Below are 57,671 nucleotides of genomic sequence, written 5' to 3'. Positions count from 1 at the left end.
TCATCATTTAAATATTAGCAAAATTTTTAATTTTATTAGTGTTAAAGTTATTGGCGATATTAGTTATCATAATAAATTGGCAATAACTATTAGCATGCGAAGTTTTGGTAAATTAGTTATCATTAGTATAGTTAGTATTTTTGCTGCCACATTGATGCTATTTTCAATTGCAGCTAGTGGTTTAGTTAATGATATGTTATCATTACAATTTGAAGGGATTAATTTTAATTATTTAAATAGTTATCATTATGAAGACATTGAAAATAATTTTATTAATAATAACAAGCAGTTGCTTTATAACATTGCTCCAGTTTCACAAATAGAATCAGGAGTATCACTTAAACAAGATTTACAAGATGCTATTGATTCATATTTAATAAGTCCTAATAATCCAGCCCCCGTTATTCGCGATTTACGTAATAAATATATTTTGGGTAGCGATTTATTAAAGATGCGTAAAAATTTTGAAAAATCGACAACATGAAATTTATTACCACAAACATTTAAAAAACAGTGAGCAAAACAAATAAATATTATTAATTATTTAACAAATGAAAGTGGTAATAATAATGATTTATTAATTAGTTTTGGTATTATTCCTTATCAAGAACAAAATGAGTTACCTTTTATTAAATTGAATATTGAAGATTCTTATGATTTGGATTTTAGTCATAACAATGCTATTGGTAATACTTATGATAGTGTAACTCAAACTTTTAATGATTCATGCTTTAGTAATGAAGTTACAATAAGACAAACTATCTATGGTATTAATGCAAATAGTAATAATTTTATTAAACCTAATTTAATTAATAGTAAATTTAAAAAATTTATTAATATGAACAGTGATACAATGAACACTTCTGATTTTTGATTAGATAAAGAATTTACTAAAAATGTTAACAATGTAAAAAAACAATTACATATTACTAGTACTAATGCTCCAAATGTTACCTTTTTACCAATTGCAGCATCTAATGCCCCAGCATCCAATACTAGTACTGGTAATGGTAACAATATTGGTAAAGCAATTTTATATCCATATTTTGATTTTAATGGTAATAAAAAATATTTAATTGGTATTATTTATGATGGCTTTAGGAATTTAGGAATGTCAACATTATTAGTATCACAATCACTTTTAAATAGTGCTATTAATGAAAATACAGGATTATTAATTAATAATGCCAAAATGAGTAAATTTAATGATAATGAGTTACGACATTACTTAACTTTTATTAATACTGAAAATAATTATAATTTTGATTTAACTAAAATTTTGAATACTGACTACATTAGTTCTAGTGGTTTTATTAGTTCTTTGAGTGGTATTGTTCCAATTGGTAATGAAAAAGCAGCATTGGAAAATAATGAAATAAGTATTCAATTACTTATTGGTTTTTTTGCAATTTGTAGTATTATATTATCATTTATGATTATGACTTTGGTTACTAATATTTTAGTTCGTGATAATTGAATATTGATTAATATTTTAAAAGTATTGGGATATAATACTATGGAAGTATCGTACAATTTTATTATAATTATTGTCCCTTTAATTTTAATTTTTTCAGTTTTTAGTGTTTTTATTAGTCCAATATTAATTAATATATGGGCGGTTGTCAAAAATCCGGAATAAATTAAATCGTTGTAGTCTTATTATAAATTTAGACAAGAAATAATTTGGATTTTTATGAAATTGTAAATTTATCTTACTACTAATTTAAAAATATTACAATTAAAATACTCAATTTTATAAATTATGCTGAGTTATACTTGTAAGTGCAAGTAAATAAAATTGCAAAAAATTCTCATATAAAAATTTCATAATGCTAAATTTAGTTTAGAAAAAAGTAAGGAGTTTTTATATGAGTTATAAACATCTTGGCATAGATGAAAGAATTTATATTGAGAATCAATTGAAATTTAAATTTAAAATTAGTGAAATAGCTAAAAATCTTAATCGAAGTATTAGTACTATTATTCGAGAAATTAATAGAAATAAAGATAATAATCATTATTTTTCATTAATTGCACAAAATAAAGCTGAAAATCGAAAACAATCACATATTAGTTTTCATAAGTTTAAAAATAAGAATTTAGTAAAATATGTACAACAAAAATTACTATTAGGTTGATCACCTGAACAAATTTATGGCAGAATTAAAAATTTTCATAAAGAATGAGTTATTAGTTTTAAAACAATTTATACTTGAATTTATTTTGGAATGCTTGATAAAGTTACTAGTAAAAATTTAAGAAGAAAAGGTAAAAAACGAAAATCTAAAGAAAATCGTGGCAAGTTTAATGGTAAATCAATTAAAGAACGAGATATAAATGTTAATGATCGTATAACACTTGGTCATTGAGAAGGAGATACTATAGTATCATCACGAGGTAAAAGCAAATCATGTTTAATAACTTTAGTTGAAAGAGTATCACGATTTACTTTAGCAATATTAGTTAAAAACAGAACTACTAAAGTTATTAATAAAAATGTCAGTTATTATTTATCAATTCTTCCTAAAAACATTGTTAAAACTATTACTTTTGATCGTGGCAAAGAATTTTCAAATTGACAACAACTTGAAAAAAATTTAGATGTAAAAATTTATTTTGCCAATCCATATTCACCTTGACAAAGAGGTACTAATGAAAATACTAATGGTTTAATTAGAGAAAAATTTCCTAAAAAATTTATTTTTTCAAAAACTAATAAAAATGAAGTTCATAAATTTATATTGTCTTTAAATCAAAAACCGAGAAAAATACTAAATTATCTTTCACCAATCGAATATTTGGATAGAAAAATAATTTAGTTGCACTTACCTTTACAATTTAGCTTATAAAAACATTTTAATAATTTAATTAACATAAATATATAACAAAAATTCTTATTAACTTTTAATTTAATAAGTTTTTTTAATTTTTTATTTTAAAATAAGTAAAATTATGTTTTTAAATTTATTTGATTACATTTAAAAATAACCATTTTTATATAAATAAAAATACTATATGTTCTATTAACAATCATTTCTTTTAAAACATGTCAAATATTTGTTTCAGTAAAACAACCAATATTTCATTTTGCACCTTGATTAACAATACCTTTTTTATTATTTTTAAAATATTGTTTTTTTAACTTTTTATGATTATCTAATTCTTTATATAAATAATCAATTAATTGTTCATATTGACCATTATTAATGAAATCTTTACAATTATTATATTCACTTCAATATTTTCCTTTATTTCCCGCCATTATACCAAGATATAATGTTCTAATTAAATGGAATTTATCTAAAATAAACTCAGCACCAAGATAATTTGCTACATCTTTAATTCATCCAGCACTATCTCCACAAATAATTATTTTTGCTTGTTCAATATTTTCATAAAATTTTTGACAATGTTCTTTAATAAATTCAGCAGTTTTTTTAACTCCAATTGCTGTTCTTGTTGGTCTAATAATTGCTTTTACTCTTTTATTTTGTACTTTATGATTAATATTATCTGTATATGTTGTTATTAATCTCATAGAGTGTTTTATACCTTTACGTTTAAAATCTCAAAACTTTCGATGTCCATCATCAATCGCTACAAAAATAGGTTGATTTTTTTCTAACTTTACTTTTATTGGATTTGCTTCAATTACTTCTAAATTTTTAAAAACTCTATGAACAGTGCTAACACTAATACCTGCTTTTTTACAAATAGCACAAATATCATGGTATCTTTTTCCGTCAGCAAAATATTCAATAATAGTTTGTTTAACATCTTCACCAATTCTTTTATATTTAGGTAATTCTAGTCATTCATCAACTAAACAAACACGAACTCATTTTTGTAATTTTTCATCAAAATATTCATAAATTCTTCTTTTATAAGTTACTAATCCATACATTATTTTTCTTCTTCGATATTGATAATCAACGATTTTATATTTCTTTTTATCTCTTGTTTTAAATATTCTTCAATCTCGTTTTTCTCATTTCTTTGTTATATGTTCTAAAACTAATTTATCAATTTTAGCATATTGTTCTCTAAAATTTCATTTATAATTAAAACTCATATTTAATTCTCCTAATCTGTTTCTGCACCAATTATTAATTTTAAATTGCATAAATTTAAAGTGTTAAAATTTGGTAAATAACATTAATAATTTATTTTATCCACAATAATCCACATAAGAACGTAATTATTATCAAAATAATGGTACTGTGAAAAAAAGTACTTTCATATTTGTAATATAATAAGCAAGTAACATTAAATTAATAGTATAGGTATCATAAAATAAACGACTTTAATTTAGGCGTTATTTTTCGCTTAAAAGCATACTTGTAAAAATAACATAAATTAAGTACAATTAAATAATAAAATTTTAAGAAAAAAGGAGAAAATTATGAAAATTAAAGGAAAATCATTAAAAGTTGTAAATAAATTGAAATATTTAAAAAATATTTTATATTGTGAATGTTATTTGTCAAAGTAAAAATTGTAATAAAAAATGAAGCAATATTGTATTAGTAGAATTAAAATATACAACTATTAATCTTTTTCTTTGTGAAAATCATACAGATAATTTAGAGTATGAATTATTACCAAAATGATTAAAAACTTGTAAAAAATTAAGAAAAAAATTAAGAATTCAAAAAGGAGATTAAAATGCAAGATAGTAAAGAGATAATAAAAAGTGTACAAAATGAAGTTAAAAAACAACAAGAAAAAATAAACTATAATATAAAAAAATGAATAAAAACAAATTTTTATAAAATAATATCAATTTTAGCATTATTTCTTGCAACACTTTCAACAACTGGAATAATAATGATATCAATTAATAATAAAAATAAATGTTATTTAGATCATGATTACCATGAAGTTTGAGGTAATACTACTATTTGAGAACATGGATATATACATGGTAATACATTTTTTACTACTTTATATTTTTCAAAAAATAAAGCAAATTCTAATGATATAAAATGAGATGGTATATATCCTGATGGCTATTTTAGAAATTAAATTTCAATATTCATATATGATAATGTTTCATCATTAAAATTAAATAATTGAATATTATTAATATTTATAGTTTCATTTTTCGTTGTTTCTAATAAAAAGTCATAATTACCAATACCAAAAATTCCCGAAATTTCTAATTTATGTAAATTAAAAATTTCTTTTTCTATATTGAATTTGATTTCATTACTAATGTAATCTTTTTGTGTAAACTTAAATCAATCTCAACTTGAAAAGTATTGTTTTTCACTATTTAATAATTTTAATATTTCTAAAATATTATTAAATATACATTTAACCATATATTTACCATATTCACCATTACTTAAACTCATATCTTGTGGTAATAATGAAGGTATATTATTGCTTTCTAATTCATTAGTTAATGATAATCAATTAAATTGATTATTATTTAGTTTGAATCATTCGTTTTGACTAATATTTTTATTTTTAACTTGAATATTATTAGGATCAGTAAAATCAAAATATTCTGATTTTAAAACAACATAAACATTTTCAAATTCTCAAACATCATTTTTTGTTTTTCTTGTTGGTTTAGATTTTAATTCGAAATAATATGGCAATAATAATTTATAATCATCATCTAAACCTTTATTTATTGATAAATATGAAAGAATATAATTTGATAACATCATAATTACTTGTTTAAAAATTTTAATTTTAGGATGATTAATAAAATCGGGATTATTTAATTTTCACTGTTCAAATAAATTATTAATTACATCATGTGGTTTTTGATTTTCAAATTTAAGTCTTAATTTAGTAATATTTGTTGTATTATTTTTATCATTATTTGGGTCATAACCATCAAAATTTGCTTGGTAATTATAAGTATAACCTAGCATATCCATTAATACTTTTCCTAATGTTGTAAGTGGTTTAACTTTATCATAAGTTAATAGTACACTATCAATATTATTAATTTTTCAATGAGTTTGTACCATTTTACCTTGTGACATTTTTACTTTTTGGTTTTTACTTCCTCCAACACCAACTTTATTAACTCCACTTTGTCAATCATTATATGCTAATATGTAATCACTTTCATTTTCTTTAGAAAACATAAAAATATTGTTCTTTTTGAATATTATCTATTTGTCGGTCTTCATTAGTAGTTATAGTTTCAACATTTTTAAATTCAATTTTTTTAACATGTTTAAATTCTTGTGATAGTGGATTAGGTATAATTTCACCAATATCTAAATATTCCAAAATAGAATTTTGATTAATAAAATTTTTAGCAATATCTCATTCTAAAATTTGGTCACTAAATCATTGTTGTAAAACATTAACTTTTGGTTGTGTTTGGATTGGTAAAGCATATAATGGAAATAATTGATTATCATCATCAATTAATAAATTTGGCGATACTTTTAATCCATCAATTTCACCATTTACTTTTATATTACCAAATAACATAGTTTTAGGAAATTTTAAAGTTATACTTTTAACTTTTGTATCTTTATCTAATGGTTTTTGTAATGCTAAATTGTAAAGGTAAGTGCAACTAAATTATTTTTCTATCCAAATATTCGATTGGTGAAAGATAATTTAGTATTTTTCTCGGTTTTTGATTTAAAGACAATATAAATTTATGAACTTCATTTTTATTAGTTTTTGAAAAAATAAATTTTTTAGGAAATTTTTCTCTAATTAAACCATTAGTATTTTCATTAGTACCTCTTTGTCAAGGTGAATATGGATTGGCAAAATAAATTTTTACATCTAAATTTTTTTCAAGTTGTTGTCAATTTGAAAATTCTTTGCCACGATCAAAAGTAATAGTTTTAACAATGTTTTTAGGAAGAATTGATAAATAATAACTGACATTTTTATTAATAACTTTAGTAGTTCTGTTTTTAACTAATATTGCTAAAGTAAATCGTGATACTCTTTCAACTAAAGTTATTAAACATGATTTGCTTTTACCTCGTGATGATACTATAGTATCTCCTTCTCAATGACCAAGTGTTATACGATCATTAACATTTATATCTCGTTCTTTAATTGATTTACCATTAAACTTGCCACGATTTTCTTTAGATTTTCGTTTTTTACCTTTTCTTCTTAAATTTTTACTAGTAACTTTATCAAGCATTCCAAAATAAATTCAAGTATAAATTGTTTTAAAACTAATAACTCATTCTTTATGAAAATTTTTAATTCTGCCATAAATTTGTTCAGGTGATCAACCTAATAGTAATTTTTGTTGTACATATTTTACTAAATTCTTATTTTTAAACTTATGAAAACTAATATGTGATTGTTTTCGATTTTCAGCTTTATTTTGTGCAATTAATGAAAAATAATGATTATTATCTTTATTTCTATTAATTTCTCGAATAATAGTACTAATACTTCGATTAAGATTTTTAGCTATTTCACTAATTTTAAATTTAAATTTCAATTGATTCTCAATATAAATTCTTTCATCTATGCCAAGATGTTTATAACTCATATAAAAACTCCTTACTTTTTTCTAAACTAAATTTAGCATTATGAAATTTTTATATGAGAATTTTTTGCAATTTTATTTACTTGCACTTACAAGTATAACTCAGCTAATTTAATAATGATTGGATAACCATCTCTTGTTTTAAAGTCTTTAATTTTAATAATAGTTATACTTTTAGTACTTCTAGTTTTTGGATTTTGATAAGGTTGAGAATAGTTATTAATGATATATAAATTATCAATATTATTTTCAGTTAATGGTTCATTAATACTAACTGCATATAATTTAAATTGATTTAATAAATTTATTTCTTGAAAAATTAAATTTTTAATATCAGTCATACTATATTCAATTGTATTGTCATTAATATTAGTACTTGCTCTTTGATTTAATTGCATAGTAAAGTCCGATGTTTCAACAGCAGTAGTTTTTAATAATTTATCAATATCAATAAAACCAATTTTAATAGTATTTGCTGAAAATTTTAAACTATTATTTTCATTATTTTTAAATAAACGTTCAATTTCATAAATATATATTGTTCTTTTTTTAAATTCATCATATGCTCTATTAATATCAGGGTCACTAGTAGCACCCATCATATTAGTAAAATCATAAGGAATATTATCAATTAAATAATCATTTTCTACTTCTGCTTGATTAAGTTTAGTTTGTTTCTGTGGAAACTTCGTTTGTGGTTTGTTGTTGTTTTCCATTGTTCTCTCCTATTAATTGGTTATTTTTGGGATTAAATAATTTTAATTTAACAGTTAAATTATTAATTTCTTGTTCATCATTAATATTAAATGTTTTACTATTTAATAAATCTTTATCTAAACGTACTAATATTTGAATAAATTTAAAAATATCAATATTAAATTGTCATAATTTTTGTTCGATATAATTAATGGTTGAAATATTTACTGCTGTACTTTCAGGTACTGATTGTTGTGCTGATTTCTTTTGGCTTGGTATATGAATACCACAACGTTTAAATATTTCATTAACATTTCAATCGTATATATCAGTTAAATTTTTACCTTTAAAATTACTACTTGTCATATTTATCTTTTCTATTTTGTTCATTATTATCTCCACCACTTTTAAATAAATAATTTTTAGTAACTAATTCTCTTACTGCTTGTTCTAACGTTGATTGAACATTACCATAAGTTTGATTAAAAATAAATTTAGGTGAGTTTAAAATGGTATCTAAAACAATTTGTTCATAAATAACATCTAATGCTTTAATTTTATCCATTACTTTATCACAATCTGCTAACTCATTTGCTTTATTTCTCATAATTGCTATTGGAATATAATTAATATTTAGTGTTTGTTCTTGCTCTAAATTTGAATTATTAATGTATGATTTAAAAGGTAATGGAAATTGTTTTTTATTATCACTAATACTATAAATTGCACGGTTAATTGTTACTTGTTCATTATTTAATGTATAAATTTCAAATAATCTTACCATTTGTGCATTTTGTTCATAACTATCATAAAAAATAGTACATTGAATTAATTTACCAGTAATATCATAAACTCTTTGTTGTATATCAACGATTTGAAAATATAAATCATCATTAGCAATAAAAATTAAATAACCACTAATTCCTAATTTACTTAATTTAAAAATAGAATTTCAATTTTTTCTATAAAATTCTTGTTTAATTAAATATTGTTTAATAGTTTCATTATTTATTTCTAATGGAGCATTATATAAATTAGCATTATTTTCTGCTACAAAATCAGTAAAATAAGTTTCATGATTAAAATCATTAAAACCAAAATAATTTAAAATTGAAGCATGAGTACTTTTATTTTTATTAGTTAAAAATTTTACTTTTTCATTTTGATTATCACTAATATTACTTTTATCTTTTCTAAAAAATTTACCTAACATAATATTCACCACCTTTCTTAAAATATTTGATTAATTTTTAATATGATTTTTACAATGATAAATATAATTAAACCTGCTGTTGCTGATGATAAAATTACTCCTATTAAACCTAAAATAATTTTTATAATTTTAAAAAACATAATATTATTCCTGTAATTCTTCTAATTTTAAAATTTTTCCATATAAATGTGGATATGGTGCAGTAGTTAAAAATATACTATATATATTTAATTGTAATCAAATATAAATATAATCTTGTGTAATCATACAATTTAAATATTGTGTTGTATTAACATATATAAATTCTGTACATATTCAAGAAGATTTTGTATTATCATTTGTAGGAGTAAAATTATAATAAATACGATATCTTTTATTTTTAATAAAATTATACTTAATAGTTTTATTATCTTCTTTTGTTCCAACTTCTTTTCATTGTGGAATATTTGGACTTGGTGTTGGATTATTTTTTAATTCAATATCTCAATTATTTTCTTCTATTTCATTTGTTTCTAAACTTTTTGAATTAATTTTAATTGGTTTATCTATATTAATTACACTTGGTGAAGTAATATCTAATGTATCACTAGTAATTTGATAAGTATTTTCTTTTAATTCCTCAAAATTAAATATAGCACCACCATCAATTTCACATTTAATAAATAAACTTCATTTATTAACCTTAGTATAATCAGCATTAAGAATTAAAGAAGCTTCTTTATTATCAATTTTACCAATAATAAGAGTTCACGTACCAGTTCCAACTGCTTGTGCTGATTTAAACAATAACATTAATGGATAACCATTTTGTAATGGTGCAAGTCTTTCTCATGTTATAAATACACGATATGTTTTACCAAGATTAATATCAAAATTACTTCATGTTCTATTATCAACTCTATTTCCTATTACAACTCAATTTTCTTTATCTTTCTTTTTATCAATATTAGTTTTATTTTCATTAATAGCCCCAGCAATAGTTTTATCAGTAGTTTTTAAATTAGGAATTTCTTGACTTAGAGCATTTATTTGAAATGCAATCGGAAATTGTGCTTTTGTATCTTCTAATTTTTTATCTACTTCTTCTTTTTTATAATAATCAGATAAATCTACTTTACCACCAGTAGCACTAATTTTATTATTTTCATCAATAGTTATATTAGTACCAGCAATTAATTTATTTTGTTTTTTATCTAATAAATTATTAGTTTCTAGTTTTGTATAATAATCACGTTCAGTACCTTCTTCTGTTATAAATTCAGTTGGTATTCCAGTTCCTTGATATTGATATACTTCAATTTGATTAATTACATTTGTATTAAATTCTATTGTTGGAGGAGTAGGAGAAACTTCGAATAAATTTTTTTTTGTACTATAATCATAAAATAAAGTTACGCTTCTAGTAGCATCTGCTACTGTTGTCATTTCTTCTCATGATATTATTTGAATGATTGATTTTGTATTATAACTTTCATTGTTATTTAATAAAAATTTTATTTCTTTTTTAAGAGTATTAACTATTTTTTTATCATTTTTATCTTGTAAATCAATTACTCAAAGAATTATAGTTCATTTATCTAAATAAAAATCATCATTATTAATTTTCTTTCATAATGGACTAGTTTCAATATTAAATCAATTATTTTTAATATCATCAATACTTTCATTAGTTTTAGTTAATTAATCATTCAATTTAGTTATATTATTTTCATTTGTAGTAATTCGTTTTTGTTGTTTAGCAGAAAAATCACAAGTTGGTGCATGTGTATAATCACCAATTTGTGGATTATTTTGTAATGCTTCTGGTGGTAATGTTCCAATTTCATCTGGTCAATCTAAAATCATTGTTTCAGTTTCTTTATCATAATCTGTTGCAACATAACCTTTATTAACAAATTTACTAACAGGACCTCTATATATTTCATTTTCATTATCATCAACTAAATCATCATATAATTTAATTTGTTTTGATAATGTAAATTCTTTTTGTTGTTCAATTAATTCATCAACTTGATTTCTAGTATAAAATGCTTTTAAGTCAATTTTTTCAATATCTATTTCATCATCATTATAACTTGAAAATATTTGTTTTAATTCTGTTAATCTTGCTCATATTTTCATTCTACTAGGTGCTAAATCTCAAACATTAATCGTAGGAGTACTACTTGCACTAAATTGACTACCATTATTAAATTGAATAGTAGCATCAACATTAAATTCAATTGGTGTACGATTAAATACTCAATCTTCAACCATTACATAAACCATATCTCTTAATGTTTCTTTAATTAATTCATCTTTAAAACTATCAAAAGGAAATTTAGATAAAATAAAATCAAGATAAGCATTAATATCATTTTGAGCACGAATAGCAAAAGTTTTAAATCAATCATTAACATTAGGTCATGTTTGTATGTATTGCTGTGGCGTTTCTGTAATTTTTCCAGTTAATGGATATCAGTTATTATAATTTTCAAGACTGACATCAGTTCAAAGTTTATTAATCATAATTTATCATTCCTTAAAAAATGCTTGTTTATAATGATGAGTATGTTTTTTTGTTTTTTTATGTGTTATATGCTCAATTTCTTTTTGCAACTTTTTCTTACCCTTTTCTACAACTTGACTATATGCAAATTTTTCTAAATGATGTAATAGTCCAGTGCCAAATAAAGTATTAACTGAAAATTTTAAACCAACACTTTTAAATGATTTATTAATATTTTCAATAGGGTTATTAATAACATTTACTACTTTATGATAAGTTCTTATTATTCTAAATATTTCTCTATATACTTTAAAACTATCTCTAATTACTTGTTGTACCACTGGTGGAGCAAATGCTATTGCTTTTAATCATTTATTACGATTAATACCATAACCAATGTATCAACCACTATATCAACGATATCAATGAAATGGATGTATTTGAGTAACAAAAGTTTTTGCTTTAAGAATACTATCAACAACTGTAATTGGTTTATATTTAGGATTGCGATGATAAATAGTAATTGCACATTTATCTAATGACAAAGGTTGAATTTTACAACCCATAAATACTGGTGAATTTAATGGAATTAATTGTGCATGTTTAATTGCTCTTTTTTCTGCACTAGTAAATAAATCAGTTGCTTTTTCTTTTAATTTATTAATTTTTTCAAATGCTTGTTTTTCTAACTTTTCAAATTTTTCTTGTAATTTATATATACTTTCTCTTATTTTTTCAAAATATGGTGTATCTTTTCAAAATTTATTTAAACCTTTTTTTAAATAAAATCTAATATCAAAATATTTAAAACTTTGATTTGCTTTTAAAACAAGTTGATGAATAACATTATTTTTAAAATTAAATTTAATAGAATTAGCACGAATTTTTTGTAAATCTAAAATTAAAGTTTTTCCATATCTATTTTCTGAATGTATTGTATGAACTAAATTTAATCAATCATGTTGGTTCATAGATAGTACTTTTTTTAAATCAGTATTAAATTTTTTTAAAAAGTTATTTGCTTTTTCAATATCTTTAATTTTAAATTTAGGAGTTAATTGTGGACTTAATTTTATTAATGTATTTTGTAATAATAAATAATCTTTTAATTCTTGTGCTTCTAATTTTTGAAAATTATTTTTATATTGTCTTTCAGCAACATAACCTAAATCTCGTAATACTGTTTCACGATTAGGAGTAAAACTATAATTCATTAAATAACGTTTATTACCAATAATTTTATCTGTTAAAATTTCTTTTCCACTTACTTGACTAATAACTTCTTGTAAATTTTTGGCTTCTTTAATACCAACTTGTTTTAATGTTTTAGTTTCTTGTGCTAGTTTAATAAATTTAGTAGTACGATAACCACGACTAATTTTATTAAGTCCAGCAAATGCAGATAATAAATTTAAGAAAGTATTTAATTTTGTTACATTTCCTTTTAAATAATCATAAACTTGATTAATAGTAAAATCAGTTGTAGCATAAATACCAAAATTAATAGTACTTGCAACTAAATCACTTGCACCTAATCCAAGGGCTACACTTTCACTTAATCCACCAGTAAAAGGAGCAAGTGCTACTGCAATTACTTGTACACCAATCATTTCTAAAATTTCTCATCAAAAACTTTTATTTTCTTGTTGGTTACTTGTTCTAGTATGTTTTGGTTTATTTATGTTTAAAAGTATTGCTGTACTAGTTGTACCAATTGGCATGGCATTTAATTTCCTTTATTTAAGAGTTATTTTAATTGGATTTGTTGTTCCTTTATAATTTAAATCATTAACATTTGCAGTAATAGTTATATATAAATCACCTGCTTTTTGTTTTTGATTACTTACATTAGTTTTACCTTGTGCATCACTAAAATATTTAATAGTTGGATTTGTTAAATTAGGATTTAATGATTTAAGTTCATTAGTACTTTTTATTTGTGTATTTAATTCACTATTATTGTTATTAACATTTGCAGTAATATCAGTTGTTAAATTTGTAATTTTAGTTTTTAAATCAGTTTTCTCTGCTTTAATAATTCCGCATAACATTCATCTTGATGTTGTTTCATTATTGGAAATATAAGGTATTGATTCTCCAACAACTTCACCAGCAACTTTATATGCTCTTCCTGCTTTATCATCTTTAATAAAGTCTACATAAATAATTGTTCTTTCTAACATGTATCTTTTCATTGCTCTTGGTGTTGCTAAAACAAAAGTCATTAGTTGTTGTTCATTTTTATCATTAGTAAAAATCATATAGTCATCAAGAACGATTTCACATAATACACCTTTTACATATAAATTATTTCCATTTAAACGTAATTGTTGCGCTAACTGATTATCGGTGATTAAACCTTTATTATCTGCTAAATAAACTAAACTATCATAAAGACCATTAGTAATAAAAAATTTACTATTTGCAATGTTTCTAAATTGAAACAAAGTATTTCAAGCAGATAACATTGATTTTAAATATCCTATTGGCGTTGTATCTTCAATATCTATTTTAGTAGCAGATTTTGCAATTGCTTGTGTATCATCAATTGCTAATTTATCTGCTAAATCATTTGCAACTTCATATTGCATGCTATCTAATAAATTTTGTCCATTATTTGCATTTAAATCTACATCTGCAATAATTTCTCCTGCAAGATATTTTTTAGTTATTTTTTTACTAATTTTATCTGTATCAACATATGGTAATTCATATCTTTTACTTTTATCATCTCAAGCAATAATTTTTATTTCCGGTTTTTTTGGTTTTTTAACAATAAACTCAATATTTACTGAATCAACAATTTCAGTAGGGAAAAAGTTTGCCCATGGACTATTTGAAATTTTAAAAAACTCTATAAATTCTGGTGCTTCTACTAATCTCTCTGTATTGTCTAAATTTTGATTAAATGGTACTGACATTTTATTTCTTCCTTTCGTTTATAAATAATTTTTCTTTTTATAATTAATTAAAAAATTTTCTTTATCATTTGTTTTATTATTAATAATTATTTGTTTATTACCACCTGTATTAATTGTTTGTTTAAATACTGGTTGCTCTTTAATCATTTTTTTAATAGTTTCTTCAATTTTTGAATTTTCTAAATTATTAGTTTTAAATTTTAAATAATCATAAAATTCATTTTTAACTTGATATTTTTTAAATATATTAATTATTTCTTTTTCTTTAATTTCTTGATTAAGTTTATTTAATTGCTAAATTGTAAAGGTAAGTGCAACTAAATTATTTTTCTATCCAAATATTCGATTGGTGAAAGATAATTTAGTATTTTTCTCGGTTTTTGATTTAAAGACAATATAAATTTATGAACTTCATTTTTATTAGTTTTTGAAAAAATAAATTTTTTAGGAAATTTTTCTCTAATTAAACCATTAGTATTTTCATTAGTACCTCTTTGTCAAGGTGAATATGGATTGGCAAAATAAATTTTTACATCTAAATTTTTTTCAAGTTGTTGTCAATTTGAAAATTCTTTGCCACGATCAAAAGTAATAGTTTTAACAATGTTTTTAGGAAGAATTGATAAATAATAACTGACATTTTTATTAATAACTTTAGTAGTTCTGTTTTTAACTAATATTGCTAAAGTAAATCGTGATACTCTTTCAACTAAAGTTATTAAACATGATTTGCTTTTACCTCGTGATGATACTATAGTATCTCCTTCTCAATGACCAAGTGTTATACGATCATTAACATTTATATCTCGTTCTTTAATTGATTTACCATTAAACTTGCCACGATTTTCTTTAGATTTTCGTTTTTTACCTTTTCTTCTTAAATTTTTACTAGTAACTTTATCAAGCATTCCAAAATAAATTCAAGTATAAATTGTTTTAAAACTAATAACTCATTCTTTATGAAAATTTTTAATTCTGCCATAAATTTGTTCAGGTGATCAACCTAATAGTAATTTTTGTTGTACATATTTTACTAAATTCTTATTTTTAAACTTATGAAAACTAATATGTGATTGTTTTCGATTTTCAGCTTTATTTTGTGCAATTAATGAAAAATAATGATTATTATCTTTATTTCTATTAATTTCTCGAATAATAGTACTAATACTTCGATTAAGATTTTTAGCTATTTCACTAATTTTAAATTTAAATTTCAATTGATTCTCAATATAAATTCTTTCATCTATGCCAAGATGTTTATAACTCATATAAAAACTCCTTACTTTTTTCTAAACTAAATTTAGCATTATGAAATTTTTATATGAGAATTTTTTGCAATTTTATTTACTTGCACTTACAAGTATAACTCAGCATAAAACAATAATTTCTCTACAAATTAATGTTCCAACACTTGTTCCAATAATTATTAATTCATGTAAAAATTCTTTCATTTGAATATTTTCCTTTCAACTATTTATTTTTAATTTTTAATTATTCATCAAATTGACCACCATTAATTCTTTCAATCATCGATTTTGAATTACTTATAATGCTTACTAATAAGGCCATTTCTTTATTTAACTGTTCCATTCTCTCTTTATATGTCTGAATTTCATTATTATAATATTCAATTAATTTTTCTTTATTCATAAATTATTCACCTTCTTTATAAACTCATGTGATTATAATCTCAATTTAATGAAGCATTATCATGATTTAATGGCACTTCGCTCATATTATCACTACCATAATATTGACTTGCAGTTTCACTATTAATAGTAAATCTATTATCATTAATTAATCTTGTAGCTTCATTTGTAAATGGTGTTTCTTGCATTTCTTGATTATGATGTATAGTTTCAATAGGTAATAAATTATGGATTATTTCACTTGCACCAGCAACTATGGTAGGTACTGCATAAGCATTCATAAAATCATTATTTATACCCATAGCAACACCACTTGAAATTAAACAACTACCAGTAGCCATATTACAAATTTTTCTTATTGTTTCAAATTTATTAGGTATTAACTCAGTTAATCCACTAATAAGATTTGATATACCATAAGCATTTAAACTAATATATGTATCTCAATCCATTAATGACTGATTTTCTTGCTTGTTTAATAGTAATCATGGTGGACCTTCTGTTGTAGTTGTAGTAGTTATTGGAATTGGTGTTGTTGGAATAATAGGATTAATATTGTTTTCAGTTCATTTACTATAATTTGCTAATCCAATTGTTCCTAAACCTAAAATAATTTTTTTAGAACTATTAATTAATTTAGTTTTAGTATTTGGTCTTTGATTTAAATTTCATATATCTAAACCTAATTTTTTACCAAATAATAAACTATTAATTGAACCTAATACTGGATTTGCAATTACTTGACCATAATAAGCACTTGTACCAATCATTGCACAAATTGGACTTATTCCAGTTCTAATTAATTTAGTTAAAGTATAATTTGATTGATTTTCTATACTTGGCATTTTATTCTCCTTTAATTTGTTTTAAATCATTTAATAGTTCTATAAATTTTTTCATCTCTTTTGAATGATAATCAATGCTTCAATAATCATCATTTCAATTAAAAATTATATGTGTATCTGAATGTAAAAATTCAACATTATCAATAAAAAATAATTTTTCATCTACATTTCATTTAATTAAAAATTCGCGTTTAGTCATATTTAATCTCCTTTAATTTTCTAATTTTTTAATTGTTACTTTAATTCAACCTTGATAAACATCATTATCACCAACTATTAATGCAACATTACTTTCTGGGTCAGAAACAATTATGTGTTTGGATTTAACATTTGGGTATTGTCTTAAAATAATTGCTCTAATATCATTACTTGTATGAATTGCTTTTGGAAATAGTGATAATATTTCAATTTCATCTTTATTTTCAAACAAAGTAGGTAATATTATCATTAGTCAAATTCACCTCAGTTTTCTAACTCATAAAGTTTGGATGAATATTCTATTAATGAATTATTTAATAAATCTATTCTTTCTTTCATAGAAATAATTAATTTTTCTTTATTCATAATTTAACTTTTCTTTTCTAACTCTTTTATTTTGTTTTTGTTTACAAAAGTTATTACATTTATGTGCATAAAATCTACCATAACCACATTTATTATTCTTTATTACTTTTAATAAAATTAGGAATTTTTAATTCATTTTTATTATTACTCATTATCAAATTCTCCATTTCTTATTAATTCAAGTAATTTCATAATTCTTTCTGGTTTATCATTTTCATAAGAATAATCACAACAATCACAATGATGTACATTAATATTTCATTCCTCTTCAATATAATCAATTAATTTTTGTTTAATCATTAATTTTTCTCCTTATTTTTAATTTGATTAGCAATTTCACTTAATATTTTTAATACTTTATATTCATTTTTTAATTCTTTAATAATAAATATTAAAATTATTATTAGTGTTATAGATGTTATTAATATTGGTATTATCAATAAAATTTTTCATAATATCATTTTTTACTCTTTTCATTTTTTAAATCATTTAACATTGATTGAACAAAATGCACGATTTTTAGGAATGTTTAAAGTGTTAAAGATTTGACCAGTTACTAAAATTTCATCATTTTTGTTTAATAAAATACAGCGTCTATAAAGTTTTGGGTTATTAAAAATTAAAGTAACATAATTTAATCCATTTCATTGACCACGAACACTATAATATAATTCCTTATTACCTTTTTCGTAATATTTTGCTTCAATAGTGTTACTCAGTTTTACTTTTAATTTGACATAATTTTCTTTATCTTTCATTTTTAGAATTCCTTAAATAATTATCAAAAATCAATATTTTCTTATGATTTTTTAAATAATATTGAATATGCTTATAAGCATCTTGTTCATGTTTTGTTAATTTTATATTTCCTTTATAATCTGTTATTTTATTTTTATTTTTTGGGTGATTTTCGAAATAATCTCAGTTAAAAACATCTTGAACTAATACCATTAATGCACCAATAATTTTAGGTGTTGATAATGGATTAGTTAATAATTGTTTTGAACTTAAAAAGAAATTTTCTACAATAACTAATATTTTTTTATCAATAAATTTTTCTTTAATTAATTGCAATTTTTCTTTATACATATTTTTAGTTCATAAAACAGTTAATGTATTAAATGTTTCATTAAAAACAATATTATTAGTTTCACTTGAATATATAACCATTCCATTATTACCAATTCCAGCAGGGTCAATTCCAATAATTAAGTCATATTGCATTAATTAAGTTAACCTCTAATAACCGTTTTAATAATTTCTAAATCACAATTACATCAACAATATTTACATTCTTCAATAAATTCTTTATGACCACAAACTAAATTATCTTTTTTTAAATCATCAATCAGTTTAATTAGCCCTATTTTAAATTCAATATCATCACTGTCTGGTATGCAAATCGTTTCTCTTTTAGTTAAATATTCTTTATCCATATTTATACCTCCTAATTAACTTAATATTTAAAATACAGTCATAACAAATTGCTTTACTATTTTTATCTCTTAAAAAATATTTTCTTGTTTTTATATCATTAGTATTAAAGAATAAATAATCTAATTTATTTTGTTTACATGTTCAACAAAAATACTTTTTCATTATGATTTGAAATTTCCTTATAAGAAGTAACTATATAATTAATTGCTAAATCATTATGCTTATATGGATTATTTATTTTAAAACCTTTTCTGTTTTCTTCTCACGTAATGTTATATTTAAAACAAGGATTAGTAATTTTAGTTTTGTTATCAGTTATTTCACCCATAAATCAACTATTATGCTGTTCATAAAATGTTAATGGTTCAAGTTTTATATCATTAAGATAATATTCTTTTGGAGTAATTGGTTTATTAACAGTTATTTTTTGGTCTTTAATATATGGTTCTAATAATTTTATTAATTCATTACCACTTAATTCTCTTTTAATATTTTCTAAATTAAAAACTCAATATGTGTAACTGTTATCAACAATAAAAGAATTATTTTTAATCATTCATTTTGGAAGTGATAATTTATATTCAACATAATCAATAAGAATAGATTGTGGTTTATCTTTAACAATTTGTTCTTTTTTAAATTCTATTTGCATAATAATCCTTTCCTAATATGTTCTGTTGCTTCTAGCATAAAGAACATATATTTTGATGTTTAGATTATTAATACTACTACTATTCGTTTTATTCATTCCATGAAAACTGGGCTCAAAAATAAATTGTGAAATTTTAAAAAACATTGAGGCATTCGATTCAATATTTATTTAATTTATGTTTAATAAATTAATATTTTAATTGAACCGGCCCCGCTCAATTTTTTTTACAAGTTTGAAATTTATTTTCTCGCCCAAAAAAATTTTTCAAAAAAAATAAAAAATAAAACCAACACTTGCTCACTGGGGAGTGGCAAGGTTGGTTAAATAAAGAATAGAATTAATACAATTGGTCCCTACAACAGGTCTATATATACTAGTTTCCAATTCGCTCCCACCCCAAGAATTACCATTAATGGTTAGTATATTTTATTAGGTATCACTCCACTTTTTATTTATCCATGCAAGTCCACATGTTTTAGCTACTATTTTTAACAACTGTGTTGTAGTTCACTTTTTTAGTTCCCCAACACGTGTTGATAATAGTGCTAAAGACGGTTATTAAAAATTTTAAAATTTTACAATTACAAAAAAAGACAAGATTATTTCTTGTCTTTTTCCTTGTTGATAATTTTAATTTAACTTACAAAATGTATATTTTATTTTTTTTAAATACGTCGAATATAAAATATAAATTTAATGTTTTAAGAAAAGAGAGTAATTTTGTCTAATTTTCATTATTTTTCAAATAATTCATTTTTGGAAATAAGTTACTAATATGATAATAAATTATTTCGTAACTTTGACAATCTCCCTGTTTTTTTTAATTGATTTTCACTTAGAAAGGCATATAATGAATTTATAATGTTTTTAAACCCATTGTTTTAATTTTAAAGCAAATGGGTTTTTATGTTAAAAAGGAGATGAACTTATGGAACAGCAAGAAAGTAAAACACAAACATCTAGCAATGAGTTAAAATCAAAAATAGAAATTGGACAAGAAAAATTACAAAATGAATTAGAAACAGTTTCTGTTTCTAAGGAAACTAAAAAAGGAATTGCAGAACAAATAGAAGCAATTAATCAATTAGAAAAAATGATTAATGAAGTTAAAAAACAACTTAACAAAAATGCTTATTAAATAAGGAGTAAAATATGCCATTAGATAAGGATAAACAAGATTTACAAATTAAAATATTTACAGATGAGCAAATTCAATTACTTACCGAAGATGATATTAAATCATTATCAATTGAACAAATTCAAGTATTTAATGAAAAAATTGAAGTATTAGATAAAGAAGTTGAAAAAAGAACCATAATATTATCAGATTATATTGATGTAATTACTGATGCTACTTCTAAAATAACTAGTTTATTAGAAGAAAATGTTTTTTTGGAAAAGCAAAAAATCGGCAATTTTAAAAATTTTATTATTACAATGTTTAGTTTTGGTTGTATTAATAAAAATAAAAGAATAGAAAAAAAACTAAATAAAAATAAAAAGGAAATACAAGAAAAAACTAATGAACGAACAGATTTAAAACTAATATTTGAAAATATTAGTTTAGAAAGAAAAAAAATAAATGATGAGTTAAATAATTTAATTAAATTAACTGAATTATGAAAAAATATTAATGATAAAAAAAATAGTATAAAGAACACTTCATCAGCTAAAGAATTTTCTTGTTCTAAATTTGTTGAAGAAATTAATGCTTTAGAATTAATTAATCAAAAACCAGTAAATGATCGTGTACAAAACTTACCATAAATATAACCATTATTTATGAATATAGTAGTGCTTATTAAAAAGGAAAAAAACTAAAAATGGAACAATATTATGAATTATTAGGTTTATCTATTGGTGCAACAATTCCTGAAATTAATGCATCTTTTAGACGTTTATCTTTAAAATTACATCCAGATAAAAATACTAATAATCCAGAAGCAACTATTAATTTTCAAAAATTAAGTGAAGCGCGTAATGTTTTAGTTAAACAAAAAGAATATGAAGAAAAAACTAATAAAATATGGAAAGAAAATTTAAAAAAACAACAAGCAGAACAAGAAACATTTCAAAATAAACAAAAAGAAGAAATTTTAGCTAAGCAAAAATTTAAGATATTTAAAAAAGAAATTGATCAAAAAATGAAAAAAAATTATATTGAGTTATTACCTAAAATACTTGATTTTAAAATAGAATTAAAGAAATTAGAAAAAGAACTTTTAACTTTACAGTCAAAAAGTTCTAAATTAAGAAAATCTATTATTAATTTAAATACAAAGAAAATAAATCCAAGAATTAATTTTTATATTAAATGTATTACTTTAGGTTTTTATGATTGAAATAAAATAACAGAAAAAGAACTATGTGAAAATAAAAATGAATTTATAAAAACCAATAGGGAAAAAGAAAATTTAAAAGAAAAATATGATATAGTAAAAACTAATATGCAAATATTAATTAATGAGCAAAACTTATTACAAGAAGATCTTAAAGAATTATTTGCAAAAGAAAATGATTTGAAAAAATATATAAATTCATTTAATTTAGAAGAAAAAGATTCAATAAGAGATTGAAATAAATACTTTTCATCATCAGTTTAATGATATAAATAATATTATATGAATAGTTAATTATTTAAATATAAATTTATATTTATGGTTCAACTAATAATTCATTATTTGATGTTTGTTCATCATTGCTTTCTTCAATAATATTATTATCAATAATAATATAATATTGTAAATATTTATTTCAAATACTGATAATTGGTTTATACAGAAAACTACTAAACATGAAGTTACCAATGCCATGAATAGCATCAAAACTTAATCCAGATAATCAGTAAAGATAAAAACTGGATTTACCAAATAATATTAAATGAATTAGAGAATCAAATGTACCAAAAGTAAAACCTCATAAACTTGTAATAATTACAAAAATTCATCAATGCTTTTTAATTAAATGACGAAATATTCAAATTATTATGACCAATATTGGTCATATACTAAAATATAAAAATATTCAACTATTACCACCGTAAAGTAGAATTTCTAATGAAGCAAAAATTAAAGGAATAGTAATTGACATATATAGTGGAAAAACTAATGCTGAAAATGCTAATAGAAAAGTTACAACTTCAATATTTGGTAATATTGCTAATACTTCTTTTAAAGCAAAAACTAGTGCTGCATATGAAGGAATAATCAAGATACGAATTAATTTTTGGACATGGTTACTCATATTTGTTCTCGGCTTTCTTTATTTTTTAAATTTAAAACCACCTCATAAAGGTGGTTTAGTTATACTAATCGGAGATAAAACATCAATTAAAATTATATAACTGTTATCTGCACCCAGAGATTAGTTTAATAGTGTTAAATAGATAGGTCTACTGGCTTAACTTCATTTTACTTGTTACCCTTCTCAAAATCTTTGATTTCAATGGATTATGTAACTTTTATCAGTATCACAGTTGCTGGGGCAGCTTAAGATTACTTAATTCCCTTTTATGAACAGTTGTTCATCTATTTAATTTTATTCAGTTGTATTTAAGGATAAATGATTTAATATATTAAAAATATATTATACTTTTTGTTTATTTTTTGTTTAATAATGACACTAATTGTGCTTTTGGTAAATTATTCATTTCATTTTGATATTGTTTAAACATATTTTTACATGTTGTAAGTTCAGTTAATGCTTCTTTTAAGTTACCTCAACCTTCAATTATGACTTTCTTTTTTTGTAATTCTTTATACTGTAAAAAGAAATTAACAATTTCATCACGTAAATGTTGTGGTACATCTTTTAGATCTTGATACTCATTAAAGCGTGGATCAGAATTAACAACACCAAATAATTTAGTATCAACTTCACCACCGTCAATCATTTTAATCATTCCTAAAACTCTAACTTCTACTAAGCAACCAGGGAAAGTTGGATAAGTAATTAAACTAATAATATCTAAAGGATCACCATCATAATCTAAAGTTTCAGGAATATATCCATATTCACCGGGATAAAAATTAGCACCATAAAGAACACGATCTAATATCATAGTTTTAGATTTTCAATCATATTCATATTTATTACTTGATCCTTTGGGAATTTCAACTACCATTTGCACAATGTTATTTTCACTTTTATTCATTAATACTTCATCTCCTTTTAAAAATTAATTTTATTATATAATAAATAAACATTTTTTTATATATAATTAAAATAATAAATGTATTTTAAGGAGTAAAAGATGAGTTTAAAATATGAGAAAAAGTGACAACAATTTAAAAGTAATATTAATAATTCTTTAAAATTAACTACTCATAGGATAGCATTAATTAGTAGTTTATTGGCAGTTACAACATTAATGACCTTATTAGAAACACCACCTATTTTTTTACCTTTTTTAAAAATTGATTTTGGTAATACTATTAATTTAATTGCATTGTTAATTATTAAACTTCCTTATAGTTTGTTAATTGCCATTATTGTTCCTTGACTAAGTTTAATCTTACCTCATTTTCCTTCTGGTAATGCTGAACCAATTGGTGAATTTGCTTATATGTTAAGTACCATTACTTTATTGTTATTATATAGTAGTTTTAAATTATTATTTAAGCAATTACCATTTTGAAAAACGCAATCTAATAATTCTTGAAAACGATTAATGATTATTGAAATACCGACAGTTGTTATTACTTGTATTTTAGTATCATTAATTAGTGCTTTTTATAATTGAGCTTTTATTTTAGACATGTATGGTGCTGGTGATCTTAAAGATAAGATTTGAATTGTATTTGTACCATTTAATTTAATTAAATTTACTTCAGTTTTGCTTTTATATTTATTATTAGTTAGGCCAGTACAAATTTTAGTACAACATTTTAATATTTAAATAATATATTTTAATTGATCTTTTTTTAATTCTATTACTAAAGATTCTTCACTATTTTGTTTTATTTCTGACTCTTCTCAAGGTCTTCAAATATTTACTTCTTCTTTATAATCTTCATCAATTACTAATCGTTCTGAATCACTATCTTCTTCTGAATTATCAAAATAGTTGTTTTCTATTTGTTTGTTAATATTTACTGATAATAAATTTATTGTTTGCTGTTGATTTAAAAATTCTTCTTTATAATTTTGATTTTCATTATTATCACAATTTATTTCTGCAATATTGATGGCTGCTTCTAATATATCTCTTGGAGCTGAGTTGACTGAATGTTTTGTTTTAAGTTCATTCTTTCTTGCTTTTTGCTTTCAAATTCAAATTGTTGTTTTTGAAATGCCAGTTTCTTTTTTGATTTCACCATAACTTTTACCATCTTGTAAATATTGTAATACTTTTTCTTTTATTTCCGGTGTATATTTTTTTGCCATCTTTTAATCTTCCTTTTCTTTTAGCAATTTTATTTAATAAAATCCTAATACAGAAAAAATATCTATATAAGGATTTAACACTATTTAAATTAATGATTAATATTATAATTTATTTTTTTAGTTTTTGTTATTTTTATTTTAATAAAAATTATCTATCAAATTATTATTATGATATTTTTATTGTTAATTAATTTTCTAAATTAGAGTAGTATTAACACTTTTTATAAAAATTTAATAAATGTCTTGTTTTTTAATTAAAAGTAATTTATAATTTTTATAAATAAGTATTTAATTAATTAAATACCTATTTTAAAAAGGAGAAGTTATAATGATAGTTAAAAGTGTTGACCAAGAAAAAGAAAAAGTAGATATAAAAACAAAGAAAAAAATAAAGATTAATTCAAAACAACAAATTTTTAATATTACTTTGACAGGAATTTTATTGGGATTAGCTGTTGCTTCTTCATTAATTGAAATACCTATTCAGTTTATGGGAGTAATTTTACCATTAAGAATTTTTGATTCATTAATTATTGCTTTTGCTTTACCAATTATTGGTTTATATTATACATTAGCAATTGGTATTATTGAACCTTGATTACATTTATTAGCAGATAGTGATCATCCGCCAATTCAAATTTTCTTTGATAATATTGCTAATATTTTATTTATTGTTTCTTTTTATTTTATTTACTACTATCTTTTTAAATTGTGTAATAAAAGTAAAAATTTAAAAGTAGATACTATCAAAAAAGTAAGTGCTGGTCTAGTAATAGTACCCTTAAATGCGATTATTGCTACTTTATCTTTTGTTTTAACTTTAGTAGTACTTTATTTTAGTCCTAACCTACCAAGACCTGATGAATATGATAATAATATTCTTAATTTTAATAATCATTCAGTAATTATATTATTTATTTTACTTGGTATTGAAATTTTAAGATTTATTTTTATCTTTATCTTATTTAGCTTAGTTGAAAGAAAGATAGGTTCTGCTAAACGTTATTATTTTTAATAAAAAGTATTTTATTTTATAAAATAAAATGTTAAATTAATACTTATTAATTAAAAATAAAATGTGGGAGTAACATATGAAGTTAATAGTTATTTTAATTATTATCATGAGTATTATTTTTTTAATTGGTTTTATAATAATATTTTTTCTGAAATTAAGAAAAAAGAAAATAAAATCATCAAGGAAAATAAAATATCGTTTATGTGATCCAAATTCTTATCATAGTAGCATTATCAAGAATAGAAAGTTTAAAAGTAATAATGATTTAGTAAATAATAAAAAAGTATTGGAAATGTTAACATATTTACAGGAAAGAGATATCGCTAATTATAATAATATTATTCCTACTTTTTATAGCATTTTGGAAAAACCTATCCAACATAATTTGGAAGCTAATAAAAATGTTAATTATTTATTAACTAATATTGTTGATATTTTATGTCACCATCATCACTGTATGGTAAATCCCTTACATTTGATTAAACATTTGTTTAATAAATGTAATAATAAATTACATCAACACAAAAAAAATTCTCATTTTACTCAAGAGAATAATCATTCAGTTAAACCAACACATGTTTTTAATAAAACACAAATTAATGCTTCTACACCAAAAACTAATGTTTCTACAACAAAAAAAAAATAAACATACTTTCTCATAAATTTATAAATATTCCTTTACTAGTTATTAGTCCTAACTTAACAAAAACGGAATATCTAATTAAATTCATAATTAAAATGTATTAAATATCTACTAATTTAACTTATTAGTAGATATTTTTTTTAAAAATAAAATTTACTGTCAATATCGAGTGAAAATTTCCCAAAAATATTTATCAAAAAAAATAAAAAAGAAGTAAAATTTAACAAATAAAAGTTGCTTTGTTTTGAAAGTAAATATTTTTATATTTACTTTCAAAGGAGAACAAAATTATGAAATATTTTAGTCCAAGTTATTGATTTAAATTGTGAGTATTAACTGCTCCACTTTTAAATAATAAAATACAAGGTATTAATGGTAAGTCAATTGATAATTCAAATATTAAAAATTGAGTTAGAAAAAATACGACTAGTTTAGATTTAGTAAATCAACAATTAAATTTTGCAAGTAATAATCAAACAGATTTTATTATTAACAACCCAACAACAAATAGCAAAATAAATATGAATAAACATCGTCATGAAAAACACAGAAATCGATTAAAAAGAACATTAAATGGTAAAAACGAAATAAGGGGTAGTTGAGGTAAAGTAACTTGTTCATTTACACCAAAAACTTTTGAAGGAATAATAGCTGATTATCATTATTGAAAAGATAATCCTGCATGAGAACTTGGCGAAAAATTTAAAGAGGATATGATGCAACTATATAATTCTAATGATATTTCAATTACTGCAATTTTTCCATGAACATGAAAAGAAATACAACAAGTAGGTAAAACAATTTGAGATAATTTTTCAAAAATTGAAAAAGTATATACAGATAGTTCTAGAAAAGAACGTATAGAAATTGTACTTTATGAAAAACCATTTAATTGATTTGATTTTGAATCAGTAAGAATAATAACAGAAGATGAGAAATATTATCCAAATAATCGTCTTGATAATTTAGAAAATGATTTTCCAGATTGAAATAAAGATATAAAAATTAATTTAGGAAAAATTAATCATAACGTTGATAACGAAATTAAAAGTGCCATAAAGAAAAAATATCATAATTTTAAATTATCAGAAGTTTATTTATTGGATAAATCTAATTACTCACACTTTATTGGCTATTTTGAAAAAAATAATTGTTGGTACTTTTAGTCCCTATTCTTATGGTTTGACAAAACCAACTTTTACCTATGTAACACAAGATAAATTTAATGAAATTTCAAATATTATAGCAAATGATTCAAAAGTTAAACAATGATTTGCACATATAAATGAATGAAATTCTACTTTACCACAAGCAATCAATAATTCTAAAACATTTAATCCTCAAGCATTATATAATTGAAAAAGACAAGAAAAAGAAATAATAAAAGGTTATATAAGAGATTGAAGTTATATTTCAACTTTAATTGAACATGAATTAAAGTTAGATGAATTAAACAAAAATATTCAAGGAATCAAAGCAGATTTTGAAACTTTAAAAAAACAAGTTAATGAACTTGACAACAGACTTCTAAATCTAGAAAATAAATCAAATTTAAATTGTGAAAACACATTAACTATTGTTAATGGTGCTTTAAATACTATTCCCATAATTGGTAATGTTGTTGGTGGTATTACAACAATGGCTTCTGGTGCTTGTGCTATTGGTGGTGTATAATTTTATTTTTTTATATCTTTAAAATCAATTTTAAGGCATCAAATTTGCTGCTCGACAAACGATTTAAAATTTTATATAGTTAAGTATTCACAAAAATAATCTTTTATAAAAAGAATTTTATCTAATTTTAATTTGGTATTATTAGTATCCATATCTTCAAGGATGGTTTTTATTTGGTATATAAACCTTTTTAGTTTTTATCAAATCTTCTTTGATAATTGGTTTTGGTGCTATTTCTTTTAATTCATATATTTGATGATTATAACTAAGATATAACTCATTAATAAACGATTTAAGTACAATTACATCAGTTCTAGGTTGTATGTATTGAACTTTGCTATTTTTATAAGGAAAATACTTTTTACCATAATATGTTATAGTTGAACCACTATCCGTTTTTCTTTTAGAAAATCTTGAAAGATAAATATTTATTTCTTCTTGGTTTGGAGCTTTAATCATAGCAGATTTATTATTATCAATAGGTAAGGCAAATTGCTTATTAAAAATACTTATATATATTTTAAGAAATTGATTAGCTTCTTCTAAATTTTTAATTTTATTAAGTCTAAGTTCACTAATTAAGCGACTTTGAAGTGTTCCAAATAAGCGTTCGATTCTACCCTTAGCTTGTGGAATGGAAGTTCTAATAATTTCAACACCTAAATCATTACAAGACTTTTGGAATTGAGTATAAGTATCATTTTCCGTGTTTATTTTGCCAGCATCGATTTGTTTTTTTATATCCAAAAACTGTTCTATTATCAGTATAAAATGTTTTTGGTATGCCATATTTAGTTAAAATTTGATAAAAAACATTATAATAACCATCTAATGTTTCTTGATGATCAAATCATAGTCCGACAATATTTCCTGTAGCATCATCAATTGCAGCATGTAAAAAAGCTTTTGGTTTATCCTTACCAAATCAATGATGATTACTTGCATCCATTTGAATTAATTCACCAAAATTTGTTCTTCGGTTTCTTGTAGGATGCAAGTTATTTTTCTTATTTTTATGTCTTTTTGGTGAAGTAATTTTTTCTTTAATTAATATAGTATAAAGTGTACTATATGAAATTTTAATTTTTTCTTCATTGTTTAATTTCTCATGGAAATGTTGAAAATTAAAATTATAATATTTGGTTTTATATAAATTTATAATCTTAATTTTGATTTCAAAATTTGTTGTTTTATTAGAAATTTTATTTCGGGATTTATGAATAAAACCAACTTTACCTTCTCTATTGAAAATTTGAATTAATTGGTTAATTCTTCTAATAGTTAGGTTAAGTTTATTCTTAGCTTGATGTTTAGATAATTTATTAATAATAATGTCATTTATAATATTAAACTTATATTTTTCTTTCATAGTCATGCTTCTTTCCATATTTATCACCAAGTATATTTAACTTTACTTTTGGGAAATTTTCACTCGATAACTAATAGGAAATTATCACTAAATAATGACATAAAAATAAAATTTACTGTACATTATTTTGTAATAGTTTATAATAATAAGAAAATCATTATAAATGGAGTGTAAAATATGAGACGAAAATTAAATTTATTTTTTACTACCAGCCTTTTATTAAGTTCTAGCATGTCGCTTTTAGCATTCACAATTGATACAAACAATATTAGTATTAATAATTTTGCCAACAACAATGTTGATACTAAAACAGCAACTAAGTATGCTAATGAAACCTCTATTGTTGGTAAATCGTTATTAATTGCTAAAAATAAAGGTTTTAATACTAATAATTTATTAAATGATATGTATAATCAAACCCCTTCTATTCAAATTGATAATCTTACAGGTAAGAATACTGGAAATGATTTTATTAATGATTGAACTAGTAACTTAGATGGTAATAGTATTAATACTATTCAGGGTTTATTTCAACGTAATGGTATTAATCAATCTAAAGTTGATTCTGTCACTAATAATATTAATAGTTATAATAGTTATCGTGACATATTGCCAATGCTTAAAAATTATTTAAATAATTCTATTTTATCTAATGATGATACTGTTAATATGATTGATGGAATGTTAAAAAATATTAAAAATTTAATACCAAATATTAATGATTACTTATCTTATACTAATTATATTCCAATTATAACTAATACTATTGATGAATTATTAGCAGATTGAGATCAAGAAGATAATTTTAGTGGTAATACTACTTTTGAAAAAATGCAAGATTATATGTCAAAGAAAGCGACATTTGCTCAAGCTTGAAATATTCCAAGTCATGAAAAGTGATACTATGTTAAAGATGAAGCAAAAAATTGAAATTGAAATCAATTTTATGAATATATAGCTGGTGTTAATTTTAATTATATGTTTAAGTCAATATCAGGAAAATATATTGGGGAAATGATTAGCGATAATATTAAATATGCTTTATGAGGTGCTGCACCTATCGGTTTTAATTCTGATAATTTTAATGTTACATTTAGTGAAACTCTTAATAAGATTTTAACAAATCCAGTGGCATGACCTTATTTAATAAAAACAATAATACCAATGGTTAAAAGTGAAGTATTAAAATTAACTAATCCAACTCTTGGTATTGATAGTATTACTTGAGATAATAAAACACCACTTAAAAATAATACAGTTCAACTAAAAAAAGTATTAACTATTTTTCAAGAATTAATATCTTCAAAAGATAATATGCTTAAATTAGTTACCAATTTAATGACCGGACCTTTTGGTGAAGATATTATTGCGAAAGCTACCTTTGCATGAACTGATTCATATTGAACATTACCTGAGATTCAAAAGAAATTTTCTTTTATTTCAGCTATTAGTGATATTCCTCAACAAGTTGTTAATAGTTTAGAATCAGCAATTAAAAATGTTCCAATTAATGACACAATTAATAAAATATTTGAGTTTACTAATAAATATTTAACAACAAATCCATTAATTGATTTAAAAGATTTAGTAAAATATTTAGATTTAACTTTCGGTAGTAAAGATTTTATTAATGCTTTAAATAATCTTAAATATATTATTAATCACCCAACAACAGATAATATTAGTAAAACTAAAGAAATATTACAATTATTAGGTGCTCAATTTGGTGATGAAACTAATTTTAAACAAGATAGTGTTCTTGCAAACTTTTCTAATTGATTAAATACTCCTACTAGTAGTTTAAATTCCTTACTAAATATAATAGTTGATAAAACACATCATAATGGTATTCTTGATAATATGTTAAAGGACCAAGAAAATTTATATAAAGATATGTATAGTAAATATTTTGATATTAACAATAATAGTTATTTTACTTTAAGTGATATTGCAATGAATACATTTAAACATGATGATGGTAGTGTTAGTGCAGTTTTAAGTTATAAAATTAAAAATAATTTAGATAATAAAAGTTATGATATTACATTTAAAAATGCTAATTTTCTTACAAGTAAAATCTTTAAAATAAAATTATTTCATATTAGTCAATAATTTTTAATAATTTTCTTCAATAATTAGATATTTTAATTTAAAAAGTATATTAATATACAAGTCAGTTATTGCATTTCTCTTTAAACAATTTAAAATATAGATAACTTATAGATTTAAGAAAAAGTTATTGGGGAAAATAAAGGGGACTAATTATGAAATCATTATTAACAACATTAAGTGTTTTAACACTTGCAACAACCACAGGAAATTTAATCAATATTTTAAATACAATTGAAGAAAAAACTAATATTACAACTAATTACATTCAAAGTAAAACACAACAAGATACAATTTACAAAAATAAAAATGGAGAAGAAATAAAAACTAATATAGAAGATTTGTCAGAGATAGAAAGTAAAGAGGTTGTTCAAATTGGTTTTTATAAGAATCGACAAGGTGAAATTCAAGTTGCTAGAATGCCAGAAACAATTGAAAAAGTACCTGACAAACTACCATCAGAAATAACATCTTTGAGTTATATGTTTACTCGTGCGAAATCATTTAATCAGGATTTGTCAAAATGAAATGTATCTAATGTCACAGATATGAGCAGTCTGTTTAGTGCCACATCAGTATTTAATGGTAATATTACTAATTGAAATGTGTCGAAGGTGACAACTATGAAACAAATGTTTTATTATGCAGCCACATTTAATCAGGATTTGTCAAAATGAAATGTATCTAATGTCACAGATATGTCTGCTATGTTTGGTAAAACTTGAGAATTTAACGCTAATATTACTAATTGAAATGTGTCGAAGGTGACAACTATGAATAGTATGTTTAGTGCTGCTGGATCATTTGAAGGTTCATCATCATTTAATCAGGATTTATCAAATTGAGATGTATCTAATGTCACAGATATGAGTGGTATGTTTAGGAGAACTTGAAAATTTAATAGTAATATTTCAACTTGAATTACTTCAAATGTCACAGATATGAGTGGTATGTTTGCATATGCAACTTCTTTTAATCAAAATTTATCACAATGAAATGTTGAAAAAGTAAAAAACCATGATAATTTTGCTATTGAGTCAGGCATTGCATCAGATCTTAGTAAATGACCAAAATTTAATAAATAAAATAAATGTTTCAAGAAGAAACAATAAAAAATTAAAAAAATGATTTTAAACAAATATTATTTAAAATCATTTTTTTAATTTTTTATTGATAATCTAAGTAAAGATTATTATTTACATTACTTAAGATAATTTTTATTTTCTTTATTTTGAATATTGTTTTTTAAATGTTTTGATTTTATAATGTATATGAACAGACAAGAAATATATGCTTAAATCATTAAGCCTGTTTAGTATTATTACCTAAACAGGTTTTTTTGCTGTTTAATTAGAGAAATTTTAACTTAGAAAGAAGAGTAATTAAATGATAAATAATCAAGAACAGTATAAAAAAATTATTACTATTGCTTTAAATGCTATTGGTGCTGGTAGTGCTGGTGCAACTACTAAATTATTACATAATGCTCGTCAAGTTTCACAATGATTAAATTTAGCAAATGCTTTAAATAGGGGTGTTTTTGGGACAGCATTTACATTTTTACCAGATAGTAAAAAAGTAGCAACATTAATAGAAGTTTGAAAAATATTAACAAATACCTCATATATAGTTACAACATTAGATGTTAATTTTATTAAAACAATATTTACTAAAGCAAGTAATTGAGATTTAACAATTCCTAATTTACTACCATTTATTAGTTTTGAAATATCTGCTATTTCTGGTGTTTTGGCTGGAACAACAACACTTACACGTATTTATTTTACTAATAAAGATTCAGCAACTAATAAAATATTAAAGTCAATTGAAGATGGTTTTAATTTATTATGTCCTTTTGCTGCAATTATTGGAGGAGGATCATTATTTTGAACACCTGGTCTTGATTCAAAAATTATTGCTCCAATTTTTGCTACACTTGATGGAGTTTCTGGAACTACTAATTGATTAATAAATAAATTTTGAAATCCTATTGATTTTGAAACTAATAATGAAAATCAGAGCATATTGGATAATGAAGAAAATGGTACTTTATTAATTAATGATGAAGAATTTAAGACAAGATGTAATGAAACAAATATTGATAATGATTCATCTTCATTAAACTCTGTTAATTCAGTTTTTGTTGCTAATTAGTAATAGTTTTTTGTTAAATTTATTTAAATAAATTTTTAAAATTTGCTAAATTGTAAAGGTAAGTGCAACTAAATTATTTTTCTATCCAAATATTCGATTGGTGAAAGATAATTTAGTATTTTTCTCGGTTTTTGATTTAAAGACAATATAAATTTATGAACTTCATTTTTATTAGTTTTTGAAAAAATAAATTTTTTAGGAAATTTTTCTCTAATTAAACCATTAGTATTTTCATTAGTACCTCTTTGTCAAGGTGAATATGGATTGGCAAAATAAATTTTTACATCTAAATTTTTTTCAAGTTGTTGTCAATTTGAAAATTCTTTGCCACGATCAAAAGTAATAGTTTTAACAATGTTTTTAGGAAGAATTGATAAATAATAACTGACATTTTTATTAATAACTTTAGTAGTTCTGTTTTTAACTAATATTGCTAAAGTAAATCGTGATACTCTTTCAACTAAAGTTATTAAACATGATTTGCTTTTACCTCGTGATGATACTATAGTATCTCCTTCTCAATGACCAAGTGTTATACGATCATTAACATTTATATCTCGTTCTTTAATTGATTTACCATTAAACTTGCCACGATTTTCTTTAGATTTTCGTTTTTTACCTTTTCTTCTTAAATTTTTACTAGTAACTTTATCAAGCATTCCAAAATAAATTCAAGTATAAATTGTTTTAAAACTAATAACTCATTCTTTATGAAAATTTTTAATTCTGCCATAAATTTGTTCAGGTGATCAACCTAATAGTAATTTTTGTTGTACATATTTTACTAAATTCTTATTTTTAAACTTATGAAAACTAATATGTGATTGTTTTCGATTTTCAGCTTTATTTTGTGCAATTAATGAAAAATAATGATTATTATCTTTATTTCTATTAATTTCTCGAATAATAGTACTAATACTTCGATTAAGATTTTTAGCTATTTCACTAATTTTAAATTTAAATTTCAATTGATTCTCAATATAAATTCTTTCATCTATGCCAAGATGTTTATAACTCATATAAAAACTCCTTACTTTTTTCTAAACTAAATTTAGCATTATGAAATTTTTATATGAGAATTTTTTGCAATTTTATTTACTTGCACTTACAAGTATAACTCAGCATTTAATAATAAAAAACACTAGCATCTTTATTGTTGCTAGTGTTTTTTATTGTTTGATTTGTTAACGTTATGCTAAAAGTAGTGTTTTGTGGGAGTATAAATATTTGTTATTGCATTATCTTAAAAAGCATTCTAAGATATAAATAACTTATAGATTTAATAAAAAGTTATTGAATAAAATAAAAAGGGAGGTTTTCAATATGAAAACATTGATTACTGCACTAAGTGTTTTAATATTTGGGACATCTATTGGAACTTTAAATACTGGTTTAAATAAAACTTCACAAAAAATTGAACTTTTAGATAATAAAACACAACAAGATACTATTTACATTGATAAAGATGGAAAAGAACAAACAACCAATAAAAGAGATTTATCAAATATAAAAACTACCAAAATTACTCAAATTGGTTTTTATAAAAACAAACAAGGTGAAATTCAAGTTGTTAGAATGCCAAAAACAATTAAAGAAGTACCTGATAAATTACCATCAGAAGTAACATCTTTAAATTTTATGTTTTTGGGTGCTTCACAATTTAATCAAGATTTATCAACTTGAGATGTATCTAGAGTAACAAGTATGTTGAGTGTATTTGCTGGTGCTACTTCATTTAATGGTAATATTTCAAATTGAGATGTATCTAATGTAACAGATATGCTTTCTATGTTTAATGGTAGTTTAAAATTTGATCAAGATCTTTCAAAGTGAGATGTATCTAGAGTAACAAGTATGTTGAGTGTATTTGCTGGTGCTACTTCATTTAATGGTAATATTTCAAATTGAGATGTATCTAATGTAAGAAGTATGAGTGGTATGTTTACTGGTTGTTTTTTATTTAATCGAGATTTATCAAATTGAAATGTATCTAGTGTAGAAGATATGGTTGGTACATTTGCCAATACTTTAGCATTTAATCAAGATTTATCAACTTGAGATGTATCCAATGTACTAGATCACACTCATTTTGCTGTTGGTTCAGCAATTTCTAATTCTAATAAATTACCTAAATTTAAAAACTTTTTTATTAATAACACTATTTAATTTGATCAAAAGTATTTAATTTCTAAGTAATTAACTATAATAAAACTTAGAATAGTATAATAAAATATTATATTTGTTTTTTATAAAAGCATATAATATTGACAAACGGTAAGTTTAAAAAGTTTTAACTCATTTCTTTATTTTTTTAAAGTAAATGAGTTTTTATTTTTATTATTGCATGCTCTTTTATTTTACTGACTAGTCATACATTTAAAGTAATCAATTGCAATTATATGCCAAAGGTTATATAATATGGGTAATAGTGGGAAAGTGTGGGTGATATTATGCTACTAGGACAATCATTGTCAACATTAGATGAAAAGAAACGAATGATAATTCCTTCTAAGTTTAGAAGTTATTTTCATAACAATGAGATTGTTATTGTTTCTAAAGGTTTTGAAGGCTGTTTAGTTATTCGTAACGAAATTGAATTTATTAAATGACAAGATAAAATCTTATCACAATCCGAAGGTCAGAAAGAAGCTAGAATTTTAGCAAGACAAGTATTTGCTAATTCAGAAGAATTAACTATTGATAGTAAAGGTCGCATTAATATTCCACATTCATTATTGACACTAGCTGATATTAAACAAAAAGTAATTATGATTGGACTATCCAATAAAATTGAGATTTGATCAGAAACTAATTGAAATAGTTTTAATCAAGATACCAAGGATAAATTTGAGTCAGCGGCAGCAGCTCTAGATGAGATATAAAAATTATGAATAATATCAATGCAAGACACATTTCTGTAATGTTAACAGAAGCAATTGATTTCTTAAATATTAAACCTGATGGTATTTATGTCGATTGTACATTAGGACGAGCAGGTCATAGTAAAGTTATACTATCAAAACTTACCTCTGGCAAACTATATGCTTTTGATCAAGATCAAATGGCCATTGATAATAGTAAAATTATTTTAAAAGATTTTAAAGATAAATATGAAATAATTAAAAGTAATTTTGCAAATATTCAATCTGAGCTTTTAAAAAGAAATATTACTAAAGTTGATGGTATATTATATGATTTAGGTATATCATCACCACAAGTTGATGAAGATATTAGAGGATTTAGTTATATGAAAGATGCTAAGTTAGATATGCGTATGGATCAAAGTCAAAAATTAAATGCGTGAGATATTGTTAATAATTATAATTATGAGCAATTAAAAACAATTATTAAAAATTATGGTGAAGAAGTATTTGCTAGTAGTATTGCTAAAAATATTATTAAAACAAGAACTTTTCAACCAATTGATACCACTTTACAATTGGTTACGATTATTAAAAAATCATTACCAGTAAGAGTATTAAATAAGCATCATCATCCTGCCAAAAAGACTTTTCAAGCATTAAGAATTGCTGTTAACAATGAGTTAGAAACATTAAAATCTTCTTTAAAACAATCTTTAAAATTATTAAAATCTAATGGTAGAATTGTTGTTATTAGTTTTCATTCTTTAGAAGATCGTATTGTTAAACAAACTTTTAATGAAGTTTTAATTGATCCACAAGCACAATTATATACTAAATTACCAGTTCATAATAATTGAAAAACAAAATATCAGTTAATAATTAAAAAACCAATTACACCAAAGCCTGATGAAATAAATAAAAATCCAAGAGCACGAAGTGCAAAACTAAGAGTTATTACTTATATTGATTCATAAAAATGTTTGGAGGTGAGCAATATGAATTTTCAAGAACTATATGTTGTATGTCAAATTGAAGATTTTAGTTTAAAAGTTATGGTTAATAATTATGTTAATAATCAAATTCAGGTTTTATATAAAGAAACTGTTGATACTGAACAGTTTTCTGAAAATGGTGTAATTATTAATTCAATTGCTACAGGTAAGTTATTAAGGCAAATTATTAATAAAATTAATAATACTTTAAATATAAAAGTACAACGTATTGCCTTAACTTTACCTTCAAATAATTTAAAAATTTATCAATCACAAGCATCACTTGATTTTAAAGATGCTAATCACATTATCACTGATGAAGATTGTAGTAAAGTGATTGAAATGGCTAAAAACATTACTATTGATAATAGTGAAATTATTTGTTTAACTAAACCATACAATTTTAAAGTTGATCATGCAATTGGTAATGAACAATTACCAATTGCTAAAAAAGGACAAGTTATGCATGTTGATGCTTTAGTTTATTCATTACCTAAAAGTTTATATAATTCTCACCTCGAAGTATTAACTAATGCCGAAACAGAATTGTTAACTGTTACTTTAGATCAATTTGCATTAGTATGTAATATTAAAAATACTGATTTTAATCGTAATACAGTTTTAGTTGATTGAAATATTAATAGTACTAAGATTAGTGTTTTTAGTAATTCAGTATTATTTGCAACAACTAATATTAAAATTGGTTGAAATCAAATAATTCAATCATTAATGAAGCAAATGCATTGTGGTTATGATAAAGCTGAAAGATATTTACAAAAAATTATTAATATAAGTAGTAATTATTTATGCGATGTTGTTGTTGATAAGTATGTTGATGATCAAACAAAATCTATTGTTCGTTTAACAAAAACTGATTTACAAGCAACAGTTAAAAAACAAATTAATGAAATTATTTCTTGTATTGAATATTTTCTTGATGAAGTTAGTGATAATAATAGTTCAGATATGGAAATTATTTTTACGGGAATTACTATTGGTTTATGTGGTTTTGCCAACTATTTTAAAAATAATAGCAAACTAAAAGAAGTAAAATATATGCTCAGCCAAACTCCTGGTGCATATAGTTATCAGTGAACTACTTTAATCGGTAATACTCACTACCAACATTTAGTAAATGTTTTTAGTAATAATTATATTTCATCAATACATAAACCAGAAATTGTATCAAAATTAAATCATTATACGCATTCTAATAATCATGATAATAAGCATTATAATTCCCCCTTTCAACCAAATTATCAGTATAATGATGGTAGTAAATAGAAGAAGACAATTTGATTACTCAGGAGGAAAATAAAATGGAACATAATAATTCACAATTTAAACCAATAGCATCAATTCGGGTAATTGGTATTGGTGGTGCTGGTAATAATGCTGTTAATAGAATGATTGAAGCAGAGGTACAAGGTGTTGATTTTTATGTTGCTAATACTGATGCACAAGTAGTTAATGCATCACCAGCTGAAAATAAAATTATTTTGGGCAAAGAATTATCAAAGGGACTTGGAGCAGGAGCTAATCCCGAAATTGGTAAACAAGCCGCAATTGAAAGTGAAGCAGAGATTAAACGCGCTTTAGATGGTGCAGATATGGTTTTTATTGCTGCTGGTATGGGTGGTGGTACTGGTACTGGTGCTGCATCAATTGTTGCAAGAATTGCTAAAGAATGTGGTGCTTTAACAATTGCTATTGTTACTAAACCATTTAAATTTGAAGGACGTAATCGTAATGCTCATGCTATAGTTGGAATTGAAAATTTAAAGAAACAAGTTGATGCTATTATTATTATTTCTAATGATAAATTATTACAAGTAATTGGTAATATCCCTCTTAAAGATTCGTTTAAAGAAGCAGATAATATTTTACGTCAAGGTGTACAGACTATTACTGACTTAATTGCTGTTCCTGCTTTAATAAATTTAGATTTTGCTGATGTTCGTACTATTATTGAAAATAAAGGTAATGCTTTATTTGGTATTGGAATGTCAAAGGGTGAACATAAAGCTAAACAAGCCGCAACAAAAGCTATTTCTTCTCCTTTACTTGATGATGTGACAATTAAGGGTGCTAAAAATGCTATTGTTAATGTTACTGGTGGAACAACAATGACATTAACTGATGCTAATATTGCTGTTGATTTAGTTCGTGATGCTGCGGGTAATGATGTTAATATCATTTTTGGTGTTGCTGTTAATGAAAATTTAAATGATGAAATGATTGTAACAGTTATTGCCACTGGTTTTGATGAAGAAGGTGCTAATGCTAATAATTTTGTTTATAGTTCAAAAGTTGATAATCATGAATTTATTACCAATAAGACTCAATATTTAAGTGAAGAAATTAAAGAACAAACAAAGAAAAAAGAAGAAGAACAACAAAATTTAGTCCAAGAAGCAGCAATGGAAGCAGATGATGATTTACCATCATTTTTACGAAGACGAAAGGGAGTTTAATTAATTATGGGATGAAGAAGTAAAAAATATAAAGACAATGATGAAAATAGTAATTATAAAACCAGTTTTCAAGAACAAATACAAGAATTTGCTCCTAAAAATTATCAAGAAATTGAATCAGTTGCTAATGCTATGATTTTACAAAAACCAATTAAAGTTAATTTAACAACAACTGTTGAAAATGATCGAAGAAGAATTATTGATTTTCTTTGTGGTATTTCGTATGTTATTGGTTTTGTTGTTGATAAAACTGATATTCATATTTATGAATTTAAAAATGAATTAAGTTAATCTTGAACAAATAGGTTTTTTATTTCTTTCTAATAATAAAGAAATAAAATTATTTATTTTTTAAATTGTTCTTACATTAATTTTAGAATATAAATCCCTTCTAAATTAGAAGGGATTTATTGTTTTAATTTGCTTATCTTGTTGTGTTATACAGTGAATATTGCCACCACCTAATAGTACTTCACGTGTATAAAATGAATTAATTTTATGATTAGGAAAACAATTTTGCAAAACATTAATTGCGTTTTTATCCCATATTGGGTCATTAAAAACGGGAATAATGATTGTTTTATTTGTAATATAGAAATTAACATAACTAGCTGGCATACGAAATCCTTCGGTACGATTAGCAAAACGAGGACTTTTTTCATGATTTTCTGCCTCTGACTTAGTTATAAATAATGGTGCTGGTTGATGTAATTTAGTTACTTTTATTTTTCGTCCTTTAGCATCTGTGCTATTTTTAAGAAACATTAAAGCTTCTAAACTACGTTCATATTGAGGATCATTTTTATCATCAGTTCATGTTAAAACAACATGACCAGGTGTAATGATATGTAGTAGATTATCAACATGACCACTTGTTTCATCATTATAAACACCACGAGGAATTCATATTATTTTTTGTGCATTTAAATATTGTTTTAAATGTTCTTCAATCTCTTCTTTTGTTAAATCAGGATTTCGATTAGGGTTTAATAAACATTCTTCTGTAGTATAAATTGTTCCTTCACCATCTTGATGAATGCTTCCGCCTTCTAATACAATTGGTGCTTGATAATAATCAATGTTACTATTTTTAGTCATTTCAATTCCAACTTTATTATCAATTTCATAATTTCAATTTCAACTGGGTGGATTAATATTTGGTTGATTTTTCATGCCTCATGCAGTGAAGTGAAAATGAACAGCTCTTCGTTGTCCTTTTTTATTTATTAAATAAATTGGTCCCATATCACGCGCTCAACTATCTTGATATTTAATATCGATTAATTTGATAGTTGGATCTAATAGTTTGCGAGCTTCATTTCAATTACTTTTATTAATTAATAAAAATTTTTACTGGTTCATGTTTATTGATTGAGTTGGCTATTTTTGCAAAAACAGTTCGTGCTGGTTGACATTCTTTTTGTCAATTATCTTTCATAAGCGGTCAAATCATTCATGTGCCTTTATGTTCTATTGATTCAATTGGGGCAAAAAAACCATCTTTTTTTGGTGTTGATGTTAATAATTTCCTCATAATTTCCTCCCCCTTTAAGTAGTACTATTTATAATAGTGGATTTATGTAACCCCTATTCTATATATAAATAGTATTTTTATTATAAAATATTTTATTTACAAAATAAAATTTATTTCATAATAAAAGTGTTAAAGTTAATTGAATCTGATTTTATTTATCATTTTAATTAGTAAAATTAATGTAATATAAAGTATGATTTTTGTATATTATTTGCAATACATTTTATACATGCTATTATTTAGCAATAGTTATCTCTAATATTTGAGATAAACTATATGCATTATTATAGGTAATTAACAAGAGATTTTAGAAATTGTTAATTAACTTTTTCAAATAAATTATAATTAATTTATTTTAGAATTGTTCCTTTGCTTATTTTAATGAAAATTTAAAATAAAAAATTTAAAAAAATATGTTTTTCAAGCCCATTGTTTTATTTTTAATAAAATAAATGGGTTTTTTATTTGAAAGGATGTAAAAAAGTGCCTACAGAAAGTCAAGAAATAGGTTCTGATAATAAAAAGCAAAAAAATATTAAGGATTTTAGAAAAGAAATAACTTCTAAGATTACAAGTGCAAAAATAGAAAAAAAATATTGCAAACAATTAATAAAAACAATTAATAGTGATGACCTTACTATATTTTTTAATAGTTTAATTAAAGCAGATTCATTATTTTGCTTTTTAAATATTGTTCATCATCTTTATCAAGAGTTAGTTTTTCTTTATAATAATAAAAAGTTTTTAGTATTTGATGAATTTTTATTAGAAAGTTTAAAAAATTCATGACAATGAATTGAAAAAGAAAAGCAAATTTTTAATGAAGAACATAACTTAATTATTGAATTAAAAAATATAGTTAAAGAATCATTTCCAGAACAATATTTTGAAATTATAAAATTTAAACAAGAACAAGCACGAATTAATTTTGATTACTTTTTTCCTGAATTAAAACTTCCCAATAATGCGATTAATTTTTGAAAACAAATTATACAAGAAGAAAATTTAGATCAGTTTTTATCGGTAGAGTGAAAAGAAAAAATTGCTGAGTTGTGTAATGTTTTTATTAATTTTGAAAAAAATATTAAAAAATTTAAAATTATTGGTGAAGATTATCAAGAATTTATTTTAAATCATAAAAGAAATCTAGAAAAAGTTAAAGAATGTAGTGAACAAGTGGCATTAGTTAGTAATGTGATGAAAAGAAAACAATTTTTAATTGATTTAGAAGATTATAATAATGAAAGTTATTATAATAGTTTTCAAAAAAAGATAGCAAAAAGTATAAATGAATTAAAAAATTTTATTAATAATATTGAAGATTCTAAGATAATGGATTATTATTATCAATTTCTTATTTTTAATAGTACTGAACAATTTGCAGCAGATAGTTTAGAATGAAATATTAATAGAATATGTGGTGCTATCAATAATGAATTTACTATATTAAAAAAAATAAGTGATTCATATACAAGTGACTTAGCAAAAAATTTCATAATGAAATACATAACAGAAGCAGTAAATTTAACAAAAAGTACTTCTGAAAGAATAAAAGAAATTACATTACAGTTTGATAGACATTGTGAACAATTAGTTGACGAAGAAAGTAAATCGATTGAAGTTATTAATAAAAAAATAGCAGCATTAGAAAATATTAATAAAACAGAAAGAACGACATATGAAAATTTGTCAAGAACTTTAGAAAATGTAAGTTTAGATAATGATAAAAAAGTGCTAGCAGAGTTAAAACAGCAAATTGAAAAAATTAGAATTATTACAAGAGAAAAAATAACAGAAAGTAAAAAAAAGCAAGAAGAAGCTATTGAAGAAGAAGAAAAACAAAAAATGCTTCAATTAGAAGAAACTAAACAGGGAATTATTAATAATACAAATTTAATGAAAGATAATATTAAAAATTATCATCAAAAAATTAGGGAGCGTACCGAAGATGTCGATAAATAAAAATTTTTAAAAATAACTCCTTTCTTTTTTAAACTATTAAATTAAAAAATAAATGACAAAAGACGAGAATAAAATTCTTGTCTTTTTTTGTAATTGTAAAATTTTAAAATTTTTAATAACCGTCTTTAGCACTATTATCAACACGTGTTAGGGAACTAAAAAAGTGAACTACAACACAGTTGTTAAAAATAGTAGCTAGCATGTGGACTTGCATGGATAAATAAAAAGTGGAGTGATACCTAATAAAATATACTAACCAGAAATGGTAATTCTTGGGGTGGGAGCGAATTGGAAACTAGTATATATAGACCCGGAGTGGGGACCAACTATTATTCTTTATTTAACCAACCTTGCCACTACCAAGTGAGCAAGTGTTGGTTTTATTTTTTATTTATTTTTGAGCCCAGAATTGCTGGAATGAATAAAACAAATAGTAGTATTATTAATAATCTAAGAATAAAAATATATGTTCTTTATGCTAGAAGCAACAGAACATATTAGGAAAGGATTATTATGCAAATAGAATTTAAAAAAGAACAAATTGTTAAAGATAAACCACAATCTATTCTTATTGATTATGTTGAATATAAATTATCTCTTCCAAAATGAATGATTAAAAATAATTCTTTTATTGTTGATAACAGTTACTCATATTGAGTTTTTAATTTAGAAAATATTAAAAAAGAATTAAGTGGTAATGAATTAATAAAGTTATTAGAACCATATATTAAAGACCAAAAAATAACTGTTAATAAACCAACTGCTCCAAAAGAATATTATCTTAATGATATAAAACTTGAACAATTAACATTTTATGAACAGCATAATAGTTGATTTATGGGTGAAATAACAGATAACAAAACTAAAATTACTAATCCTTGTTTTAAATATAACATTACGTGAGAAGAAAACAGAAAAGATTTTAAAATAAATAATCCATATAAACATGATGATTTACCAATTAATTATTTAGTTACTTCTTATAAGGAAATTTCAACTCATAATGAAAAAGTATTTTTGTTGAACATGTAAACAAAATAAATTAGATTATTTATTCTTTAATACTAATGATATAAAAACAAGAAAATATTTTTTAAGAGATAAAAATAGTAAAGCAATTTGTTATGACTGTATTTTAAATATTAGGTTAAGTAGGAGGTATAAATATGAATAAAGAAAAAATACTTGAATATCTTAAAGATGAATGAGAATGAAATAAAGAAATGAGAGACGATGAAAAAGTAACTAAACTTTGAAAAAGTTGTTTTAATGGAAGATTAAATCTTATATCTCAATTAAATCAAAAAATTAAAAATGGTGAATTTGATTAATAATGCAATATGACTTAATTATTGGGATTGACCCCGCTGGTATTGGTAATAATGGAATTGTTATATATTCAAATGAAACAAATAGGATTATTTATACAGAAACATTCAACACAACACATGTTTTTGAAAGTAAAAATCGTTATAAAAGAATATTATCAATAATCAAAGAACAATTTTTTGAAAACAAAATATTAGTTATTGTAGAAAATTTCTTTTTAAGTTCAAAACAATTATTAACTAATCCATTAGCAACTCCTAAAATTATTGGTTCATTAATGGTATTAGTACAAGATGTTTTCAACTGAGATTATCTAGAAAACCAACCAAAAAATAAAAATAAAATAACAAATTATAAAGGAAATATAAAATTAACAAAACATGAACAAGATGCATATAAACACATTCAATACTATTTAAGGAATTATAAAAATGAAAGATAAAGCCAATTATGTCAAATTAACAGTAAAACTAAGTAACACTATTGAAGCAAAATATTACGAAAAAGGTAATAAAGAATTATATTATAGTGTTCGTGGTCAATGAAATGGTTTAAACTATGTTACTTTAATTTTTAATAATCCAAAATTTTATAACCGATGTATTTTATTAAACAAAAACGATGAAATTATTGTAACTGGTCAAATTTTTAATACTTTAAACATTCCTAAAAATCGTGTATTTTGTTCAATTAATGTTAAATGATTTAAAAAATGAAAAGAGTAAAAAATGATATGATGAGAAATTTTATTAATAGCACCAATATTAATAACAAGTATAACACTAATAATATTTTTAATATTTATTATTAAAGAATTAAAAAATGAATATAAAGTATTAAAAATATTGAGTGAAATTGCTAATCAAATTGAAAATAAGGAGAATAAATAATGAAATGTTTTCTTTGCATGCATGGAGAAATATATTCTCCAAAAACCTTGTATAAAATAAAAAAATTGCAAAAAATAATTTACCAAGATAGAGATATTGATAGTGAAGATTTTAAGAAAAGATATGAATATCTTTTAAAAGAATTAGGTGATGGTGATAATCAAATTATTTGAATAAATTTATTAATAAAGCAAGAAAGAAATAATAGAAAGGAGAAAAAATAATGAATAAAGAAGTATGTTGTGAAGATTGTTGTGTATGTGATAAAAAACATGATTTATTTACTTGTGAAAAAAACTGCTGAGAAAATGTATGTGAACATTGTTATCAAGGTGATAAAGAACATAGAAATAAAGTTGATGAAATTAATAAATCAAGACATAAAAATTGTATTAATAAAGAAAGATTTATGCAATATCTTAAAAACACATATCGCTTAAACGGATATTATGAAGAAGTTTATAAACCAATTAAAACCAGAATTAAAGACCGGTGATTTGATAATGACTAATTATTTACTTTCAATTGACCCAAGTATTAAAAATACTGGATTTACTTTATGAAAAAAAGTTTATTTACATGATAAATATGATTTTTGAAATTGAAAACCAATATTTGTTAAAAGTTATAATTTAAAAGAATATGATGGACAAAGAAAATTTTATTGAGATATAAAAGTTAATGATAATGAATTGGATTTAATTATTGAACGTGGTACTTTTAATTCAAAAAATGGTATTGGTTATGAAACTCAAGAACATTTACGTGGTTTTATTGCAGGACAATTTAATAAATTATTAACAAAAGATATGTTAATAAGTCCAAGTGAATGAAAGAAATGATATGAACGTTATGACCCACCTATTTTTTGATTAAGACCTTGAGATAAAGAACTAAGTATATATGTTGCTGAAGAAATTATTAAAGAAAATAATTGAAATATAAAAATATCAAATCATGATGAAGCAGATAGTTTATTAATTGGTTGATATTATTTAAATAAGGAGAATAAATAATGAATAAAGAAAAATTACTTAAATATATGAAAGATATAATTAAATGAACTAAAAAAATTAATTATACAAACTCTGATTTGGACAAAAATATTTTAAATTTATTAATTGAAAAAATAGAAAAAGGTGAATTTGATAATGACTAAATTAACAGATTTATTTGGTCAAGATAAAATAGAAATATTTTCACCAAATCCCAAAGATTTAACAGATAGTAATGATATAAAAGCAATTATTTTATGAAAATATCCTAATGTTATTGCTGAATATTTAGTTGTTTCTCAACCACATGCAAATACTGCTATTTTAGTTGGTGATAACGTTCACTATACAGGTTGAGTTGAAGTGTTTATTAAACCAAAAAATGAAGGAGTAAATGAAAATGCCAAATGACACGAATGTACAATCAAATAACTATACTTTATTAAAAATAATAAGAATTGGAATAAGTCCATTATCAGCAATGATTGGTACAAGTGCTTATTATGGTCAAATTATTGGTAATCCAGTATTAGGAAGTATTAATGCTTTATTATTTGCTGAGTTATACTTGTAAGTGCAAGTAAATAAAATTGCAAAAAATTCTCATATAAAAATTTCATAATGCTAAATTTAGTTTAGAAAAAAGTAAGGAGTTTTTATATGAGTTATAAACATCTTGGCATAGATGAAAGAATTTATATTGAGAATCAATTGAAATTTAAATTTAAAATTAGTGAAATAGCTAAAAATCTTAATCGAAGTATTAGTACTATTATTCGAGAAATTAATAGAAATAAAGATAATAATCATTATTTTTCATTAATTGCACAAAATAAAGCTGAAAATCGAAAACAATCACATATTAGTTTTCATAAGTTTAAAAATAAGAATTTAGTAAAATATGTACAACAAAAATTACTATTAGGTTGATCACCTGAACAAATTTATGGCAGAATTAAAAATTTTCATAAAGAATGAGTTATTAGTTTTAAAACAATTTATACTTGAATTTATTTTGGAATGCTTGATAAAGTTACTAGTAAAAATTTAAGAAGAAAAGGTAAAAAACGAAAATCTAAAGAAAATCGTGGCAAGTTTAATGGTAAATCAATTAAAGAACGAGATATAAATGTTAATGATCGTATAACACTTGGTCATTGAGAAGGAGATACTATAGTATCATCACGAGGTAAAAGCAAATCATGTTTAATAACTTTAGTTGAAAGAGTATCACGATTTACTTTAGCAATATTAGTTAAAAACAGAACTACTAAAGTTATTAATAAAAATGTCAGTTATTATTTATCAATTCTTCCTAAAAACATTGTTAAAACTATTACTTTTGATCGTGGCAAAGAATTTTCAAATTGACAACAACTTGAAAAAAATTTAGATGTAAAAATTTATTTTGCCAATCCATATTCACCTTGACAAAGAGGTACTAATGAAAATACTAATGGTTTAATTAGAGAAAAATTTCCTAAAAAATTTATTTTTTCAAAAACTAATAAAAATGAAGTTCATAAATTTATATTGTCTTTAAATCAAAAACCGAGAAAAATACTAAATTATCTTTCACCAATCGAATATTTGGATAGAAAAATAATTTAGTTGCACTTACCTTTACAATTTAGCATTTAGTAAAAAGTTAGGAATTGATATATGAAACTTAAATCAAATGCCAAGTACTAAAAAGAAAATATTAAATTCAAGTAAAAAAATATTATTAGGTTTAGGAACTATTGGTTTAATTAATTATGCAAAATTTACAAAAATCAATCCTAATCCTGAACCACCACCTTGATTAACAACTACTACCACAGAAACACCACCATGACCATTATTATTAACTAATGATAATAAACAACAAATGGATTGAGATACATATATTAGTTTAAGTACTTATGGTATATCAAATCTAATTGGTGGGTTAAGTGAATTAATACCTAATAGATTTGAAGTAATAAGAAAAATATGTAATATGGCAACTAGTGGATGTCTAATTTCAAGTGGTGTAGCTATGGGTATAAATAATGATTTTAATAATGCTTATGCAGTACCAACAATAGTTGCTGGTGCAAGTGAAATTATACATAATTTATTACCTATGGAAACTACAAATCATAATCAAGAAATGCAAGAAACATCATTTACAAATGAAACAAGAAGATTAATTAATAGTGATGCTATTAGTAATAATAGTGGAAGTAGTGATGTTTTATATGAAAGACCAACTACATATGATAGTTTATAAAGGAGATGATAACTAATGAATAAAGAAAAATTGATTGAATATTATAACAATGAAATTCAGACATATAAAGAAAGAATGGAACAATTAAATAAAGAAATATCTTTATTGGTAACTATTATAAGTAATTCAAAATCAATGATTGAAAGAATTAATAGTGGTCAATTTGACGAATAATTAAAAATAAATAATTGAAAATGAAAGAATTTTTACATGAATTAATTATTATTGGAACAAGTGTAGGAACATTAATTTGTAGAGAATTAATTGTTTGATTTAAAAGATTTATTACAACTCCAAAACATATTAGAAGAAATAATAAAGTGATGAAACATCAAAAAAAATTAGCAAAACTTAATGAAAAAATTAATGGAAAAGAAAATAAATAATAAAGGTGTGATTTAAATGTTAGAAAATGAAACTAATGTTGAACAAAATACTGAACCTTTAACTGAAAATAATAATTTACAACAAGAGCAAGAAATTAAGATTGTTGAATTAGAAAATAAGTTAAATAAACTTAATCAAGAAATTAAAGAAAAAGAAATAATTAATATATTTAAAAAATATCAAGTTAAAAAAGAATTTTATGAATTTTTAAAATTTAAAACAAGTAATATAGAAAATTCAAAAATTGAAGAAACTATTAAAAAAATGATTAAAGAACAACCACTATTTAAAGAACCAATTAATACAGGTGGTAAACAAGAAACAATATTAACAAATCAAGAAACTTCAATAAAAAGTAGTTTATTAGATTATAAAAAGAAAAATAATTTATAAAAGAAAGGAAAATTTAAAATGCCAAATCCAGTGCCATTTAAACAAAATTTAGATAATACTACAAAATTAGTAGAAACACCTGAATTTATAGAATTTTATAAACAATCAAATAGTCCATGAGCAAGTTTTTTTCCAATTGAAATGGTTAATTCTACAAAAATTGAATTTATAGTTAAAAAATCAAAAGACCCAACATTCAAAATACTTCATTGAAATGATAAAAGTAAAGGATTAGAAGTTGGTTATGTTGATACTGATAAAATTATTAAAGAAATTACAAAAGAAGCTAGTACAGGAGAAATGATTGGTGAAGTTGATTTATTTGCAGATAATGGGCAAAATTTACTAGAAAGTATGCAATATGAAGTTGCTAATGATTTAGCAGATTATTTAGCAAATAATGATACAAATACAATTGCTAAATCTGCCAAAAAAGTAATCATTACTGATACAACACCAGTAGGATATTTAAAATCAATGTTATCAGCATGAAATACTTTATTTCAATTAAGAAATAGTAATAATTGTAAATTTTTTATAACAAATAGTCTTTATGATACTTTAGTTTATTTAGCAGATAATAAAGGTTTAATTACTGATAATCAACTAGCACAACAATTAAGATTAAATGGAACAAATTTATATATTAAAGGTGTATTATGTCAAATTGTTATGGATGATTATATGACATTTAAAAATACTGAAAATAAAAATCAAATTATGAATTTTGTTTTAGCAACACCAAAAGCAATGAAAAGATATATGTTACAATAAACTAGTATATATGTTGAAGATATTAAAGATGGTAAAGTTCCAAAAAGATATTTAGTTGGTGTACAAGTAACAGGAGAATCTATTCCTTATATGTCAAACTCAGAAACAGAATCAAGATGAATGTTATGTGGTATTGTTAATAAAAAATATTTAAGTGAAGAAATTACAACATTAACAACTAATATTACTGCTGATACTACTAAAAAGAATAAATTATTAGATACAACAATTAAAAATACAACTGAACTAAATAATTTAAATCCAAATTTAACAACTCCAATTATTAATTATTTTAGTGATGCCCAAGGTCAAGTTGATGTAAGTAATCAAAACCAAAAAGCAGGAGATTTATATGTAGTAATCACTACTAATGACACTGATAAAAATTATCAAGGTTCAACAAATCCAATTAAAATAACTCTTAAATAAAGGAAATTAATATCATGCCAATTGGTACAACTAGTACAGCAATACTTTTAAACATAAATAAACCAAAACATACTAGAACAAGTAACCAACAAGAAAATAAAAGTTTTTGATGAGAAATTTTAGAAATGATTGGTGTACAAGTTATAGCAGTAGCACTTGCTCCTTTTACTGGTGGATTAAGTGAAAGTTTAGCACTTGGTTTAGGTGCAAGTGATTTACTTGCTAGTATTAGTGCTGTTGGTGTAGAGTTTTTAACTGATTTTACTATTAATCAAGTTTATGATTATTTAAAAGGAAATGTTACACCATTAAATACTTTTTTTAATATATTACCTGCATTTGCTGGACTTAATAGAATTAGTCGTGGTTATCGTACAACTAAATTTATTAGTTTAGCAGAAAAAACTAAAACATTAGAACAAATTGGTATTAAAAAAGCAAAAAATTTACAAGAAATCATTAGTCAAGTAAGTGAAAAACAATTTTTAACAGATAAAATTATTGGAAATAAACGTTATTTATTTAATTATAACCATGCTCCAAATCCGAAACAATAATACAAAATTTAGGTTATGTTGCTGAAAGACAATATAAAAATAATTTTGCAAAATTAGAAGTACAAGAATTAAAAAATTATTTATTATTACAAAATGAATTAATAAAGTTAAGTCCACAGTTAACTCCTAAATTTAAAATTAAAGATATTGATAAAGCAAACAATTTTTTACAAAAATATAATACTGATTTAAAAGAAGTATTAAAAATGAACCAACATGACTGATTAAATTTAGTTCATACAATACATGCAGAAAATAGATATGGAAAATCTTTAATTTTAGATTTACAAAAAATTCGTGCTAATGCAATTAAATTTAATTGCTAAATTGTAAAGGTAAGTGCAACTAAATTATTTTTCTATCCAAATATTCGATTGGTGAAAGATAATTTAGTATTTTTCTCGGTTTTTGATTTAAAGACAATATAAATTTATGAACTTCATTTTTATTAGTTTTTGAAAAAATAAATTTTTTAGGAAATTTTTCTCTAATTAAACCATTAGTATTTTCATTAGTACCTCTTTGTCAAGGTGAATATGGATTGGCAAAATAAATTTTTACATCTAAATTTTTTTCAAGTTGTTGTCAATTTGAAAATTCTTTGCCACGATCAAAAGTAATAGTTTTAACAATGTTTTTAGGAAGAATTGATAAATAATAACTGACATTTTTATTAATAACTTTAGTAGTTCTGTTTTTAACTAATATTGCTAAAGTAAATCGTGATACTCTTTCAACTAAAGTTATTAAACATGATTTGCTTTTACCTCGTGATGATACTATAGTATCTCCTTCTCAATGACCAAGTGTTATACGATCATTAACATTTATATCTCGTTCTTTAATTGATTTACCATTAAACTTGCCACGATTTTCTTTAGATTTTCGTTTTTTACCTTTTCTTCTTAAATTTTTACTAGTAACTTTATCAAGCATTCCAAAATAAATTCAAGTATAAATTGTTTTAAAACTAATAACTCATTCTTTATGAAAATTTTTAATTCTGCCATAAATTTGTTCAGGTGATCAACCTAATAGTAATTTTTGTTGTACATATTTTACTAAATTCTTATTTTTAAACTTATGAAAACTAATATGTGATTGTTTTCGATTTTCAGCTTTATTTTGTGCAATTAATGAAAAATAATGATTATTATCTTTATTTCTATTAATTTCTCGAATAATAGTACTAATACTTCGATTAAGATTTTTAGCTATTTCACTAATTTTAAATTTAAATTTCAATTGATTCTCAATATAAATTCTTTCATCTATGCCAAGATGTTTATAACTCATATAAAAACTCCTTACTTTTTTCTAAACTAAATTTAGCATTATGAAATTTTTATATGAGAATTTTTTGCAATTTTATTTACTTGCACTTACAAGTATAACTCAGCAATTTTAAAAATAGTTCAATTCATAAATTAGTATTAAAAGCAAATCAAACTTTTAAATATTTTGATATTAAATTTTATTTTAAAAAAGGTTTAAATAAATTTTGAAAAGATACTTCATATTTTGAAAAAATAAGAATAAATATTTATAAATTACAAGAGAAATTCGAAAAATTAGAAAAACAAGCATTTGAAAAAATTAATAAATTAAAAGAAAAAACAATTGATGTATTTACAAGTGCTGAAAAGAAAGCAATTAAACATGCACAATTAATTCCATTAAATTCACCAGTATTTATGGCTTGTAAAATTCAACCTTTATCATTAGATAAATGTGGAATTACTATTTATCATCGTAATCCTAAATATAAACCAATTGTAGTTATTGATAGTATTATCAAAGCAGAAACTTTTGTTATTCAAATACATCCATTTCATTGATATAGATGATATAGCGGTTGATATATTGGATATGGAGTTAGTCAAAATAAATGATTAAAAAGTATTGCTTTTGCTCCACCAGTTGTACAACAAATGATTAAATATAGTTTTAAAATTTATAGGCAAATATTAAGGACAATTAGAACTTATCATAAAGTAGTTAATGTTATTAATAATCCTATTGATAATGTCAATAAATCATTTAAAAGGGTGGGTTTAAAATTCTCAGTTAATACTGTATTTGGTACTGGATTGTTAAGACATTTAGAAAAATTTGCATATAATCAAGTTGTAAAAAAAGGAAAGAAAAAATTACAAAAAGAAATTATACATATATCACATAGAAAAACTAAATCAAAAACCAAACGTTATAAAAAAGCATTTTTTAAGGAATGATAAAATATGATTAATAAACTTTGAACTGGTGTCAGTTTAGAAAATTATAATAACTGATATCCATTAACTGGAACAATTACAGAAACACCACGACAATATATAAATACATGACCAAATGTTGATGATTGATTTAAAACATTTGCTATTCGTGCTCAAAATGATATTAATGCTTATCTTGATTTTATTTTATCTAAATTTCCTTTTGATAGTTTTAAAGATGAATTAATTAAAGAAACTTTAAGAGATATGGTTTATGTTATGGTTGAACATTGAGTATTTAATCGTACACCAATTGAATTTAATGTTGATGCTACTATTCAATTTAATAATGGTAATCAATTTAGTGCAAGTAGTACTCCTACGATTAATATTTGAGATTTAGCACCTAGTAGAATGAAAATATGAGCAAGATTAACAGAATTAAAACAAATATTTTCAAATTATAATAATGATGAAATAGATGTTGAAAAAATTGACTTAAAAGCATTTTATACTAGAAACCAAGTTAATGAATTAATTCAAGAACAAAAAGAATTTACATTATCAAAGCAAATAAAATTATATGATGATACCATTAATGGTAATAAAAATGAAACATATAGGGGACCAGTTACAAATTTAATAAATAAAGGTTATGTTGCAACAGAATATGACTCAAAAACTGAAACTATGATTTTAGATTGACCTAATGAAATTGGAACATTACCACCTGATGTTTTACAAAACAATCCACAAATTGGTGATTATACACATGCACCAACTTGTGATTTTTCTGCTAAACAACAAAAACGAATTACTACAAATGAAAATGAAATTACCAAATTAAATAGTGAATTAATTAAAACAAACGAAAATATTAATGATGTTAAAAATAATTGATTTAATATTGAAACTAGTCCCTTATGAAAAAAAGTTGAAAATAATAATATAGAAATATTTAAATGATATTTTATTAAAATCAGTTATCAATATTCAACAGAAAATAACTTTATGAAATTTTATAAAGTAATTAAAATTTATTTAAATAATGTTTTTAACGAATTTGAATTGTTAAATGTTGATTCCATGACTTATGGAGAACAAATACAAAATAAAAATATTTTAAATATTGGAACTATTTACTATAACAATAAAAAGAAACAATTTAGTGGTGGTGGTAATTCTTATCCTGAACTTGGAAAAATTAATTTAATTGGTGATATAGAAGAAATATATCAATATCAAGGAATAGATACACCAACTGAATTTATAGCAGAAGAAAATACTGAACATGATTATTATACAAAACTAGAAACAAATCAATTATTAGATAAAAAACAAGATAAGTTAATTGCTGGTGAAAATATTAAAATTGATGAAAATAATAAAATTAGTGCTACTTGCGGGAAAACTGATTTAACTGATTATTATAAAAAAGAAGAAGTAGATAAAAAATTAGACAATAAAATGGATAAAGATCAATTCAAATATGCTTTTTCTATAAATACTATTGGTACTGAAATTCCTAATTTAGAAACTACTGATAAAACTGTTGCTGGTGCTATTAATGAAATTATCAAAAAACAACCACAACCAATTCCAATTCCTCCAAGTAGTTCAATTTGAAAAGAAGTAGGAATAAGAGAAAAAAATAAATGAGATAATTGACAAATTACTTATGATTTTATAGTTAATAAAAGATATAAAGTTTATTATTCTTGAAATATATATAATAATGTTTTTGCAATTAAAGAATTTATTATAACTAATACAAAAATAGCAGGTGTACCAATAGAAGTTTTTAACAATAATACTAATGTCTTAGTTTTATCAGTACAACACTCAAAATTTATTACTATTTATTCTTTAAAAGGTAGCGATAAAGGTAATACATGAAAATTAGAAGAATTACAGGAATAAAATTATGATTTGAAAAATTATAAAAATTATTTTAAGTTTAATTGGAGTTTTATTATCTTCTGCTGTTGCTGGTTTAATTATATTTATTATAGTAAAAATTGTCTTAAAAATTAATCAAATATTTTAGAAAGGAGAAAAAAATGAAACCTTTTTGACCAAGAAAAGATAAAACAAATATTAATAATAATGAAGAAAAATCTAAATTAATTTTTTTAGAAAATAAAAGTACACACACTTCTATTTTAAGTTATTTTGGTTTTAATGATTTTAATCATGAGACTTATTTTACTGATTTTGTTGCTGAAAATAATGCTAATTTATATAATGCTCCATTGGATATTAATAATGAAACTATTAAACAATATTTAATTAAACAAGAATTTTATAGAAAGAATTGAAATTCTATTTTTAAATTAAGCAAATTAGGAATTAGTGGTTATTTAATTTATATTGCTAATGATGATTTATATTTTCAAGTAGTAGATATACAGCAAAGAATTTATGATATTACTGGTAAATTAATTCAATGTACTATTTTTTATGATAGTTATCAACAAAATGCACAAACAGTAAGATTATTTGAAGTTTATAAATTAAATAATGAACAAGTAACTATTAATCGTGCAATTTATAGTATTAGTGATAATAAAAAACAATTTCCTTTACCTTTTAAAGAATATAGTAATAATCCTAATTTAGAACAAGAACAAACATTAAATATTAATTATATTCCAATAGCAATTATGAGAAATAAAGCAAATGAGTTAGCAGATTGTAATAAAGTAATGGATAAAATTAAAGCATTAGATGTTATTTATGAACAAATTGTTTTAGATACTATTTTAAATTCACCAAAGTTTATTTTTGACCAAACTTATGGTAATGCTAAATCTACAATGGATGAAGCCGTAAGAACATTAGTTACTAACAACTATATTTGAAAAACTACTGGTGATAATAATGAAAAAAGTGAAAATATTAATATGACAAGTAGTAATTTTAAAGGTAAAAATTTAACTGATATATATGATTGAAATATTAATGAAATATTTAAACGTTGTGGTATTCATATACCAAGTCAAAAGAAATCAGCACAACAATCGGTTCCCGAAAGTACAGCGGTAAATATTTCAACTATTAATTATATTGAACAAAAATTATGACAATTTAATATTGATATTCTTAAATTTATTCAAATATTAGTACGTTTAGATAAAGATTTATTAAATAGTAAAACATTTAATATTAATTATGAACAAGAAATTAATAACTTAACAGTTAAATTAAAATTATTTAATCCAGAAAATAACCAATTAATAGGAGAAAACAATGGAAAACAACAACAAACCACAAACGAAGTTTCCACAGAAACAAACTAAACTTAATCAAGCA

The 57,671-nt window shown here is 22.7% G+C and carries 77 protein-coding genes, 2 pseudogenes and 1 riboswitch (2 of these 80 cut by a window edge); of the genes and pseudogenes, 47 read left to right on the top strand and 32 right to left on the bottom strand.

What is annotated here, in order from left to right:
- Both AACL03_RS06500 and AACL03_RS06495 read left to right on the top strand, forming a co-directional pair.
- Positions 1-1,639: the end of an ABC transporter permease gene (locus AACL03_RS06500; RefSeq protein ID WP_339039879.1), read on the top strand. The gene continues 1,760 nt to the left of window position 1, outside the view; the window shows 1,639 of its 3,399 coding nt (coding positions 1,761-3,399); the start codon falls outside the window, past its left edge; the stop codon is at positions 1,637-1,639.
- Between the two features lie 229 nt (positions 1,640-1,868).
- Complete coding sequence (locus tag AACL03_RS06495; protein ID WP_339038665.1) at positions 1,869-2,819, top strand: IS30 family transposase; 951 nt, start codon at positions 1,869-1,871, stop codon at positions 2,817-2,819.
- Positions 2,820-2,950: 131 nt separating this feature from the next.
- On the opposite strand, the gene AACL03_RS06490 is transcribed toward AACL03_RS06495, so the two are convergent.
- Positions 2,951-4,072 (bottom strand): Mbov_0401 family ICE element transposase-like protein, encoded by a 1,122-nt coding sequence (locus tag AACL03_RS06490; protein WP_339039878.1) that lies wholly within the window; start codon positions 4,070-4,072, stop codon positions 2,951-2,953.
- A gap of 397 nt (positions 4,073-4,469) precedes the next feature.
- Between AACL03_RS06490 and AACL03_RS06485 the strand changes: the two genes are divergently transcribed.
- Positions 4,470-4,664 carry a hypothetical protein gene (locus AACL03_RS06485; RefSeq protein ID WP_339039877.1) on the top strand — a complete coding sequence of 65 codons (195 nt, stop codon included), beginning with the start codon at positions 4,470-4,472 and terminating at the stop codon, positions 4,662-4,664.
- A gap of 1 nt (position 4,665) precedes the next feature.
- Positions 4,666-5,025: a hypothetical protein gene (locus AACL03_RS06480; protein ID WP_339039876.1), complete on the top strand. Its 360-nt coding sequence runs from the start codon at positions 4,666-4,668 to the stop codon at positions 5,023-5,025.
- On the opposite strand, the gene AACL03_RS06475 is transcribed toward AACL03_RS06480, so the two are convergent.
- From AACL03_RS06475 to AACL03_RS06360, 24 genes are all read right to left on the bottom strand, one after another.
- Positions 5,022-6,107, bottom strand: coding sequence for a hypothetical protein (locus AACL03_RS06475; RefSeq protein ID WP_339039875.1), 1,086 nt, complete (start codon positions 6,105-6,107; stop codon positions 5,022-5,024). The two genes, AACL03_RS06480 and AACL03_RS06475, sit on opposite strands and share 4 nt — an antisense overlap.
- The gene (locus AACL03_RS06470; RefSeq protein WP_339039874.1) at positions 6,097-6,462 is read right to left on the bottom strand and encodes a hypothetical protein; all 366 of its coding nucleotides are present in this window, start codon (positions 6,460-6,462) and stop codon (positions 6,097-6,099) included. The genes AACL03_RS06475 and AACL03_RS06470 overlap by 11 nt, the downstream gene beginning before the upstream one ends.
- Positions 6,463-6,550: 88 nt before the next feature.
- Positions 6,551-7,501, bottom strand: coding sequence for an IS30 family transposase (locus tag AACL03_RS06465; RefSeq protein WP_339038665.1), 951 nt, complete (start codon positions 7,499-7,501; stop codon positions 6,551-6,553).
- Between the two features lie 86 nt (positions 7,502-7,587).
- Positions 7,588-8,214, bottom strand: a complete 627-nt coding sequence (locus tag AACL03_RS06460) for a hypothetical protein (RefSeq protein WP_339039873.1) — start codon at positions 8,212-8,214, stop codon at positions 7,588-7,590.
- On the bottom strand, positions 8,165-8,584 hold the full coding sequence (locus tag AACL03_RS06455; RefSeq protein WP_339039872.1) for a hypothetical protein: 420 nt from the start codon (positions 8,582-8,584) through the stop codon (positions 8,165-8,167). The genes AACL03_RS06460 and AACL03_RS06455 overlap by 50 nt, the downstream gene beginning before the upstream one ends.
- Positions 8,550-9,407, bottom strand: a complete 858-nt coding sequence (locus AACL03_RS06450) for a hypothetical protein (protein ID WP_339039871.1) — start codon at positions 9,405-9,407, stop codon at positions 8,550-8,552. The genes AACL03_RS06455 and AACL03_RS06450 overlap by 35 nt, the downstream gene beginning before the upstream one ends.
- Before the next feature lie 17 nt (positions 9,408-9,424).
- Positions 9,425-9,547 carry a hypothetical protein gene (locus AACL03_RS06445; RefSeq protein ID WP_255495924.1) on the bottom strand — a complete coding sequence of 41 codons (123 nt, stop codon included), beginning with the start codon at positions 9,545-9,547 and terminating at the stop codon, positions 9,425-9,427.
- Positions 9,548-9,551: 4 nt separating this feature from the next.
- Positions 9,552-10,832: a hypothetical protein gene (locus AACL03_RS06440; RefSeq protein WP_339039870.1), complete on the bottom strand. Its 1,281-nt coding sequence runs from the start codon at positions 10,830-10,832 to the stop codon at positions 9,552-9,554.
- A 255-nt stretch (positions 10,833-11,087) separates the two neighbouring features.
- Positions 11,088-11,915, bottom strand: a complete 828-nt coding sequence (locus AACL03_RS06435; RefSeq protein WP_339039869.1) for a hypothetical protein — start codon at positions 11,913-11,915, stop codon at positions 11,088-11,090.
- A gap of 3 nt (positions 11,916-11,918) precedes the next feature.
- Complete coding sequence (locus tag AACL03_RS06430) at positions 11,919-13,616, bottom strand: hypothetical protein (protein WP_339039868.1); 1,698 nt, start codon at positions 13,614-13,616, stop codon at positions 11,919-11,921.
- A 15-nt stretch (positions 13,617-13,631) separates the two neighbouring features.
- Positions 13,632-14,816: a hypothetical protein gene (locus AACL03_RS06425; RefSeq protein WP_338958877.1), complete on the bottom strand. Its 1,185-nt coding sequence runs from the start codon at positions 14,814-14,816 to the stop codon at positions 13,632-13,634.
- A gap of 18 nt (positions 14,817-14,834) precedes the next feature.
- A complete protein-coding gene (locus AACL03_RS06420) occupies positions 14,835-14,963 on the bottom strand; it encodes a hypothetical protein (protein WP_338987896.1) in 129 nt (42 codons plus the stop codon).
- Between the two features lie 170 nt (positions 14,964-15,133).
- Entirely contained in the window at positions 15,134-16,084 is a 951-nt protein-coding gene (locus AACL03_RS06415) for an IS30 family transposase (RefSeq protein WP_339038665.1), read from the bottom strand.
- Positions 16,085-16,307: 223 nt separating this feature from the next.
- Positions 16,308-16,466, bottom strand: coding sequence for a hypothetical protein (locus AACL03_RS06410; RefSeq protein ID WP_174481559.1), 159 nt, complete (start codon positions 16,464-16,466; stop codon positions 16,308-16,310).
- Between the two features lie 16 nt (positions 16,467-16,482).
- Positions 16,483-17,310 carry a hypothetical protein gene (locus AACL03_RS06405; RefSeq protein WP_339038760.1) on the bottom strand — a complete coding sequence of 276 codons (828 nt, stop codon included), beginning with the start codon at positions 17,308-17,310 and terminating at the stop codon, positions 16,483-16,485.
- A gap of 1 nt (position 17,311) precedes the next feature.
- Positions 17,312-17,509 carry a hypothetical protein gene (locus tag AACL03_RS06400; protein WP_338979823.1) on the bottom strand — a complete coding sequence of 66 codons (198 nt, stop codon included), beginning with the start codon at positions 17,507-17,509 and terminating at the stop codon, positions 17,312-17,314.
- A 12-nt stretch (positions 17,510-17,521) separates the two neighbouring features.
- Positions 17,522-17,758 (bottom strand): hypothetical protein, encoded by a 237-nt coding sequence (locus tag AACL03_RS06395; protein WP_339039867.1) that lies wholly within the window; start codon positions 17,756-17,758, stop codon positions 17,522-17,524.
- Between the two features lie 260 nt (positions 17,759-18,018).
- Positions 18,019-18,174, bottom strand: coding sequence for a hypothetical protein (locus AACL03_RS06390; RefSeq protein ID WP_338956806.1), 156 nt, complete (start codon positions 18,172-18,174; stop codon positions 18,019-18,021).
- Positions 18,174-18,335 (bottom strand): hypothetical protein, encoded by a 162-nt coding sequence (locus AACL03_RS06385; RefSeq protein WP_339039866.1) that lies wholly within the window; start codon positions 18,333-18,335, stop codon positions 18,174-18,176. Before AACL03_RS06385 ends, AACL03_RS06390 begins: the two co-directional genes overlap by 1 nt.
- 3 nt (positions 18,336-18,338) lie before the next feature.
- Positions 18,339-18,632, bottom strand: coding sequence for a hypothetical protein (locus AACL03_RS06380; RefSeq protein ID WP_338956800.1), 294 nt, complete (start codon positions 18,630-18,632; stop codon positions 18,339-18,341).
- A complete protein-coding gene (locus tag AACL03_RS06375; protein ID WP_338979827.1) occupies positions 18,622-19,098 on the bottom strand; it encodes a hypothetical protein in 477 nt (158 codons plus the stop codon). The genes AACL03_RS06380 and AACL03_RS06375 overlap by 11 nt, the downstream gene beginning before the upstream one ends.
- 8 nt (positions 19,099-19,106) lie before the next feature.
- Entirely contained in the window at positions 19,107-19,310 is a 204-nt protein-coding gene (locus AACL03_RS06370; protein ID WP_338956796.1) for a hypothetical protein, read from the bottom strand.
- 134 nt (positions 19,311-19,444) lie between these two features.
- Positions 19,445-19,963, bottom strand: coding sequence for a hypothetical protein (locus AACL03_RS06365; protein ID WP_338956794.1), 519 nt, complete (start codon positions 19,961-19,963; stop codon positions 19,445-19,447).
- Between the two features lie 12 nt (positions 19,964-19,975).
- Entirely contained in the window at positions 19,976-20,107 is a 132-nt protein-coding gene (locus tag AACL03_RS06360; RefSeq protein ID WP_338956793.1) for a hypothetical protein, read from the bottom strand.
- Positions 20,108-20,891: 784 nt separating this feature from the next.
- On the opposite strand from AACL03_RS06360, the gene AACL03_RS06355 reads away from it, so the two are divergent.
- From AACL03_RS06355 to AACL03_RS06345, 3 genes are read left to right on the top strand one after another with little or no spacing between them, the layout of a single operon-like run.
- Entirely contained in the window at positions 20,892-21,101 is a 210-nt protein-coding gene (locus tag AACL03_RS06355; protein WP_339039865.1) for a hypothetical protein, read from the top strand.
- 14 nt (positions 21,102-21,115) lie between these two features.
- A complete protein-coding gene (locus AACL03_RS06350) occupies positions 21,116-21,730 on the top strand; it encodes a hypothetical protein (protein ID WP_339039864.1) in 615 nt (204 codons plus the stop codon).
- 56 nt (positions 21,731-21,786) lie between these two features.
- Entirely contained in the window at positions 21,787-22,566 is a 780-nt protein-coding gene (locus AACL03_RS06345) for a J domain-containing protein (RefSeq protein ID WP_338957594.1), read from the top strand.
- A gap of 52 nt (positions 22,567-22,618) precedes the next feature.
- Here AACL03_RS06345 and AACL03_RS06340 read toward each other — a convergent pair whose 3' ends face one another.
- Both AACL03_RS06340 and AACL03_RS06335 read right to left on the bottom strand, forming a co-directional pair.
- Positions 22,619-23,206 (bottom strand): hypothetical protein, encoded by a 588-nt coding sequence (locus tag AACL03_RS06340; RefSeq protein ID WP_338957592.1) that lies wholly within the window; start codon positions 23,204-23,206, stop codon positions 22,619-22,621.
- A 124-nt stretch (positions 23,207-23,330) separates the two neighbouring features.
- Positions 23,331-23,509: riboswitch (cobalamin riboswitch) on the bottom strand.
- A gap of 52 nt (positions 23,510-23,561) precedes the next feature.
- Entirely contained in the window at positions 23,562-24,116 is a 555-nt protein-coding gene (locus AACL03_RS06335) for an inorganic diphosphatase (protein WP_338957590.1), read from the bottom strand.
- Between the two features lie 99 nt (positions 24,117-24,215).
- Here AACL03_RS06335 and AACL03_RS06330 point away from each other — a divergent pair, with 99 nt between their 5' ends.
- The gene (locus AACL03_RS06330) at positions 24,216-24,860 is read left to right on the top strand and encodes a hypothetical protein (protein WP_252319995.1); all 645 of its coding nucleotides are present in this window, start codon (positions 24,216-24,218) and stop codon (positions 24,858-24,860) included.
- Here AACL03_RS06330 and AACL03_RS06325 read toward each other — a convergent pair.
- On the bottom strand, positions 24,857-25,348 hold the full coding sequence (locus AACL03_RS06325; protein WP_338957587.1) for a hypothetical protein: 492 nt from the start codon (positions 25,346-25,348) through the stop codon (positions 24,857-24,859). The genes AACL03_RS06330 and AACL03_RS06325 overlap by 4 nt on opposite strands.
- Before the next feature lie 328 nt (positions 25,349-25,676).
- Here AACL03_RS06325 and AACL03_RS06320 point away from each other — a divergent pair, with 328 nt between their 5' ends.
- The 4 genes from AACL03_RS06320 (at position 25,677) to AACL03_RS06305 (ending at position 28,680) form a co-directional block, all read left to right on the top strand.
- Positions 25,677-26,363 carry a hypothetical protein gene (locus AACL03_RS06320; protein WP_252320001.1) on the top strand — a complete coding sequence of 229 codons (687 nt, stop codon included), beginning with the start codon at positions 25,677-25,679 and terminating at the stop codon, positions 26,361-26,363.
- Between the two features lie 76 nt (positions 26,364-26,439).
- Complete coding sequence (locus tag AACL03_RS06315; RefSeq protein WP_339039863.1) at positions 26,440-27,009, top strand: hypothetical protein; 570 nt, start codon at positions 26,440-26,442, stop codon at positions 27,007-27,009.
- Positions 27,010-27,296: 287 nt separating this feature from the next.
- Positions 27,297-28,172, top strand: a complete 876-nt coding sequence (locus tag AACL03_RS06310) for a hypothetical protein (RefSeq protein ID WP_339039862.1) — start codon at positions 27,297-27,299, stop codon at positions 28,170-28,172.
- Between the two features lie 16 nt (positions 28,173-28,188).
- Entirely contained in the window at positions 28,189-28,680 is a 492-nt protein-coding gene (locus AACL03_RS06305; protein WP_338980346.1) for a hypothetical protein, read from the top strand.
- Between the two features lie 141 nt (positions 28,681-28,821).
- Here AACL03_RS06305 and AACL03_RS10020 read toward each other — a convergent pair.
- A pseudogene (locus AACL03_RS10020) lies at positions 28,822-30,067 on the bottom strand (ISNCY family transposase).
- A gap of 159 nt (positions 30,068-30,226) precedes the next feature.
- On the opposite strand from AACL03_RS10020, the gene AACL03_RS06290 reads away from it, so the two are divergent.
- The 3 genes from AACL03_RS06290 to AACL03_RS06280 all read left to right on the top strand — a co-directional run bounded on the left by AACL03_RS06290 (position 30,227) and on the right by AACL03_RS06280 (position 34,312).
- On the top strand, positions 30,227-32,161 hold the full coding sequence (locus AACL03_RS06290) for a hypothetical protein (protein ID WP_339039861.1): 1,935 nt from the start codon (positions 30,227-30,229) through the stop codon (positions 32,159-32,161).
- A 152-nt stretch (positions 32,162-32,313) separates the two neighbouring features.
- Entirely contained in the window at positions 32,314-33,243 is a 930-nt protein-coding gene (locus AACL03_RS06285) for a BspA family leucine-rich repeat surface protein (RefSeq protein WP_339039860.1), read from the top strand.
- Positions 33,244-33,544: 301 nt separating this feature from the next.
- Positions 33,545-34,312 carry a hypothetical protein gene (locus AACL03_RS06280; protein WP_339039859.1) on the top strand — a complete coding sequence of 256 codons (768 nt, stop codon included), beginning with the start codon at positions 33,545-33,547 and terminating at the stop codon, positions 34,310-34,312.
- A gap of 68 nt (positions 34,313-34,380) precedes the next feature.
- Here the strand turns inward: AACL03_RS06280 and AACL03_RS06275 are convergent, their stop codons facing one another.
- Positions 34,381-35,331 carry an IS30 family transposase gene (locus tag AACL03_RS06275; protein WP_339038665.1) on the bottom strand — a complete coding sequence of 317 codons (951 nt, stop codon included), beginning with the start codon at positions 35,329-35,331 and terminating at the stop codon, positions 34,381-34,383.
- Between the two features lie 304 nt (positions 35,332-35,635).
- Between AACL03_RS06275 and AACL03_RS06270 the strand changes: the two genes are divergently transcribed.
- The 6 genes from AACL03_RS06270 to sepF all read left to right on the top strand — a co-directional run bounded on the left by AACL03_RS06270 (position 35,636) and on the right by sepF (position 40,933).
- On the top strand, positions 35,636-36,478 hold the full coding sequence (locus AACL03_RS06270) for a BspA family leucine-rich repeat surface protein (RefSeq protein WP_339039858.1): 843 nt from the start codon (positions 35,636-35,638) through the stop codon (positions 36,476-36,478).
- A 284-nt stretch (positions 36,479-36,762) separates the two neighbouring features.
- Positions 36,763-37,194 (top strand): division/cell wall cluster transcriptional repressor MraZ, encoded by a 432-nt coding sequence (gene mraZ, locus AACL03_RS06265; protein ID WP_252320016.1) that lies wholly within the window; start codon positions 36,763-36,765, stop codon positions 37,192-37,194.
- A gap of 5 nt (positions 37,195-37,199) precedes the next feature.
- Positions 37,200-38,150, top strand: coding sequence for a 16S rRNA (cytosine(1402)-N(4))-methyltransferase RsmH (gene rsmH / locus AACL03_RS06260; protein WP_339039857.1), 951 nt, complete (start codon positions 37,200-37,202; stop codon positions 38,148-38,150).
- Positions 38,151-38,171: 21 nt separating this feature from the next.
- Entirely contained in the window at positions 38,172-39,452 is a 1,281-nt protein-coding gene (locus AACL03_RS06255; protein ID WP_286642492.1) for a hypothetical protein, read from the top strand.
- Positions 39,453-39,487: 35 nt separating this feature from the next.
- Positions 39,488-40,642, top strand: a complete 1,155-nt coding sequence (ftsZ, locus tag AACL03_RS06250) for a cell division protein FtsZ (protein ID WP_252320022.1) — start codon at positions 39,488-39,490, stop codon at positions 40,640-40,642.
- 6 nt (positions 40,643-40,648) lie between these two features.
- Positions 40,649-40,933, top strand: a complete 285-nt coding sequence (gene sepF / locus AACL03_RS06245) for a cell division protein SepF (RefSeq protein ID WP_174480582.1) — start codon at positions 40,649-40,651, stop codon at positions 40,931-40,933.
- A gap of 105 nt (positions 40,934-41,038) precedes the next feature.
- Here sepF and aguA read toward each other — a convergent pair.
- Positions 41,039-42,176 (bottom strand): annotated as a pseudogene (gene aguA / locus AACL03_RS06240) (agmatine deiminase).
- A gap of 483 nt (positions 42,177-42,659) precedes the next feature.
- Here aguA and AACL03_RS06230 point away from each other — a divergent pair.
- The 21 genes from AACL03_RS06230 (at position 42,660) to AACL03_RS06130 (ending at position 52,146) form a co-directional block, all read left to right on the top strand.
- Positions 42,660-44,138 (top strand): hypothetical protein, encoded by a 1,479-nt coding sequence (locus AACL03_RS06230; protein WP_339039854.1) that lies wholly within the window; start codon positions 42,660-42,662, stop codon positions 44,136-44,138.
- Positions 44,139-44,501: 363 nt separating this feature from the next.
- A complete protein-coding gene (locus AACL03_RS06225; RefSeq protein ID WP_339039853.1) occupies positions 44,502-44,639 on the top strand; it encodes a hypothetical protein in 138 nt (45 codons plus the stop codon).
- A 12-nt stretch (positions 44,640-44,651) separates the two neighbouring features.
- Entirely contained in the window at positions 44,652-45,170 is a 519-nt protein-coding gene (locus AACL03_RS06220) for a hypothetical protein (protein ID WP_339039852.1), read from the top strand.
- Between the two features lie 134 nt (positions 45,171-45,304).
- Positions 45,305-45,469 carry a hypothetical protein gene (locus AACL03_RS06215; protein WP_338957566.1) on the top strand — a complete coding sequence of 55 codons (165 nt, stop codon included), beginning with the start codon at positions 45,305-45,307 and terminating at the stop codon, positions 45,467-45,469.
- Between the two features lie 2 nt (positions 45,470-45,471).
- Positions 45,472-45,909, top strand: coding sequence for a hypothetical protein (locus AACL03_RS06210; protein ID WP_338957565.1), 438 nt, complete (start codon positions 45,472-45,474; stop codon positions 45,907-45,909).
- Complete coding sequence (locus tag AACL03_RS06205) at positions 45,899-46,192, top strand: hypothetical protein (RefSeq protein ID WP_338957564.1); 294 nt, start codon at positions 45,899-45,901, stop codon at positions 46,190-46,192. The genes AACL03_RS06210 and AACL03_RS06205 overlap by 11 nt, the downstream gene beginning before the upstream one ends.
- 3 nt (positions 46,193-46,195) lie before the next feature.
- The gene (locus AACL03_RS06200; protein WP_338957563.1) at positions 46,196-46,357 is read left to right on the top strand and encodes a hypothetical protein; all 162 of its coding nucleotides are present in this window, start codon (positions 46,196-46,198) and stop codon (positions 46,355-46,357) included.
- Positions 46,357-46,581 carry a hypothetical protein gene (locus tag AACL03_RS06195; RefSeq protein ID WP_339039851.1) on the top strand — a complete coding sequence of 75 codons (225 nt, stop codon included), beginning with the start codon at positions 46,357-46,359 and terminating at the stop codon, positions 46,579-46,581. Before AACL03_RS06200 ends, AACL03_RS06195 begins: the two co-directional genes overlap by 1 nt.
- Positions 46,581-46,868 (top strand): hypothetical protein, encoded by a 288-nt coding sequence (locus AACL03_RS06190; protein ID WP_338957561.1) that lies wholly within the window; start codon positions 46,581-46,583, stop codon positions 46,866-46,868. Before AACL03_RS06195 ends, AACL03_RS06190 begins: the two co-directional genes overlap by 1 nt.
- A complete protein-coding gene (locus tag AACL03_RS06185) occupies positions 46,861-47,373 on the top strand; it encodes a hypothetical protein (RefSeq protein WP_338957560.1) in 513 nt (170 codons plus the stop codon). Before AACL03_RS06190 ends, AACL03_RS06185 begins: the two co-directional genes overlap by 8 nt.
- A complete protein-coding gene (locus AACL03_RS06180; protein ID WP_338957559.1) occupies positions 47,373-47,516 on the top strand; it encodes a hypothetical protein in 144 nt (47 codons plus the stop codon). The genes AACL03_RS06185 and AACL03_RS06180 overlap by 1 nt, the downstream gene beginning before the upstream one ends.
- On the top strand, positions 47,509-47,784 hold the full coding sequence (locus tag AACL03_RS06175) for a hypothetical protein (RefSeq protein WP_338957557.1): 276 nt from the start codon (positions 47,509-47,511) through the stop codon (positions 47,782-47,784). The genes AACL03_RS06180 and AACL03_RS06175 overlap by 8 nt, the downstream gene beginning before the upstream one ends.
- Positions 47,753-47,926 (top strand): hypothetical protein, encoded by a 174-nt coding sequence (locus AACL03_RS06170; protein ID WP_339039850.1) that lies wholly within the window; start codon positions 47,753-47,755, stop codon positions 47,924-47,926. Before AACL03_RS06175 ends, AACL03_RS06170 begins: the two co-directional genes overlap by 32 nt.
- Positions 47,927-48,012: 86 nt before the next feature.
- Entirely contained in the window at positions 48,013-48,963 is a 951-nt protein-coding gene (locus AACL03_RS06165) for an IS30 family transposase (RefSeq protein WP_339038665.1), read from the top strand.
- A 67-nt stretch (positions 48,964-49,030) separates the two neighbouring features.
- Positions 49,031-49,606, top strand: a complete 576-nt coding sequence (locus tag AACL03_RS06160; protein WP_339039849.1) for a hypothetical protein — start codon at positions 49,031-49,033, stop codon at positions 49,604-49,606.
- Between the two features lie 15 nt (positions 49,607-49,621).
- Positions 49,622-49,780 carry a hypothetical protein gene (locus AACL03_RS06155; protein WP_339038894.1) on the top strand — a complete coding sequence of 53 codons (159 nt, stop codon included), beginning with the start codon at positions 49,622-49,624 and terminating at the stop codon, positions 49,778-49,780.
- Between the two features lie 20 nt (positions 49,781-49,800).
- Positions 49,801-49,992, top strand: coding sequence for a hypothetical protein (locus AACL03_RS06150; RefSeq protein WP_338957816.1), 192 nt, complete (start codon positions 49,801-49,803; stop codon positions 49,990-49,992).
- A 16-nt stretch (positions 49,993-50,008) separates the two neighbouring features.
- Positions 50,009-50,386 carry a hypothetical protein gene (locus AACL03_RS06145; protein ID WP_338957549.1) on the top strand — a complete coding sequence of 126 codons (378 nt, stop codon included), beginning with the start codon at positions 50,009-50,011 and terminating at the stop codon, positions 50,384-50,386.
- 18 nt (positions 50,387-50,404) lie between these two features.
- Positions 50,405-51,160: a hypothetical protein gene (locus AACL03_RS06140; RefSeq protein WP_339039848.1), complete on the top strand. Its 756-nt coding sequence runs from the start codon at positions 50,405-50,407 to the stop codon at positions 51,158-51,160.
- A gap of 90 nt (positions 51,161-51,250) precedes the next feature.
- Entirely contained in the window at positions 51,251-51,589 is a 339-nt protein-coding gene (locus AACL03_RS06135; RefSeq protein WP_339039847.1) for a hypothetical protein, read from the top strand.
- 14 nt (positions 51,590-51,603) lie between these two features.
- Complete coding sequence (locus tag AACL03_RS06130) at positions 51,604-52,146, top strand: hypothetical protein (protein WP_339039846.1); 543 nt, start codon at positions 51,604-51,606, stop codon at positions 52,144-52,146.
- A 345-nt stretch (positions 52,147-52,491) separates the two neighbouring features.
- Here the strand turns inward: AACL03_RS06130 and AACL03_RS06125 are convergent, their stop codons facing one another.
- Complete coding sequence (locus AACL03_RS06125; RefSeq protein WP_339038665.1) at positions 52,492-53,442, bottom strand: IS30 family transposase; 951 nt, start codon at positions 53,440-53,442, stop codon at positions 52,492-52,494.
- A 398-nt stretch (positions 53,443-53,840) separates the two neighbouring features.
- Here AACL03_RS06125 and AACL03_RS06120 point away from each other — a divergent pair, with 398 nt between their 5' ends.
- The 5 genes in view from AACL03_RS06120 to AACL03_RS06100 are tightly spaced (at most 13 nt apart) and all read left to right on the top strand, a layout consistent with a single transcriptional unit that may run on beyond the window.
- The gene (locus AACL03_RS06120; protein ID WP_339039845.1) at positions 53,841-54,383 is read left to right on the top strand and encodes a hypothetical protein; all 543 of its coding nucleotides are present in this window, start codon (positions 53,841-53,843) and stop codon (positions 54,381-54,383) included.
- Positions 54,384-54,386: 3 nt separating this feature from the next.
- The gene (locus AACL03_RS06115) at positions 54,387-56,279 is read left to right on the top strand and encodes a hypothetical protein (protein WP_338957824.1); all 1,893 of its coding nucleotides are present in this window, start codon (positions 54,387-54,389) and stop codon (positions 56,277-56,279) included.
- A 4-nt stretch (positions 56,280-56,283) separates the two neighbouring features.
- Entirely contained in the window at positions 56,284-56,406 is a 123-nt protein-coding gene (locus tag AACL03_RS06110) for a hypothetical protein (RefSeq protein ID WP_338957828.1), read from the top strand.
- A gap of 13 nt (positions 56,407-56,419) precedes the next feature.
- On the top strand, positions 56,420-57,658 hold the full coding sequence (locus AACL03_RS06105; RefSeq protein ID WP_339039844.1) for a hypothetical protein: 1,239 nt from the start codon (positions 56,420-56,422) through the stop codon (positions 57,656-57,658).
- Positions 57,609-57,671: the beginning of a hypothetical protein gene (locus tag AACL03_RS06100; RefSeq protein ID WP_339039843.1), read on the top strand. The gene runs 450 nt beyond the window's last position; 63 of the gene's 513 nt are visible here — the first part of the coding sequence; the start codon lies at positions 57,609-57,611; the stop codon falls past the right edge of the window. Before AACL03_RS06105 ends, AACL03_RS06100 begins: the two co-directional genes overlap by 50 nt.

The organism is Spiroplasma endosymbiont of Andrena trimmerana (assembly GCF_964019575.1).
GTDB lineage: Bacteria > Bacillota_I > Bacilli_A > Mycoplasmatales > VBWQ01 > Spiroplasma_E.
This window is presented reverse-complemented; position numbering and strand designations above follow the sequence as displayed.